This is a genomic window from Pseudomonas sp. AIG, assembly GCF_977020205.1.
The window spans coordinates 229,607-285,951 of sequence record NZ_CDROCK010000001.1 but is presented as its reverse complement, the minus strand read 5'-3'; the positions used below and the strand labels follow the sequence as shown (position 1 = coordinate 285,951).

57 protein-coding genes (2 of these 57 running past the window's edge) are annotated in these 56,345 nt (G+C 59.8%); 29 read left to right on the top strand and 28 right to left on the bottom strand.

Translation table 11 applies throughout. The features are described 5' to 3' along the window. From ACWR1S_RS01245 to ACWR1S_RS01225, 5 genes are all read right to left on the bottom strand, one after another. Window positions 1-138, bottom strand: the 5' end (the start) of a protein-coding gene (locus ACWR1S_RS01245; protein WP_454562151.1) for an efflux RND transporter permease subunit. Its footprint begins 2,952 nt before the window's first position; the window shows 138 of its 3,090 coding nt (coding positions 1-138); the start codon lies at window positions 136-138; its stop codon lies off the left edge, out of view. After that, window positions 135-1,244 carry an efflux RND transporter periplasmic adaptor subunit gene (locus ACWR1S_RS01240; protein ID WP_454562150.1) on the bottom strand — a complete coding sequence of 370 codons (1,110 nt, stop codon included), beginning with the start codon at window positions 1,242-1,244 and terminating at the stop codon, window positions 135-137. The genes ACWR1S_RS01245 and ACWR1S_RS01240 overlap by 4 nt, the downstream gene beginning before the upstream one ends. A 125-nt stretch (window positions 1,245-1,369) precedes the next feature. Beyond that, window positions 1,370-2,641, bottom strand: coding sequence for an OmpP1/FadL family transporter (locus ACWR1S_RS01235; protein WP_454562149.1), 1,272 nt, complete (start codon window positions 2,639-2,641; stop codon window positions 1,370-1,372). Window positions 2,642-2,841: 200 nt separating this feature from the next. Then, the gene (locus ACWR1S_RS01230) at window positions 2,842-3,468 is read right to left on the bottom strand and encodes a TetR/AcrR family transcriptional regulator (RefSeq protein WP_454562148.1); all 627 of its coding nucleotides are present in this window, start codon (window positions 3,466-3,468) and stop codon (window positions 2,842-2,844) included. 62 nt (window positions 3,469-3,530) lie between these two features. Then, a complete protein-coding gene (locus tag ACWR1S_RS01225; protein ID WP_454562147.1) occupies window positions 3,531-4,415 on the bottom strand; it encodes a LysR family transcriptional regulator in 885 nt (294 codons plus the stop codon). Between the two features lie 168 nt (window positions 4,416-4,583). Here ACWR1S_RS01225 and ACWR1S_RS01220 point away from each other — a divergent pair, with 168 nt between their 5' ends. Beyond that, on the top strand, window positions 4,584-5,939 hold the full coding sequence (locus ACWR1S_RS01220) for an MFS transporter (protein ID WP_454562146.1): 1,356 nt from the start codon (window positions 4,584-4,586) through the stop codon (window positions 5,937-5,939). A 15-nt stretch (window positions 5,940-5,954) separates the two neighbouring features. Continuing rightward, the gene (locus tag ACWR1S_RS01215) at window positions 5,955-6,410 is read left to right on the top strand and encodes a type II 3-dehydroquinate dehydratase (protein WP_454562145.1); all 456 of its coding nucleotides are present in this window, start codon (window positions 5,955-5,957) and stop codon (window positions 6,408-6,410) included. A gap of 18 nt (window positions 6,411-6,428) precedes the next feature. Here ACWR1S_RS01215 and ACWR1S_RS01210 read toward each other — a convergent pair whose 3' ends face one another. Further along, window positions 6,429-7,343 carry a LysR substrate-binding domain-containing protein gene (locus ACWR1S_RS01210; RefSeq protein WP_454562144.1) on the bottom strand — a complete coding sequence of 305 codons (915 nt, stop codon included), beginning with the start codon at window positions 7,341-7,343 and terminating at the stop codon, window positions 6,429-6,431. 85 nt (window positions 7,344-7,428) lie between these two features. Here ACWR1S_RS01210 and ACWR1S_RS01205 point away from each other — a divergent pair, with 85 nt between their 5' ends. After that, window positions 7,429-7,911, top strand: a complete 483-nt coding sequence (locus ACWR1S_RS01205; RefSeq protein WP_454562143.1) for a hypothetical protein — start codon at window positions 7,429-7,431, stop codon at window positions 7,909-7,911. 88 nt (window positions 7,912-7,999) lie between these two features. Here ACWR1S_RS01205 and ACWR1S_RS01200 read toward each other — a convergent pair whose 3' ends face one another. Then, window positions 8,000-9,166, bottom strand: coding sequence for an MFS transporter (locus tag ACWR1S_RS01200; RefSeq protein ID WP_454562142.1), 1,167 nt, complete (start codon window positions 9,164-9,166; stop codon window positions 8,000-8,002). 94 nt (window positions 9,167-9,260) lie between these two features. Between ACWR1S_RS01200 and ACWR1S_RS01195 the strand changes: the two genes are divergently transcribed. After that, window positions 9,261-10,166 (top strand): LysR family transcriptional regulator, encoded by a 906-nt coding sequence (locus tag ACWR1S_RS01195; protein ID WP_454562192.1) that lies wholly within the window; start codon window positions 9,261-9,263, stop codon window positions 10,164-10,166. A gap of 61 nt (window positions 10,167-10,227) precedes the next feature. Here the strand turns inward: ACWR1S_RS01195 and ACWR1S_RS01190 are convergent, their stop codons facing one another. Together ACWR1S_RS01190 and ACWR1S_RS01185 are read right to left on the bottom strand one after the other, a co-directional pair. Continuing rightward, complete coding sequence (locus ACWR1S_RS01190; protein WP_454562141.1) at window positions 10,228-10,557, bottom strand: hypothetical protein; 330 nt, start codon at window positions 10,555-10,557, stop codon at window positions 10,228-10,230. 290 nt (window positions 10,558-10,847) lie between these two features. Continuing rightward, complete coding sequence (locus ACWR1S_RS01185; RefSeq protein ID WP_454562140.1) at window positions 10,848-12,272, bottom strand: aldehyde dehydrogenase family protein; 1,425 nt, start codon at window positions 12,270-12,272, stop codon at window positions 10,848-10,850. A 122-nt stretch (window positions 12,273-12,394) separates the two neighbouring features. Here ACWR1S_RS01185 and ACWR1S_RS01180 point away from each other — a divergent pair, with 122 nt between their 5' ends. The 8 genes from ACWR1S_RS01180 (at window position 12,395) to ACWR1S_RS01145 (ending at window position 18,007) form a co-directional block, all read left to right on the top strand. Further along, window positions 12,395-13,297, top strand: coding sequence for a LysR family transcriptional regulator (locus ACWR1S_RS01180; protein WP_454562139.1), 903 nt, complete (start codon window positions 12,395-12,397; stop codon window positions 13,295-13,297). A 47-nt stretch (window positions 13,298-13,344) separates the two neighbouring features. Next, complete coding sequence (locus tag ACWR1S_RS01175; RefSeq protein ID WP_454562138.1) at window positions 13,345-13,689, top strand: hypothetical protein; 345 nt, start codon at window positions 13,345-13,347, stop codon at window positions 13,687-13,689. 55 nt (window positions 13,690-13,744) lie between these two features. Further along, window positions 13,745-14,569 carry an AraC family transcriptional regulator gene (locus tag ACWR1S_RS01170; protein ID WP_454562137.1) on the top strand — a complete coding sequence of 275 codons (825 nt, stop codon included), beginning with the start codon at window positions 13,745-13,747 and terminating at the stop codon, window positions 14,567-14,569. A gap of 71 nt (window positions 14,570-14,640) precedes the next feature. Next, window positions 14,641-15,027 carry a cupin domain-containing protein gene (locus tag ACWR1S_RS01165; RefSeq protein ID WP_454562136.1) on the top strand — a complete coding sequence of 129 codons (387 nt, stop codon included), beginning with the start codon at window positions 14,641-14,643 and terminating at the stop codon, window positions 15,025-15,027. Between the two features lie 71 nt (window positions 15,028-15,098). After that, window positions 15,099-15,320 (top strand): hypothetical protein, encoded by a 222-nt coding sequence (locus ACWR1S_RS01160; RefSeq protein ID WP_454562135.1) that lies wholly within the window; start codon window positions 15,099-15,101, stop codon window positions 15,318-15,320. Between the two features lie 96 nt (window positions 15,321-15,416). Beyond that, a complete protein-coding gene (locus ACWR1S_RS01155; RefSeq protein WP_454562134.1) occupies window positions 15,417-15,935 on the top strand; it encodes a GNAT family N-acetyltransferase in 519 nt (172 codons plus the stop codon). Further along, window positions 15,935-16,438, top strand: a complete 504-nt coding sequence (locus ACWR1S_RS01150; protein WP_454562133.1) for a cupin domain-containing protein — start codon at window positions 15,935-15,937, stop codon at window positions 16,436-16,438. The genes ACWR1S_RS01155 and ACWR1S_RS01150 overlap by 1 nt, the downstream gene beginning before the upstream one ends. Before the next feature lie 315 nt (window positions 16,439-16,753). Continuing rightward, window positions 16,754-18,007 (top strand): MFS transporter, encoded by a 1,254-nt coding sequence (locus ACWR1S_RS01145; protein ID WP_454562132.1) that lies wholly within the window; start codon window positions 16,754-16,756, stop codon window positions 18,005-18,007. Between the two features lie 113 nt (window positions 18,008-18,120). Here ACWR1S_RS01145 and ACWR1S_RS01140 read toward each other — a convergent pair whose 3' ends face one another. Beyond that, window positions 18,121-19,131 (bottom strand): zinc-dependent alcohol dehydrogenase family protein, encoded by a 1,011-nt coding sequence (locus ACWR1S_RS01140; protein WP_454562131.1) that lies wholly within the window; start codon window positions 19,129-19,131, stop codon window positions 18,121-18,123. A gap of 173 nt (window positions 19,132-19,304) precedes the next feature. Here ACWR1S_RS01140 and ACWR1S_RS01135 point away from each other — a divergent pair, with 173 nt between their 5' ends. Both ACWR1S_RS01135 and ACWR1S_RS01130 read left to right on the top strand, forming a co-directional pair. Next, window positions 19,305-20,219 carry a LysR family transcriptional regulator gene (locus ACWR1S_RS01135; protein ID WP_454562130.1) on the top strand — a complete coding sequence of 305 codons (915 nt, stop codon included), beginning with the start codon at window positions 19,305-19,307 and terminating at the stop codon, window positions 20,217-20,219. Window positions 20,220-20,389: 170 nt separating this feature from the next. After that, window positions 20,390-20,851 (top strand): hypothetical protein, encoded by a 462-nt coding sequence (locus ACWR1S_RS01130; RefSeq protein ID WP_454562129.1) that lies wholly within the window; start codon window positions 20,390-20,392, stop codon window positions 20,849-20,851. Window positions 20,852-20,867: 16 nt separating this feature from the next. On the opposite strand, the gene ACWR1S_RS01125 is transcribed toward ACWR1S_RS01130, so the two are convergent. Further along, window positions 20,868-22,112, bottom strand: coding sequence for an MFS transporter (locus ACWR1S_RS01125; protein ID WP_454562128.1), 1,245 nt, complete (start codon window positions 22,110-22,112; stop codon window positions 20,868-20,870). A gap of 230 nt (window positions 22,113-22,342) precedes the next feature. Between ACWR1S_RS01125 and ACWR1S_RS01120 the strand changes: the two genes are divergently transcribed. From ACWR1S_RS01120 to ACWR1S_RS01095, 6 genes are all read left to right on the top strand, one after another. Next, window positions 22,343-23,275 (top strand): AraC family transcriptional regulator N-terminal domain-containing protein, encoded by a 933-nt coding sequence (locus ACWR1S_RS01120; protein ID WP_454562127.1) that lies wholly within the window; start codon window positions 22,343-22,345, stop codon window positions 23,273-23,275. Between the two features lie 87 nt (window positions 23,276-23,362). Continuing rightward, window positions 23,363-23,818: a (2Fe-2S)-binding protein gene (locus tag ACWR1S_RS01115; protein WP_454562126.1), complete on the top strand. Its 456-nt coding sequence runs from the start codon at window positions 23,363-23,365 to the stop codon at window positions 23,816-23,818. Further along, window positions 23,818-26,070, top strand: a complete 2,253-nt coding sequence (locus tag ACWR1S_RS01110) for a molybdopterin cofactor-binding domain-containing protein (RefSeq protein WP_454562125.1) — start codon at window positions 23,818-23,820, stop codon at window positions 26,068-26,070. The genes ACWR1S_RS01115 and ACWR1S_RS01110 overlap by 1 nt, the downstream gene beginning before the upstream one ends. A gap of 17 nt (window positions 26,071-26,087) precedes the next feature. Further along, the gene (locus tag ACWR1S_RS01105) at window positions 26,088-27,440 is read left to right on the top strand and encodes a c-type cytochrome (RefSeq protein ID WP_454562124.1); all 1,353 of its coding nucleotides are present in this window, start codon (window positions 26,088-26,090) and stop codon (window positions 27,438-27,440) included. 12 nt (window positions 27,441-27,452) lie between these two features. After that, window positions 27,453-28,457 (top strand): XdhC family protein, encoded by a 1,005-nt coding sequence (locus tag ACWR1S_RS01100; RefSeq protein ID WP_454562123.1) that lies wholly within the window; start codon window positions 27,453-27,455, stop codon window positions 28,455-28,457. A gap of 123 nt (window positions 28,458-28,580) precedes the next feature. Continuing rightward, window positions 28,581-29,483: a bestrophin family protein gene (locus ACWR1S_RS01095; RefSeq protein WP_454562122.1), complete on the top strand. Its 903-nt coding sequence runs from the start codon at window positions 28,581-28,583 to the stop codon at window positions 29,481-29,483. Between the two features lie 43 nt (window positions 29,484-29,526). Here the strand turns inward: ACWR1S_RS01095 and ACWR1S_RS01090 are convergent, their stop codons facing one another. Beyond that, window positions 29,527-30,306 (bottom strand): MetQ/NlpA family ABC transporter substrate-binding protein, encoded by a 780-nt coding sequence (locus ACWR1S_RS01090; protein WP_454562121.1) that lies wholly within the window; start codon window positions 30,304-30,306, stop codon window positions 29,527-29,529. Beyond that, window positions 30,303-31,481 (bottom strand): N-methyl-L-tryptophan oxidase, encoded by a 1,179-nt coding sequence (gene solA, locus ACWR1S_RS01085; RefSeq protein WP_454562120.1) that lies wholly within the window; start codon window positions 31,479-31,481, stop codon window positions 30,303-30,305. The genes ACWR1S_RS01090 and solA overlap by 4 nt, the downstream gene beginning before the upstream one ends. Before the next feature lie 372 nt (window positions 31,482-31,853). Here solA and ACWR1S_RS01080 point away from each other — a divergent pair, with 372 nt between their 5' ends. After that, the gene (locus tag ACWR1S_RS01080) at window positions 31,854-34,259 is read left to right on the top strand and encodes a glucose/quinate/shikimate family membrane-bound PQQ-dependent dehydrogenase (protein WP_454562119.1); all 2,406 of its coding nucleotides are present in this window, start codon (window positions 31,854-31,856) and stop codon (window positions 34,257-34,259) included. A gap of 85 nt (window positions 34,260-34,344) precedes the next feature. Continuing rightward, on the top strand, window positions 34,345-35,640 hold the full coding sequence (locus tag ACWR1S_RS01075) for a carbohydrate porin (RefSeq protein ID WP_454562118.1): 1,296 nt from the start codon (window positions 34,345-34,347) through the stop codon (window positions 35,638-35,640). A 63-nt stretch (window positions 35,641-35,703) separates the two neighbouring features. On the opposite strand, the gene ACWR1S_RS01070 is transcribed toward ACWR1S_RS01075, so the two are convergent. Next, a complete protein-coding gene (locus ACWR1S_RS01070; RefSeq protein ID WP_163013585.1) occupies window positions 35,704-35,964 on the bottom strand; it encodes a hypothetical protein in 261 nt (86 codons plus the stop codon). Window positions 35,965-36,130: 166 nt separating this feature from the next. After that, the gene (locus ACWR1S_RS01065; RefSeq protein ID WP_454562117.1) at window positions 36,131-36,781 is read right to left on the bottom strand and encodes a hydrolase; all 651 of its coding nucleotides are present in this window, start codon (window positions 36,779-36,781) and stop codon (window positions 36,131-36,133) included. Between ACWR1S_RS01065 and alaE the strand changes: the two genes are divergently transcribed. Then, window positions 36,749-37,030 carry an L-alanine exporter AlaE gene (gene alaE / locus ACWR1S_RS01060; protein WP_454562116.1) on the top strand — a complete coding sequence of 94 codons (282 nt, stop codon included), beginning with the start codon at window positions 36,749-36,751 and terminating at the stop codon, window positions 37,028-37,030. The two genes, ACWR1S_RS01065 and alaE, sit on opposite strands and share 33 nt — an antisense overlap. An 86-nt stretch (window positions 37,031-37,116) precedes the next feature. On the opposite strand, the gene ACWR1S_RS01055 is transcribed toward alaE, so the two are convergent. From ACWR1S_RS01055 to ACWR1S_RS01020, 8 genes are all read right to left on the bottom strand, one after another. Further along, a complete protein-coding gene (locus ACWR1S_RS01055; RefSeq protein ID WP_454562115.1) occupies window positions 37,117-37,479 on the bottom strand; it encodes a hypothetical protein in 363 nt (120 codons plus the stop codon). A gap of 91 nt (window positions 37,480-37,570) precedes the next feature. Then, the gene (locus ACWR1S_RS01050; protein ID WP_454562114.1) at window positions 37,571-38,059 is read right to left on the bottom strand and encodes a DUF2867 domain-containing protein; all 489 of its coding nucleotides are present in this window, start codon (window positions 38,057-38,059) and stop codon (window positions 37,571-37,573) included. A 185-nt stretch (window positions 38,060-38,244) separates the two neighbouring features. Then, on the bottom strand, window positions 38,245-39,591 hold the full coding sequence (locus tag ACWR1S_RS01045; RefSeq protein WP_454562113.1) for a glutamine synthetase family protein: 1,347 nt from the start codon (window positions 39,589-39,591) through the stop codon (window positions 38,245-38,247). A 21-nt stretch (window positions 39,592-39,612) separates the two neighbouring features. Next, window positions 39,613-40,170, bottom strand: coding sequence for a helix-turn-helix domain-containing protein (locus ACWR1S_RS01040; RefSeq protein WP_007913292.1), 558 nt, complete (start codon window positions 40,168-40,170; stop codon window positions 39,613-39,615). A 13-nt stretch (window positions 40,171-40,183) separates the two neighbouring features. Next, window positions 40,184-41,473: an NAD(P)/FAD-dependent oxidoreductase gene (locus ACWR1S_RS01035; protein ID WP_454562112.1), complete on the bottom strand. Its 1,290-nt coding sequence runs from the start codon at window positions 41,471-41,473 to the stop codon at window positions 40,184-40,186. 83 nt (window positions 41,474-41,556) lie between these two features. Continuing rightward, window positions 41,557-43,797, bottom strand: a complete 2,241-nt coding sequence (locus ACWR1S_RS01030; protein ID WP_454562191.1) for a TonB-dependent receptor — start codon at window positions 43,795-43,797, stop codon at window positions 41,557-41,559. A 161-nt stretch (window positions 43,798-43,958) separates the two neighbouring features. Then, entirely contained in the window at window positions 43,959-45,077 is a 1,119-nt protein-coding gene (locus ACWR1S_RS01025; protein ID WP_454562111.1) for an aryl-sulfate sulfotransferase, read from the bottom strand. A gap of 61 nt (window positions 45,078-45,138) precedes the next feature. Continuing rightward, window positions 45,139-46,134 carry an ABC transporter substrate-binding protein gene (locus ACWR1S_RS01020; protein WP_454562110.1) on the bottom strand — a complete coding sequence of 332 codons (996 nt, stop codon included), beginning with the start codon at window positions 46,132-46,134 and terminating at the stop codon, window positions 45,139-45,141. 47 nt (window positions 46,135-46,181) lie between these two features. On the opposite strand from ACWR1S_RS01020, the gene ACWR1S_RS01015 reads away from it, so the two are divergent. Next, the gene (locus ACWR1S_RS01015; protein WP_454562109.1) at window positions 46,182-47,285 is read left to right on the top strand and encodes a GlxA family transcriptional regulator; all 1,104 of its coding nucleotides are present in this window, start codon (window positions 46,182-46,184) and stop codon (window positions 47,283-47,285) included. Between the two features lie 13 nt (window positions 47,286-47,298). Here the strand turns inward: ACWR1S_RS01015 and ACWR1S_RS01010 are convergent, their stop codons facing one another. From ACWR1S_RS01010 to ACWR1S_RS01000, 3 genes are all read right to left on the bottom strand, one after another. Beyond that, window positions 47,299-48,483 carry a DUF2252 domain-containing protein gene (locus ACWR1S_RS01010; RefSeq protein ID WP_454562108.1) on the bottom strand — a complete coding sequence of 395 codons (1,185 nt, stop codon included), beginning with the start codon at window positions 48,481-48,483 and terminating at the stop codon, window positions 47,299-47,301. Window positions 48,484-48,575: 92 nt separating this feature from the next. Next, window positions 48,576-49,904, bottom strand: coding sequence for an ATP-binding protein (locus ACWR1S_RS01005; RefSeq protein WP_454562107.1), 1,329 nt, complete (start codon window positions 49,902-49,904; stop codon window positions 48,576-48,578). Then, window positions 49,901-50,623, bottom strand: coding sequence for a response regulator (locus ACWR1S_RS01000; protein ID WP_454562106.1), 723 nt, complete (start codon window positions 50,621-50,623; stop codon window positions 49,901-49,903). The genes ACWR1S_RS01005 and ACWR1S_RS01000 overlap by 4 nt, the downstream gene beginning before the upstream one ends. A gap of 146 nt (window positions 50,624-50,769) precedes the next feature. Here ACWR1S_RS01000 and ACWR1S_RS00995 point away from each other — a divergent pair, with 146 nt between their 5' ends. The 3 genes from ACWR1S_RS00995 to proP all read left to right on the top strand — a co-directional run bounded on the left by ACWR1S_RS00995 (window position 50,770) and on the right by proP (window position 53,490). Next, entirely contained in the window at window positions 50,770-51,081 is a 312-nt protein-coding gene (locus ACWR1S_RS00995) for a hypothetical protein (RefSeq protein WP_454562105.1), read from the top strand. Continuing rightward, entirely contained in the window at window positions 51,081-51,740 is a 660-nt protein-coding gene (locus ACWR1S_RS00990) for a DUF3313 domain-containing protein (protein ID WP_454562104.1), read from the top strand. The genes ACWR1S_RS00995 and ACWR1S_RS00990 overlap by 1 nt, the downstream gene beginning before the upstream one ends. A gap of 247 nt (window positions 51,741-51,987) precedes the next feature. After that, window positions 51,988-53,490 (top strand): glycine betaine/L-proline transporter ProP, encoded by a 1,503-nt coding sequence (proP, locus tag ACWR1S_RS00985; protein WP_454562103.1) that lies wholly within the window; start codon window positions 51,988-51,990, stop codon window positions 53,488-53,490. Window positions 53,491-53,503: 13 nt separating this feature from the next. On the opposite strand, the gene ACWR1S_RS00980 is transcribed toward proP, so the two are convergent. Then, on the bottom strand, window positions 53,504-54,391 hold the full coding sequence (locus ACWR1S_RS00980) for a LysR family transcriptional regulator (RefSeq protein WP_454562102.1): 888 nt from the start codon (window positions 54,389-54,391) through the stop codon (window positions 53,504-53,506). Between the two features lie 99 nt (window positions 54,392-54,490). On the opposite strand from ACWR1S_RS00980, the gene ACWR1S_RS00975 reads away from it, so the two are divergent. Continuing rightward, window positions 54,491-55,153: an NADPH-dependent F420 reductase gene (locus ACWR1S_RS00975; protein ID WP_454562101.1), complete on the top strand. Its 663-nt coding sequence runs from the start codon at window positions 54,491-54,493 to the stop codon at window positions 55,151-55,153. Between the two features lie 93 nt (window positions 55,154-55,246). Further along, window positions 55,247-55,840, top strand: a complete 594-nt coding sequence (locus tag ACWR1S_RS00970; protein ID WP_454562100.1) for a hypothetical protein — start codon at window positions 55,247-55,249, stop codon at window positions 55,838-55,840. On the opposite strand, the gene ACWR1S_RS00965 is transcribed toward ACWR1S_RS00970, so the two are convergent. Continuing rightward, window positions 55,841-56,345, bottom strand: partial view of a hypothetical protein gene (locus tag ACWR1S_RS00965; RefSeq protein WP_454562099.1) — the 3' portion only. It continues 62 nt past the right edge of the window; 505 of the gene's 567 nt are visible here — the last part of the coding sequence; the start codon falls outside the window, past its right edge; its stop codon occupies window positions 55,841-55,843.

Below are 56,345 nucleotides of genomic sequence, written 5' to 3'. Positions count from 1 at the left end.
CGTAAACGGTGGGTCTTCTGCACGCCCCAGTTGAAAGAACGACAACGTCCCTGCAACGGCAATCAGAAAAATCAGGAACACCGTGATTGCCCGCTCGCGCACGGCGATCGCCGAAAGGTTGAATCGCCCCTGGCTCATGGACGACTCCCGGCAACGCTGGCTTCGCTCTGCTGCGGCAATCTCACCGCCTCTCCATCGCGTAGCAGATGGGCGCCCAGTGCCACCACCTGCTCACCGGCAGTGAGGTCGCCGGCGATACGCGCCGAATCATCGCTCAACGCCAGCACCTCAACAGCTCGCCAGCTTACGGTTGCCGGTGCTCCGGCGATCACCCACACCCCGGGGCCTTTGCCCGGGTCGTAAACAGCCGCGATGGGGACTTGTAGGGCCTGTGTCTGGGTGGCGCCCTCGGCAATGCTGAGGGTCACGGTCGCACCGATTGGCGCATTGGCCAGCGGCCCTTCGAGCACATAGCGCGCTTCGAACGTGCGCGTTGTGCGGTCTGCCGAGTCCGAAAGCAGTCGCAGTTTTGCCGTGACAGCCGCTGAATTCATGCCGTAGAGGCTGGCTTGCGCGGTGGAGCCGGCAGCCGGGCGCAGCGTTTCCGGCAGATGCACGATGGCTTCGCGTTGGCCTGCGCGCGCCAGTCGCACCACCGGTTGTCCCGGGCTGACGACTTGCCCGGGTTCGGCGAGTGTTTCCACCACCACGCCGTCCGCATCAGCGACCAGCAGCGCATAACCTGAAGCGTTACTCGCTACGTCCGCTTGCGCTTGCGCGGCGTTGAGCTGCGCCTTTGCCGTCTCCGCGGCGGCTCTGTACTGATCGTAGGCTGATGCCGAAATGGCGCCAACGCCGACCAGTTTGCGATAGCGAGCCTCGTCGTCGGCTGTCTGTTTGGCGCTGGCGCGAGCAGCAATGACCGCCGCCTGCTGCGCCCGCGCTTGCAGTCCGAGATCGATCGGGTCGAGACGCATCAGCGGCTGACCCCGCTTGACGACCTGCCCCGTATCAACCAGGCGTTCGAGCACCTTGCCCGATACGCGAAACCCCAGGTCGCCCTGAACGCGCGCCGCCACGACACCGGTGAAAGAACGAGCGACATCAGGTGATGCTTGAACCGCAGCGGATCTGACCAGCGGCGCCTGGGTTCGGGGATCTGCAACGCCGGGAGATTCGCCACAGGCGGTCAGGGCAAGAGGCAACAAGCATGCGGCAATGGGAAAAGGTCGGAGCCGGCGCATAGATTCCCTTACTGAGGAATAGGATGATCATCATATTCTCAGCCTTGTGACCAATATCGTCAATAGTCACAAACTGCATCCTGACCACCTGCAATAGCGAACTACGAATCGACCGACAGGCCTGACTAAAAACGGTAGCTCACAGACGTCCCCAGCCCACTTGCACTGTTCTTGTATCTGGCACTGTAGGCACCTCTCGATGCCGAGGTGTCGTTGACCTCGACGCTCTCCTCCCAAAGGTAGGAATAAGCCAGGTCGATCGTGACATTTTCCACGGGCGTCCAGCCGGCCCCGAAGCTGATCACCTTGCGGTCGCCCGTCGGAATGCGCGGGCCTCGATTGGTGTTGTTAGCCGGTGACTGATCAACCGAGAAACCGGCACGAAGCACCCATTGGTTATTCAATTGGTAGGCTGCACCGATCGCGTGAGCCCAAGTGTCGTGCCAGTTCTGCTCTTCGCTGATCGTCCCCAACTGGCCACTCAGCAACGGCGGCAAGCCACTGTTCTCGATCGTCAGCTCCTTGAAGCGGCTCCAGCGCGTCCAGGTACTGCCGACATAAAGCGTCCAGTCGTTATTGAATTGATGCGTGACCGAAACGTCCACCGACTCCGGCGTGTCCACGTCCAGCGACGCGTCATAGCTGCGGCCGCTGACGCCCAGCACGCTGAAGATGCCATCGGTGACTTTGGTTTTCGCATCCAGGTGGTAACTGACTTTGGAGTGATAGGTCAGCCCCAGGCGGGTCCGGTCTGTCGCCTGCACCAGCACGCCGGCGTTGAAGCCCAGCGCGGTGTCATCGCCCGTGCTTTTCAGCTTGCCGTCATTACGCCCCGGGCTCAATGGATTGGGGACCATGCCCGATATCTCGCCGCTGATACGGTTAATGGTCGGGCCGAAGCCGATCGAGACTTTTTCGTTAAAGGCGTAGCTGATGGTCGGCTGGAAAGTCAGCGTGGTGACTTCACTCTTGTTGGCGTAATAGCGCCCGGCAAAACCACTGCCGTAGTCGGTGATCAGCCCGAACGGTACATAAAATCCGACGCCGAATGCCCAGTGGTCATCAATGGGTTTGACGTAATACCCCATGGGCACGGTGGTCGTCGGCACCATGTCGCCATCTTCATTGCCGCCGAACGTACTGCGCGTCCGGCTGATATCCGACTTGGCGAACAGCGTTGCCGCCCCCACGCTGACCTGCTCCCTTTTGAGCCGCGCCATGCCCGCCGGGTTACCGTAGATCGTACTGGCGTCCTCGGCTGAAGAAGAGCGCCCGGCAAAACCGGAGCCCATCCCGCTGATGCTTTGCTCGTTGAGTGCAAAGCCACCGGCAAACACATTGGAAGACGCAAGCACGACGGCCAGGCCCACGGGGCTCTTGAGCATTGTTTTTTTCATTATTGGACTCTATGGAGATCACTGGAATAGAACATCGAGCACTACAGCGAAGCCATATTATCCATGTGACCGATTCAGTCAATGGTCACGACAAGCAAAATTCAACGCCCTCCCGGCACTGATGTGCCGGTGGGCAGGAAACGTAATGAGGGGGGATGTCGTTTGACTCGAATCGCCTGAAAACCTTGCTCAGCAATGGGTCAAGGCATGAGGCTGCGCAGGATGAGGTTGGTGGTCAGCGTGGGCGCTTGCTCGATCAGATCCAGATTGTGTTGCAGCAGCAGCGGGTTGACGAAAGGTCGCAACGCCAGATTGATCGCCTCGACGGTCTCGTCCAGCGGTGTCTTGCGCTCGAACTCCCCCGCTTCTCGCCCCTGACGCACGATGTCGAGGATAAAGCCCTTGATGTGCGCCTCATACACCTGGGCACTGTTCCAGCGCTCCGAAGCGGAAAACGCCGCGATGTCGTAGAGCTTGCGGTCGTTGAAGAACAGATCCACACCCGTAGCGACCACGGTTTTCACCAACCTGCGGAAACGCTCGGTCGCCGAAACCGCTTCTGCGTTGACCGCGTGCTCGACTGCTGCAGCGATCTGGCCCAGGCAGTTGGCGCAAATCGCCTCGCCAATCGCCTGCTTGGAATCAAAGAATTTATAGATGTACGCCTTGGAGAAACCAATGGCCTTGGCCAGGTCGGAAACCGTGGTTTTACCATAGCCGTATTGGCTGAAATGCTCGTTGGCCGCGGCGACAATCTGGTCACGAATGTCGTGTTCGGCGGGGCCGCGAGTGCTCGGCGAGGAGGTAGATACAGATGGCTGATTCATGGGGGCAGCTTACTCACCCTGTCGGTGGCTGACAATGTGTGATGCTCTATGAACAGCGCATTTCACCCCCACCCCTGCGCCTCTTCAATGAAGTGCAGCACCGCACTGGACCTTTCATCAATCCGCGAAATCAGCGAAAGCTCGCTGACCATTTCCGCTTGAGCCAGCGGCACGATGCGTATGCCCGGCATGGTCAACCGCGTCATCGTTTCCGGGACGATACTCAGGCCGATGCCGGCCGCCACCAGCCCCGGGATGCTCATCAGCGACGGCACATGCATGATGTTCTCGGGGTGCAACTGGTTCTGCCGGCACGCCTGGAGGGTGTGTGAGGTCAGGCCGATGCCGGCGCTGTCCTGCAGGAACACGAATTTCTCATAACGCAGCGTCGCCAGTTCGCCGGTAAAACTGTCCGCCATGTCATGGTTGTCCGGCATCAGCAGCACCAGCCTCGACTGACTGAAATGATGGGTGCGCAGGCGATCCGGCAGGTGGTCCTTGAAAACCCGGGCGAAGGCCAGGTCAAGCTTGTGGTCAAGCAACATGTCGAACTGCGCGCGAATACCGGCGTCCACCAGCGACACTTTGACTTCCGGGAAGGTGCTGAAGTAATGCCGCAGCAACTGCGGCAGATTGGCCTCGAACAGCGCCGAGTGATAGCCGATGTTGATCTCGCCCACTTCACCTCGGCGCGCCCGCCGTGCAGCAGCAATCGCCAGTTCACTGGATTCGATGGACTGCCGCGCATGGGGCAGAAATGCCTCGCCGGCAGCGGTCAACGCGACGCCACGGTTTTCCCGCCGGAACAATGCCAAGCCCAGTTCGGACTCGAGGGTTCGCATTAACTGGCTGAGTGCCGGCTGTGCAACGCCCAACTGTTCAGCCGCGCGACTGAAGTGCTGCAGGTCAGCGGCAACGACAAAGGCTTTCAGGTGACGCAGTTCCATACTCGCTACTCATAAGGTCGGCTTATCTATTTGTCGTGATTTCGATAATTATTCTGCAAGCAGGATGCGCTAACGTCTAGCCACCTCGACGATTCCTGCCCATTGCGTCGTTACTGCGCAGAACCGTCCGGGCATCCCGACACTATAAAAATAATGACGAGCACCCTTATGAGCACAATCAGTCACGAGACTCATGATTCGCGCATGCCGCGCAAAGCGGTGACCGCTGCGACCATCGGCACGGCCCTGGAGTGGTTCGACTTCACCCTGTATGGCGCGATGTCCGCGACCATTTTGCCCAAGTTGTTTTTCCCCGCCATGGAACCAACCGCCGGCCTGCTCGCGTCTCTGGCAACGTTCGGTGTCGGCCTGGCCGCTCGGCCATTGGGCGCCATTACCTGTGGCTACCTGGGTGACAAACTTGGCCGCCGTAACCTGATGCTGGCCACCGTGACCATGATGGGCCTGGCTTCGGTGCTGATGGGCTTGTTGCCCACCTACGCTCAGGTGGGTATCTGGGCGCCGATCCTGCTGGTGTTGCTGCGGATCATTCAAGGCTTCGCGCTGGGCGGCGAGTCCACCGGCGCGCAACTGATGGCGCTGGAACACGCCTCCCCTGATCGCCGCGGGCGCTATTCCGGCATGCTCGGCTTGTGCTCACCGCTCAGCCAGATATTGGCCAACGGCGTGTTGATGGGTCTGGCGGCGACACTTTCAGGCGAGCAATTCGAAAGCTTTGGCTGGCGAATTCCCTTCCTGATGAGCTTCGTACTGGTCGTGGTGGCGATTTTCATCCGCCTGAAAGTCGATGAGACCCCGGCTTTCGTGGCCTTGAAAAAGACCCCGGTCAAACAGGAAAAAAGCCCGCTCAAATCCGCGGTCGGCAGCCACTACAAAACCATCCTGCGGCTGATGCTGTTTTTCTGCTCACCCGCTGCGCTGTTCTATCTGATCGTGATTTTTTCCCTCAGCTACCTGACCAAGCATCTGGGCTTCAGCCAGTCGACGGGTTTCATGTCACTGATGGTGGCTAACGTCTGCGCGATTTTCGGTGCGCTGGCCGGCGGTTATCTGTCCGATCGCTGGGGCCGAAAAAAGGCATTGGCGCTGGGTTCATGCATGACCCTGCTGATCCTGTTCGTGTACTTCCCGATCCTCAACACGCTGAACGTTGCGGCCATCATGGCAATCATGGGGCTGTTCCTGGGCTTCACCCAGTTCCAGAGCGGAATCCAGCCTGTGGCTTTCGCCGAGGCGTTCCCGACCCAGGTTCGCTATTCGGGTTCGGCACTGGCTTACACCGGCGCCAACCTGGTGATTGGTGGGCCGATGCCGATGATCGCCGTGTGGTTGATGAGCCAGTCGAACAACTCGCCGTGGCCGCTGGTGACCTTGTGCGCGGTGATCAACCTGATCTCCCTGGCCATGATTGTCATCGGCCCGGAAACACGCGGCATTGACCTGAACGCCGTCGCCAGCGACGACACTGTCGACACTCGCGCAACCGCCCTTCTTTCCAAATAACGCAGCAGGACAACCATGAACCGTACCGTTTTCATCCTCAACGGCCCCAACCTCAATCTGCTCGGTCGCCGTGAACCGCACATTTACGGCCACACCACGCTCGAGCAGATCCGCCAACGCAGTGAAACACTGGCCGAAGAACTTGATTTGATCTGCGACTTTCGCCAAACCAACCACGAAGGCGTGATGGTCGACTGGATTCAACAGGCGTTCGAGCAAGGCGCGGCCGTCATCATCAACCCGGCCGGCCTGTCGTTCCACTCGATTCCGGTGCTGGATGCGCTGAAACTGCTCGACACACCGCTGATTGAACTGCACCTGTCGAACATCCATGCCCGGGACGAATTGCACCGCCACTCGATCATGTCTGGCGTGGCCAATGCGGTGATCTGCGGCATGGGCGCCGGCGGATACCCCCTCGCCATTAGAGCCGTTGATGACTTGTTGCGGCGTCAGGCAGGCGACCGCTAACCAGCCTTTGCCGGACGACTAGCCGGCGGTGGCTTTCGTCTCTTGGCTTAAATTCAACAACCGGCGAAGCCTCGACCGAACCCTCATGGGTGGTGTATGCGCCGGCCCGGGCTTCGACAGGAGAAAGAACCTCAGCGGGCTTGGGCAGCTCAAGGCATTCAACGCAATCAATTGCCCATTGAATGCCTCGAGAGAGTGAATGGCCGGATTCCAGAGCGCGATGCCCAGCCCTGAGCGGGCGGCTTCGATTGCCTGGGCGTAGTCACCCATCACCCTGTCGGTGGCCCTGGAGGTCAGGCGTTTGCCGTGATGGCTCATCCACGCTCGCCACAATGTCGTATCGCCGGTGTGCAGCAGTGCGGTGTTCTGTATCAAGGCCAACGGCTGTTCGTTCATGGCGATGACGTCGGGTGACGCCACGGGGCAAAGCGACTCGTCGAACAATGGCTCTTCGTCCCCGTCATTCCACTGTCCGCGCCCGTACCTGATGGCCAGATCGACCTCGCCTGAGGACAGGCTGGCATTCAGCGCAGACGTGACCAGTTCGATACGCAGATCCTGAGGCGAGCCTTCCAGTTCGATCAAACGCGGGATCAACCAGAAACGCGCGAAGGATGCCGTCGTGGCCAATTTGACGACGGGCAACGTCTGGCCGCCGGGCCGGAGCTGTCGCGCTTGTTTAAGCTGATCGAAGGCATGAGCAACCTTGCCCAGCGCGATTTGTCCCGTGGCCGTAACGGTAACACCGCGCGCATGCCGATCGAACAAGGCGCATTGAAACCATTTTTCAGCCATTTCAACACGTCGGCTGATGGTCGCATGGGTCACCTCCAGTTCCTCGGCTGCAGCCGTGAAGGAGCCGGTTCTGGCAGCCGCAAGGGCAGCTTGAAGGGCTTCGAAGGGAGGGAGAATATCGTCTGAGCTGTACGTCATATGCACAGCTTATGGATAAGTTGCGCTATAGGTCAACAGCTCAGCGTTACCTATGCTGCGCTGCCTTATTCATTGAGATAGCAGCATGTCGTCTTTCAAAGCGCTTATTTCGCCAGTGATGTTCGCTCAAGCACTGGGGCTGTGGGCGGGCAATTATTGTTACGCCGACTCCAGCGTACAAAAGCCCATCGTACGAGGTTACGAAGGGAATGGCGGCGTCACCGTTGAACTGGTCATGTCAGGTACGCCTGAAAACGAATGGGCATTGCTCAGGATTCGAGGAGTGGCAACGGAGACGGAGTCAGTGGTGCATCAAGCCAGCGTTCAGCGCTCGCCGGTGTCGACGTCCTTCGTAGAAACTATCAACGGGGTTTCACGGACAATTTTTGAGGTACGGATGCATCAGGGTTTTCTTCCGCTTCAAAATCAGGAGAACCATGTCCTGGGAGAAAGCGCTCGCCTGGAGCGCCTGAGTGATATCGGCAGTGAACTTCCGAGGTTCGAGTCAGAGCGTTATTCCACTCACGCGGCAGGCACTCAGACGGTGATATCCGCAAGCCGTCCTTGAGGAGGCCGTTTGCTGCCTTGCGCGACTGGCAGAAAACGGCCCAAAGCTGTTGGTACATTCAGTCACCGGTGGAGTTAACTGTACGCAGTCACACCACGGCGGCTTCAATCGTCCTGGAGCGCCACGCAAACCCCAACACCATCAGCAGCCCCAGGCTCGCCATTGCCGCGCCGGCCAGGGAGATCGCCGGATAACCCAGCCCGCTGCTGATCACCGCGCCGCCAAGCGCTGCGCCAATCGCATTGCCGAAGTTGAAGGCGCCGATGTTCACCGCCGAGGCCAGATTGGGCGCGTCCTTGGCCGCTTCCATCACACGCATCTGTAGCGGCGGCACCAGGGCGAAGCTGGCGATACCCCAGATCAGGATGGCCACGGCGGCCGGCAGCGGCCAGCGCATCAGTACGGTGAACGCCAGCAAGACCAGAATCAGTACGCTCAGCGAGACGATCAGGGTGCGATCGATTGAGCGGTCAGCGGCCTTGCCGCCCCACATGTTGCCCAGCGTCAACCCGACACCGTAAAGCATCAGCATGGCGGTGATGAAGGCAGTGGACGCATGGGTCTCGCTGCTGAGGATCGGCGAGATGTAGGTGAAGACGGTGAACATGGCGCTCGAGCCGACCACGGTCAGGGCCAGCGCCGCCAGCACCGGGCCGCGCCCCAAAACTCGAATTTCCGCCATGACACCGACGCTTTTCGGCGCCCGCACGTTCGGCAAGGCGAACCACAACGCGGCCATGGTCACCACGCCCAGGCCGGTAATCCCCCAGAAAGCGGTGCGCCAACCAAATAGTTCGCCAAACCAGGCGGCCAGCGGCACACCGCCGATGGTCGCCAGCGTCAGGCCCATGAACATCGCCGCCACTGCTCCGGCCCGTTTCTCCGGGGCGACCAGGGTGGCGGCGACGACAGAACCAACGCCAAAGAAGGCACCGTGGTTCAGTGAGGTCACGACCCTGGCGACCATGAGACTGTAGTAATCGGTGGCCAGGGCCGACATCAGATTACCGAGGGTGAAAATCGCCATAAGCCCGATCAGTAGATAGCGCCGGGGAATCCTGCCGGTGGTCAGGGTCATCAGTGGCGCGCCGAGCAATACGCCCAGCGCATAAGCACTGACCAGCAAACCGGCAGCGGGAATGGAAACGCCCAGATCCGCGGCGATACCCGGCAACATGCCCATGGGGGCGAATTCTGTGACGCCGATGCCGAAGGCACCGATGGCGAGTGCAACAAGTGGTGGATTGATACGCATGGAAAGCTCCTTATCTATGCCGCCAATGCTACGATCCTGTCTTTTCAGGCGGTAGATAGCATTTTTGGCAATCACCTTTGCGCAGGAGGCACAAGTGGATTTCAACGGCAGGTCAGGTGAAATGAGCGTGTTCACCACCGTGGCCCAGGAAGGCAGCCTGTCGGCCGCCGCGCGTGCGCTGGGCCTGACACCCTCGGCTGTCAGTCGGATCATCGCGCGCACCGAGCAACGGCTTGGCACCCGCCTGCTATTGCGCACCACCCGGGCGATCACCTTCACGGCCGAGGGCGAAGCGTTCCTGCGTGGCGCTCGGCGGATCCTCGCCGACATGGACGAGGTCGAAGAAGCCATCGCCGACCAAGGCGTGCCCAGAGGGCGATTGCCCGTCAGTGCCGCCCTTGGCCATGGACGCCTGGCCATCGTTCCCTTGGTCGCAGCCTTCAGCGCCCGTTACCCGAACATCGTCGTAGACCTCAACCTCGGCGACGAAGTGGTCGATATTCTCGGCGGGCAAGCCGACGTCGCGGTGCGCTTCGGCCTTCTGCCCGACAGCCCGCTGACCGCACGCAGGATCGGCACCACCGGCCAGGTCGTGGTGGCATCGCCCGAGTATCTGCAGCGCCACGGCGTCCCGCAGGAACCGGAAGACCTGCTCCAGCACAACTGCCTGCGCTTCAACTTCCGCCGTGCCGAACCCAACTGGCCGTTCATCCGCGATGGCAAAGCGTTTTCCCTGAAGGTCAGCGGCAACATCGAATGCAGCAGTGGTGAAGCGCTGGCACAATTCGCGCGAATGGGCGCCGGCATTGCCCGTATCGGGGAGTTCAGCGTGAGCGAGGATCTGCAGCGCGGCGACCTGATTGCGCTGTTGGACGCGTGGAACCCGGGGGATCAGGAGCCGATTCATGCGGTGTTCGTTGGCGGCGCGACGATGCCGGCGCGGGTGAGATTGTTCGTCGACTTCCTGGTGGAACATCATCGGATGTCAGCCGAGGCATAAACTGATATTTGCGGATACTGGTGACGTTGAATTCAACACATGTCGGCCTGAAGAACGCGGATCAAGTTAAATACCCGATCGCTCCCAGAGACTCAATCAAACGCACCAATGCTGGTTTTTCTGCTGGTTTTTCGCCGATACAACAAACGTCCGGGTCGCTGAGAGAGCACCAGACCGACACCGGGTCGCCTACTTTCAGCCCATATGAGGCTTTACGCAGCGTTGCGGTTGACCAGGCGTCAATGGTTTCGTTGAGCGACTTGTGAAACCGCTTGCCATTGGCGCTATAACTGAAGCTCATGAATTGCGCTCCAATCCACGTCCCCTCACTCCCAACAAAGGTTACGTAGCCTTGTACCACTTGCCCCACAGGTACATCGCCAGCGCTCATCAATTATCTCCTCAGAATGTGCCCGACATGCCGGGACGACGCGACCATCCATGTTCCGCTGCCAACATTGACCTGAACTGAGCAATGCTCTCTGAATATTCCCAGTCCGCAAAACCGGGGGTCAGTATCAAACCCACGCGTGCCATCAGTCAGACCCTCCATAAATGCCCGTAACATATGACGACAACAAACAGACATCAAGGGCAGCTTCGGGTCGTTTTCAGTCGGTCAGCGGACGCTAATTGCCATCCCCCTCCAGTGCTCCCAGACATGAACCTGACCCAGTCATTTCAACGGGTCATACTGATCAACGCCTTCGGCTCCAAATACGCGCTCATCCCCCATCTGCCCATTTCGCGCCCAAGGCCTGAATGTTTGAATCCACCGAAGGGGGCACGCGGCTCGTGGGTCAGAGTGTTGATGAGCACGCGTCCCGCATCGATCTGACGGGCGACGTTGATACAACGTTCAGCGCTTTTTCCCAGCACCACGGCGCTCAGCCCATAGTCCGTATCGTTGGCAATGCTGATCGCATCGGCATCGTCTTCGTAGGGGATGATTGTCAGCACGGGGCCGAAGATTTCCTCACGCGCGATGCGCATCCGGTTATTGGCATCAGTGAAGATCGTGGGCTTCACAAACCATCCGGCATGCAAGCCTTGCGGGCGACCTTCGCCACCCGCCAGCAACCTCGCGCCTTCTTCCTGGCCGGTACGGATGTAGCGCTGCACCCGTTCCCACTGTTTCTGGCTCACCATCGGACCGATGTCGGTGTCGGTGTTACGCGGATCGCCCGATCGGATCTGTGAGACGCCCTCCTTCGCAATGCGCTCGAACTCTGCCAGCCGGCGGCGCGGCACGAGGATGCGAGTGCCTGCGATGCAAGCCTGGCCGCTGTTGAGAAATCCGGCTTGCAGCACCAGCGGCATGACGGCCTGGAAATCCGCATCGTCAAGCACCACGGTGGGCGACTTGCCGCCGAGTTCAAGCGTCACGCGCTTCATAGTGTCCGCACCAGTTTTGACCAGATGTTGGCCGATAGCGGACGAACCCGTGAACGAGATCTTGGCAACGTCGGGGTGACGGACGATCTCCTCGCCAACCACACCGCCCCGTCCGTTGATGACATTGAATACACCCGGTGGCAGCCCGGCTTCGTGCAACGCCCTGACCACGACCTGGGTCTGCAACGCGCTCATCTCGCTAGGCTTGATGACGGCGGTGCAGCCTGCTGCCAGCGCGGTGGCCAGCTTGTTGCAGATGAAGCCAGCATTGCTGTTCCAGGGTGTAATCAGGCCGGTCACGCCCACCGGCGTCAGAATGACCCTGGCCATGCCGACCTGTTCCTCGAAATCGAATGCCTCCAGCGCATCGATTGCTTGCGCAATCACATCGGCCGGATAAGTCGCCATCCAGCGCCCGCGCACCGCAGGCGCGCCGTATTCCACGAGGATGGCTTCCAGCAGCTCCTCCTCCCTTGCCACCATGGCCCGGTGCATGCGATGCAGTGCCGCAATGCGCTCCTCCCGACTGGTACGTGCCCACGCCGGGAACGCAACTTTGGCGGCTGCGATCGCACGTTGTGCGTCCCGCGCATCGCCCAGCCGAACCTGGCCGATAACTTCCTCGGTGCTCGGGTTATGAAGGTCGAACCATTCCTGACCGTGTGGAAGGACGAACTCGCCGTTGATGTAGATATGTTCAATGCGTTGCATGGGAACTCCTCGCTCAAAACGGCTCGCCTGAATCGAGCCTCTGTGATGGAGTCTAAGAAGGGTTCATTATTCCGATAAGCCATCCTTTGGCAGATGAAGCATCCTTATATTCAGGACAATCCATGCACAGAACAGCAATGACCGAGCTGGAAGTGGTACTGGCTGTGGCGCGCCGCAGCAGTTTTCGCGGCGCAGCACAGGAGTTGGGCATGTCCACTACCGCCGTGAGCAGCGCGGTGGCCGGCCTGGAAGCACGCCTGAAAGTGCGCCTGTTCAATCGCTCCACGCGCAGCGTTGCCCTCACCGACATCGGCCAACGCTATGTGGCACGCATCGCCCCTGCGTTGGCACAGATCAAAAGTGCCGGCGAAGAAGCCAGCGTCGGCCCCGATGAACCCAGCGGTACATTGCGCATCAATGCGCCGCATGGCGCGGCCTACCTGCTGTTGGATCCGCTATTGAAGCTGTACGCTCAGCGCTATCCCGAAGTGCGCATCGACATCGTTAGCGAATCAAGCATGGTCGACATTATCGCCGGTGGTTTCGACGCCGGGATTCGCTTGGCAGAGTCTGTGCCGCAAGACATGATTGCCGTGGCACTGTCAGGTGACATCCGCATGCTCGTGGTGGCCACGCCCGAGTACCTCGAACGCCACGGCGTGCCCGAGCATCCGCGAGATCTGCTGACCCACCGGAGCATCGGCATGCGCATGGCCCATGGTGGCCTCTACCAGTGGGAATTGGAGTGCGATGGCCAAAAACTGCAGATGGATTTGCCGGTGTGCTTCGCCTCCAACGAGTTGCTGGCCATCAAACAAGCCGTGGTGTCGGGCCTCGGCATTGGGTTCATTTCCGAGTGGTTCATCCAGGAAGAACTGGCGAGCGGCGCCCTGGTGCCGGTGTTGATGCCGTGGTGCCCGTCGTTTGGCGGGTTGAGGCTCTACTACTCGGGCCATCGCTTCGTGCCGGCGCGATTGCGCGCACTGATTGAACTGGCGCAAGAGTTGCGGCCCACTGTGGTTTGATCATGTTTCGCCCACTTTTTATCGTCCCAACTGTCCCGGAATACCCCATGGAAAACCGCCACCTGCATCGCTTGCTCCAGGGCACAGCCGAGTGTAATTCCGCTGTCGAGTCTCTCATCCTGATACTTGAGGCCGCTGTTGAACTCGTGTCGATTGCGGGCAATGATTTCTGCTGGTCGTATTGGGCTGATGAGCTCACGGCGAAAGCTGAACTACAAACTCTGATCCACGCATTAAAAACCGGTACCTTGCCTGAGCGGTTGAACGTCGCCGTGTTGTTTGCGCCCACCGGACCGTTGCAGGAGCTGGGCATGAGTAGTGGATGGGCTGAGACTTATCTGAAGGTCGCCGGCAAATTTGATGAGGTTGAAGGTTTGCTGTGGCGAACATGAGTTCCGTCAGATAAATCTTCACCACCAACGCGCAGAATCGGGAAGGTACGCATTCATGGATCAGAAAAATGGCCAGGCTGGCAACGCCGACTGGGTCATCCGCAGCGCTCAACCCGGAGGCATCGAGCGCATCGAAGCGTGGTTCGGCAGCCACGGCTACGATCCTCATCGACACGACACCTACTCGATCGGCCGTACGTTGGCGGGCGTCCAGAGCTTTCACTACACAGGCTCGATGCGCCACGGTCTCCCCGGCAATACGCTGGTGCTTCACCCAGACGAACTCCATGACGGCATGGCCGGCACCGACGCAGGCTTTCGTTATCGAATGGCCTACGTTGATCCGGCATTAATCCAGACCGTTTTGGGTGGGGAACCCTTGCCCTTTATCGCTGGGGGACTTTCGAGCGATCCGCGTCTGTTCCATGCCAGTGAAGCATTCGTGCAAGCGGTGGATTATTCACTGGAAACACTGGAGGAACAGGACGCGCTGTATGACTTGGCGATGGCGTTGCGTGCCGTCGGCGGCAAGCCGCGCGGGCGCAAGCGTCTGGATTACCGCGCAGCCGAGCGCGCCAGAGCATTCATCCTCGAACACCTGCACACATGCATTTCGCTGGAGATGCTGGAACATGCCAGTGGGCGCGAACGCTGGAGCCTGTCACGCGACTTCAGAACACTTTACGGTACGAGCCCTTACCGATTTGTCACCCTGCGCCGTCTGGATCGGTTCCGCGCATTGGTGCTTGAAGGTTTCACCCTGGTGGATGCGGCCCTCGTCGCGGGTTTCCACGATCAAAGTCATATGACGCGACACTTCACCCGCTGCTACGGAGTTCCACCCATGCGCTGGCTGGAACGATTGAGGGCCGCACGCTGACTTGCAGGATCGTACAAGAGCGCCCTGCTCCATGCTCTTAGGATGGCGACTTCGAACACCGAGGATCCGTCATGTCAAAGCTCCGTCATCAACAATCATCAGTTCCTGTAAACCTGGCACGTAAAGCGTCGCTCATCGAACAGCAATGGAGCCCCAGGGTTGTTGCAGAGATGAATGACTACCAGTTCAAGGTTGTGCGAATCGAAGGCGAATTCATCTGGCACTCACATCCTGAGACCGACGAAGCATTTCTTGTCCTGGAAGGCACCTTGCGCATCGACCTGCCGGATGGCTGCGTCTATGTGAATCCAGGTGAACTCTATGTAGTACCCCGTGGCGTGGAACATCGGACGGCTGCAGAAGGTGAAGCAAAACTGATGATGATCGAGCCTCGAGGCATTTTGAACACCGGGCATGAAGATGACGAAAGAACGGCTTTGAACGACGTCTGGATATAATCCAACGCCATCCTGTGCGATGTCTGCGCTGAGTTGGAAGATGAATTCACGATTTTGCGGGAGAAGTGACAGTGCTATCCGATCCAGAGGCCCGCGTAGCGCTCAAAGAACTGATTGAAAAACACCTCAAGGGAAGAGATCCCGATTACGACCGTCTGATCGAAATTGTTCAGGATCCTTCGCGGCAAGTTCCGATCAGGAGTGTGCTTGAGGACATTAGACGGTACAGCAAGGTCCAGTACACGCAGCAGGACCTAGAGCTGATCGACGACCTTTTGTACCTGTATGGCTGAGACAGAACGTGCTGGTAGCGGGCATGGGCCGGCGTGACTGGTTATGCCACTCACGCTCTCTATAATGAGTCACCGGCCATGCCTGGAGCGCTTGTTATGTCACCTTCCCCTGATCAAAAATCTGCTGTCGTTTTACGCCGTGCTTCAAACTTCGATCTAGAAGATCTGATAGCCATTCGGATTGAGGCCATGCGCGAAAGCCTGGAGCGGCTTGGGCGATTTGATCCTGATCGCGCGCGCGAACGGTTTCATAGTGGTTTCGACGCTAGCAGCACGCGCCGCATAGAAGTATCAGGTGATATGGTCGGTTTTGTCGTTCTCAAAGACCATCAGAGCGAGCTTCTGCTTGACCACTTGTATGTGATACCTCGCGCTCAAGGAACAGGGATAGGCACCGAAGTTCTCACTCGGATTTTCAGAGAGGCGGATGAGATCGGACGCCCTATTAAGGTTGGCGCTCTCAAAGAAAGCGCTTCAAATCGCTTTTATATTCGCCACGGTTTCGTATTTGTCGAAAGCGGTGAATTTGATAATTATTATGTCCGCGCCAACAGTAATACCGTTCGTTTGGGCGACAGGCGGGATGCCCGTACAGATACTTTCGGGAGTGATTAATGAGCATTGAGCCCTGTGCTTTAGCTGCGCGCATGATTCGCAATTTCAATGATGTGCCGCTGCAATACGAGCGCCGCGACCCTCTTTACGAGAGCCATGGCGCGCGCCTCGGCACTGACACCGTCGCGCAGAAACTCGGTGCGTCGGTGGACATCGTCGCCCCCGGCAAGCGTTCTTGCCCCTACCACTTTCATTATGCTCAGGAAGAGATGTTCGTCATCCTGGAAGGCTTTGGCACCCTGCGTGTGGCGGGTGAAATGTTGCCCATCCGAAGCGGCGACGTCATCTTCATTCCGGCCGGCCCCGAGTATCCGCATCAGATCATCAACACCTCGGATGCGCCGCTGAAGTACCTGTCCATTAGCACCCGAGAAACCCCCGAAGTCTGCCAATACCCGGACTCCGGCAAATATCAGGCGATGGTCACAATCAATGGGGCGCGCGCGTTCACCGCGGTGCAGCGGCCCGGGACTACGCTTGATTACTGGGACGACGAACCATGAGGGCGCCGTGTTGATGAAGCCTGCCAGTGGAATGAATCAGGGAAGTCGTTGAGGTCCAGATCGGGGTATTCGCGATGACTTTTCAGCCACTCTTCGATAGGTACATTGTCGATAAATAGCCAGACACAACGGCTACGACTGAATTTGGCTTGATGGTAATCGGCATGATGCGGTGATGCATGGGAAGTCCATTCAGCGATACAGGGCCCGGAGGGATCATCCGATCGACGGCAAGATCCTTTGATATCGCGCAGTTATAACCCTCATTGCACCGCCATCTATCAAATCAAAGGTACGAAGCAAGGAAATTATCGATTGAGCGCATTCCAAAAATACCTTTGCCTGGACTTGTTTCTCTGGATCTACCTCGGTTGCTGGAATACCACGCTACCGCTGATCATCGTGCAGCGAGGAAGCCTGCTGGAGCTGGCTGCCTACGAAACAGCGCTCGCGCTCGCGGCGATCATTTCAATGTTGTGCCTGGCGCCGCGTGTTGAGTCGATGCGCCGCAGTACGGCGCTTAAGGTGGGCTGTTTTGCGATCTTGATGGCCAGCGTATTGCGATACTTTTTTGCCGCAAACTGGTATTCGCTTGATGCCCTGATACTGATCGATGTGATCGCTGCATCAGCATTTGGAATGATCCAGCCTCTTTTGGGCATCTATCCTGCAGAAACCGTTGATAAACATCGTGCGGACGCTGCATTTCGCGTCCGGCGCATCGTTGTTACTGTCGGCCGGGTTGCGGGGCCTTTGTTGGCGGGTATTGTGATTACGGTTTCTTCGCTGGAAATCTCACTGCTATTTGTGTCGATAGTGGGATTCCTCATTGTGGTTTTAGCCATGGCGCTACCGGTTAGCGCAGCCCCTGCCCTACGGCGTAGAAAATCATCAACTGATATTATAAAGGACATGCTGTTGGGGCTTAAACTCAAATGCGTTCTACCGCCAGAACAGTTTTTGACCTTTTCCGGATTACTACTGGGCCTGGCCGTCACAGCGACCGTACCGATGCTGGTTCCAGCGCTCATACACACGCGCGGTCTAGCTGAAGGTAGCGTTGGCTTGTTCAATGCGGTATTCGCGGGTGGAGCCGTTGCAGGTTTATTCTTTTTAAGCCCGCTGATTAGCAAAAAGGAAAATCAGCGCAACAAGTATCTTGGATGCTGGACACTGTTAACGTTTGCACTCTGTGCAGCGACAAAAGCCGACGAGATCTGGCAGTTGAGTACTTGCCTGTTTTTCGCCGGAGCGGCGAGTGCTTGCATTACGATGGTCGGAATGGACAAGAGGCTCATGTCGATCCCCTCCGGCGTACGCGTACGACTGATGGCATCCACATTAGTGATCAGTCAGCTAGGTAGCTCGGTTTCATTCATGATGACGGGCGCCATCATGTCCAGATCCGGTGCGACCAGTTTGATGTGGCTTTATCTCGGGGTATTTCTGATTGTCGTCATGTATTCCATGCGTTCAAAAAAGATATGGCACTTCCTGGAAGATGACGCTGAGTCAGAGCGGTATTACGCAAAAAACCATCCAAAACTGGCGGCGATCATGAGTTCATGAAATGTGGTTGAGACATTACTCAGTCAACTCCAACTCCAACTCCAACTCAGACTCTGCTGGCGAATCTGCTGCGTTAGGCCAGAAAAAGGCGCCAAATTGGCGCCTCAACGTTATCAAGCGACTTTGATCACAACCTTCCCAAATGCTCCCCTCGCGAGATGTTCGTAAGCTTCTCGTGCTTTCTCGAACGGATATACCTGATCGATCACGGGACGGATCTTGTGCTCGTTGAGAAACGTGTTCATCCGGTCGAATGACGAACGCGGCGCCACGGCGATACCGCGAATGGTCGTCTGGCGGAAAATGAGGGGCATCAGATTGAGTTCAACGGTTTGTCCCGTGAGAAAGCCGATCTGCGCAATACGCCCCGATGCCTTGGTTGCTGCGATTGATTGGTTGATGCCGCTGCCACCGGCCACATCGAGGAGCAGATCCACGCCCTTGCCTTCGGTCAGCTTCAGCACTTCGTCCGCCCACTTCGGGGTGGTTCTGTAGTTGATGCCCGCCACAGCCCCCAGCCCCTTCACGGTTTGCAGATTCTGGTCGCTGCTCGATGTTGCGATGACCTTCGCGCCAAGTGCAGTAGCAATCTGCACGGCAAATATCGATACACCTCCAGTGCCTTGAACCAATACGGTCTGGCCCGGCTGGATTTGCCCAAAGTCCACCAGCGAATACCAGGCTGTGAGCGCCGCAATGGGCAGTGTTGCCGCCTCTTCGTCGCTCATGTTGTCGGGTGCACCGACGGCGCTGTCTTCATGGATGATCATGTATTCGGCCAGACCGCCGGGCAACGGCGAACCGAAGCAGTAATCGGGTTCGTTCGGCCCAGGCTCGCCATCCAGCCAACGTGAGTAAAGGTGGGAATTGACACGATCACCGACTTTGAAACGCGTGACGTTGTCACCAATCGCGACCACCGTGCCGGCTGCATCGCTCACTGGAATCAGCGGCTTGGGCACCCTGTGCGGTTCATAAATGCCGTCGACGATGGCCTTGTCGCGAAAGTTGAGCGAGACAGCACCGACCTTCACCAGTAACTCGCCAGCCTTGGGTTGCGGGGTCGCTACCTCTGCCAATTGCAGGTTGTCGAGTCCGAAATCTTTCAATAACCACGCTTTCATTGCCAATCTCCAAATACACATCAATGGCCTCGAACCAGAACCGGTTCCGCCTTGGGTGCATTTTTCGCTGTTGAGGGCGCGCAATAAATGCGTGGAAAAAGACATGATTGTTCTATTCTTGGACAACAATCATTTTCAACCTCTTATTCACTCGGGGTTCATAGGAAAGCGTCATGGAATTGCTTCAAGCGATGCGCCTGTTCGCCAGGCTTGCCGAACTTGGCAGCTTTACCAAAGCCGCCGAATCGCTGGACATCGGACGACCTCAGGTCACTCGGTATATCCAGGAGCTGGAAACGTCATTGGGCGTGCGCTTGTTCCAGCGCACCACGAGAAAGGTCGCCCTCACCGCCGAGGGCGAGAGGTTCTATGAGCGGGTGCAGGAAATTCTGGCGGGTATTGCTGCTGCGACCTCAATGTTCGATCGATCAGGAGCAACGCTCACAGGCCGGCTGCGCGTCGATATCCCAAGCGCCTTCGCGCAGATGAAATTCATCAATAGCCTTAAAGAATTCACCGTCTCCTACCCCAGTATCAACCTGGTGCTGGGCGTGACTGATCGGGCCGTCGACTTGATCGGCGAAGGTGTCGACTGTGCGCTGCGTATCGGCGATCTACCGGATTCGACCTTGATCGCTCGCCCTATCGCGATGGCGACGATGGTGACATGTGCCGCGCCCGGGTATTTGAAAGAGCATGGCGAACCCAAGACACTCGAAGATCTGGCCTCCCATCGAGGCGTTAACTTCTTGTCCGGTCAGAGCAACAGAACATTGCCCTGGCATTTTTCGGTGAAAGGTCAGGATCGGTCCTTTGTGCCTGACGCTGGCATCACCGTCACCGAGTCGAATGCGTACGTTCAGTGTGGCGTGTCGGGCTTCGGAATAATTCAGGCACCCGGGATCGCCGTGGCCAAGCATTTGGAAAGTCGCGGTTTGGTGGAAATTCTAAAGCCTTATCGGCCAGCCCCTCGCCCGGTGTCGTTGCTATACCCGAGCCGGACTCATCTGGCGCCCCAGGTTCAAGCTTTTATTGAGTGGCTGCAAGAGCGCTTTCCGCTGCTTCATTCCGACTGGCTGGAACTGTAGCGATTGAGCTGTGTAAACGGTGGTCACGGGGCAGAACTGCTCCTTCGCGAATGTGTATTCCTGCCCAATTCACATAACACCCTTATGTAATCCGAAAACACGCCGATACCGTGCTGCAGCACGGAAGCACCGCAGCAGCACTTACTTCATGGACGGCAGGAACCCGATCAATGTTGGAACACCTCTGGCGCAGCATCCATTCCCCGGACTACTTGCCCAACGTACTGGACTGGATGCTCCATATTCTGCTCAGCCCGTTCATGGTGATCATGTGCCTGATGGTCGGCGCGCTGGCCGGCAAATGGTGGAGAGCAATGCCCTACGGCAGTCTGACTTGTTATGTGGTCTTTCTGAGCAGGTCTTCTTTCTATCGGTGGGAAAGCATTTTCCCCATAGCCGGTCTGCCTGCACTGGCAATCGATGGCGCACTGTTGGCGCTCCTCGGTTTTTATTTGAAAGGCCTACTCAGAGCCCGCGCTGAAGCGAAACCCGAAGGTCATTGGCTGCGCAGGCTTTATCAAGGCCTTAAGGTCGTCATGCTGACAGTCATGGTGTTGTTCTTGGGACTTGTCGTGCTGTTTGTCGTGGTCTTCACTGTCTCAGTCGCGACGCAACCGTCATTGGCGCACTGAGCAGCTTCCTGCTTGATCAGACAAATCGGGACTCAGGAGCGCCGGAAACAGCGCTCGAATGAGCTGTCGGTTCGACAAGATGAACTTCAGTGGCATTGCGACCCGCCAGCCATGCCAGCACTGAGGCGACAACCAAGACAGCGGCGCTAAGCTCGAATGTAGCTTTGTAACCACTCAGATCAAAAGCCAGACCGCCAATGATTGCGCCACCGGCGATCGCCAGTTGGACAATCGCCACCAGCAAGCCGCCTCCGGCCTCCGCATCATCCGGAAGCGTTTGCGCCAGCCATGTCCACCAGCCGACCGGCGCGGCGGTAGCCACCAGTCCCCAGAGTCCGAGCAACATGGCGGTCAGCACCGGTGATTTGCCGAAGCTGACCAACGCCAGCGCGATGGCCGCCATGATCAGCGGGATGATGGTCAACGTGCGGTAGAGGCCGCGACCCATAAACCTTTCGATGAGAAAGGTGCCGACAAAACCGGCCAGCCCCAGCCCCAGCAGCATCAAGGACAACGTAGAAACGCTGACGCCCGTCACGCCTTCAAGAAAGGGCCGCAGGTAGGTGAACAGCATGAACTGGCCCATGAAAAATACGCTGACGGCGACCATGCCCAAGGCCACTGGCAACTGCTTCATCAGCCGCAGGACGTTGCCGCTTCCAGCCTGGCGCTCGACCTTGAAGGACGGCAGGCTGATCAGCAGCCACACGGCGGCCAGCACCGCGACCGGCACCACACAGAAGAATGCGCCACGCCAGCCGATCAGCGAACCGAGAAAACTCCCTGCCGGAGCGGCGATGACCGTGGCCAGCGCGTTACCGCCATTGACGATGGCCAGCGCTCGCGAAACCTGTTCAGGCTTCACCAGGCGCATTGCGGTCGCCGCCGACAATGACCAGAAACCACCAATCGCTATCCCGATCAACGCACGTCCGAACATGAATGACGGGTAACCCGGCGCGACCGCGACGACCGTGCCGGAGACGATCATCAGCAAGGTCAGGCCCAGCAGCAGCTTCTTGCGTTCGATACGTGCGGCGACCGAGGCAATCAGCAGGCTGGTGATCAGTGCAAAGGCACCGGACACGGAAATCCCCTGCCCGGCCTGGCCTTCGGTGATGTGCAGGTCTGCGGCAATCGGCGTCAGCAGGCTGACGGGCATGAATTCTGAAGCGACCAGGGCGAATGCGGCCAGCGACATGGCCAGCACGGCGCTCCAGCCGCCTGTTCTTTTAGAAGGATCTGTAGAAGGAAACGTCATGGGAACTACCTGTGGTGCAAAAAAACGTGTGGATGTGATGCGCAGGGGCAAGCAGCTTGAAGCCCATTCGGGCACTGCCCCTGTAACAGATAGACACATTCTCCCGGTCAATCCGACCCTTCCCTAGTGCATTCCTCTTGAATGCTTGCCTGATCCTCTGGCGATGCAGGGTGATGGATAGGAAACGTCTCTTGCGCGGATTAGAGTTGGTTCAACAGGAGTGACCGGACATGATCGATACCCCCCTTCGCCATGAATCGCCGTTGGCGTTGACCATTGACCCGCGCGTGAACGCGCCGGGTGACTTCGCCACGGCCATACCCGGGCTGTCGCTGTTTCGTCGCGATCAACCGGCGCCGCCCGTGGTGTGCATGATCGAACCCAGCCTGATTCTCGTCGGTCGCGGCGAAAAACGTCTGTGGGTCGGTGGTGAGGGTTACAGCTATGACCCTTCGCGGTTTCTGGTGACCTCGCTGGACCTGCCCGCCAACTCCGAAGTGATGCTCGCCAGTCCCCAACAGCCCTGTGTCGGCCTCGTGCTGAAACTGGATGTGAGCATGCTCGCCGAAGTCATCACCAAGAGCGGCTTGCCCGCAAAACGTCAGCAATCAACGGGCACCGGCGCCGCGATTGGCAGCCTGTCGTCGGCGCTGGAGGGCGCACTCGATCGCCTGCTGGCATTGCTCGATGAACCCGAGGCGATCCCGGTGCTGGCGCCGCTGATTCTGCGCGAAATCCACTATCGCTTGCTGCACACCGACCAAGGTGCGCGGCTGCGGCAGATCACGGCCGTCGATGGCCAGGGTTACCGCATCGCCAAGGCCATCGACTGGCTCAAGGTCAACTACACCGATGCCCTGCGCATCGACGACCTGGCCGCGCGGGTGCAGATGAGCGCGCCGACCTTTCACCATCATTTCCGCCAGCTCACCGGCATGAGTCCGTTGCAGTACCAGAAATGGCTGCGGCTCAACGAAGCGCGGCGGTTGATGTTGGTAGAACGCTTGGACGTTTCGCGGGCGGCGTTTGCGGTCGGCTATGAAAGCCCTTCGCAGTTCAGCCGCGAATATGGCCGGCTGTTTGGCACCGCGCCGAGTCGTGACATTGCCCTGTTGCGCGGGCAGCCATTCGAGGCAGAAGCGCTCGGCACAGTCGCGAATTGAACGACAAACCAGCTTTACCGGCGATGCGCCTTGCTGCGTGTCACCGAACATAACAATGCACGTCAACCGATGATCAGCGGGTGAACCATGGAACTACGAATCAACCAGAAGACCTATCAGGTCGATGCCGACGCCGATACGCCCTTGCTGTGGGTGATCCGCGATGATCTGGGCATGACCGGCACCAAGTACGGCTGCGGACTGGCGCAATGCGGCGCCTGCTCGGTGCTGGTGGATGGCAATGTGGTGCGCTCGTGCGTCACGCCGGTGGCCGGTGTGGTTGGCCGCGAGGTCACCACGATTGAGGCCATCGAAAGCGATGAGGTGGGCAAACGGGTGGTCGCGACCTGGGTCGATCTGCAAGTCGCCCAGTGCGGCTATTGCCAGTCCGGGCAGGTGATGGCCGCCACTGCGCTGCTCAAACGAAACGCTAAACCGAGTGATGCGCAGATCGAGGCAGCGATGGTCAATCTGTGCCGCTGCGGGACGTACAACGCCATCCATGCCGCCGTGCATGAGCTGGCCGGCAAGGGAGACGCGTGATGAGCGTTCGAATCGACCCTTCATTGCAAGCCTCAGCACTGGATCTGCACGAACCGATCAATGTTTCGCGTAGACGTTTTCTCACCGGTACCGCCGTCGGCGCGCTGGTCCTCGGCTTCGGCCTGCCGCTGGGTGCGACACGCGTGCAAGCTGCCGTTGCGGCGGCGACGGCCGAGCGCGGCACGCAGGTGCCGGCGTTTCTCGAGATCCGCCCGGACAACCGCGTGCGTCTGCTCTGCCCGTTCATGGAAGGCGGGCAAGGCACGTTCACCGCGATGGCGCAGATCGTCGGTGAAGAACTGGATGCTGACCCGGCAACCTTCCTGGTCGAAGCGGCACCGCCCGGCGAAGCCTATGTGGTGTTGGAAAACGGTATGCGCATCACCGGCGGCAGCATGTCGGTGCGCATGAGTTACCCGGTCATGCGCCGCCTCGGCGCCCTCGCTCGCGCCATGTTATTGCAGGCGGGCGCGCAGCAACTTGGCGTGCCGGTGAGTGAATTGACCACCGAACCCGGCAAAGTCGTGCATGCCAAGTCGGGCCGCTCGCTGGCCTACGGTGAACTGGCCGAACGTGCGATGGATCTGCCGGTTCCCGATCCGGCCTCCGTGAAGCTGCGTGATCCAAGCCAGTTCCGCTGGATCGGCAAACCGGTGAAACGCCTCGATGCCTACGACAAATCCACGGGCAAAGCGCTGTACAGCATCGACCTGAAGGTCGACGACATGCTCCATGCCGCCGTGCAACATGCCCCGCGCCTGGGCATGACGGTCGGCAACCTGCGCAACGAAGATCAGGTCAAGGCGATGAAGGGCGTGCATTCCGTGCACCGCCTGCCAGGCGCTGTGGCAGTAGTCGCCGAGCGCTGGTGGCACGCCAAACGTGCGGTCGAGGCGATCCAGGTCGACTGGCAAGAACCAACGGCCGACAGCAAAGTGCGGCCGATGCCCGCCGACTTTTCCAGCGATGCCTGGTTCAAGCGCCTCGCTGAAGATAAAGGCCCGGCCAAAGATGATGAAAACGAAGGCGACGTGGCGGCGATTCTCAAGGATTCCAAGACCCGCATCGACGCCACTTATCACAACCAATACCTCAACCACGGCCAACTGGAGCCGCCTTCAGCCCTGGCCCGATTCAACCCGGACGGTTCGCTGGAAGTCTGGTTACCGAATCAGGCGCCGGACATGTTCCGCGCGGACATCGCCAAACGCACGGGCCTCGATCCGTCGCGCATCACCTTGCATTCGCCACTGCTGGGTGGGTTCTTTGGTCGGCATTTCCTCTACGACTCGGCCAGTCCCTACCCGCAGGCGATTGCGCTGGCGAAAGCGGTTGGCCGTCCGGTGAAACTGATCTGGAGTCGCGAGGAAGAGTTCCTGCGTGACGTGCTCCGTCCCGTTGCTGCAGTGAATTTCCGCGCCTCGCTGGACAACGACGGCTGGCCGCTGGCAATCGAAGCGATCAGTGCCACTGAAGGCCCAACCGAAGCCCTCGCCGGCAAGCAGGGTGAGAAACTCGACCCGACGGCGCTTGAAGGGTTGTCGGGCAAGTCCTACGCGATCCCCAACAAACGCATCGCGCAAATCTACGTCAAAGGCCCGGCGATGCTCGGTTACTGGCGTTCGGTGGGCAATTCGCTCAACGACTTCTTTTATGAATCGTTCCTCGATGAACTGGCCGACAAGGGTGGCAAGGACCCGTTCGACCTGCGCCTGCATCTGCTGCGTGACAACAAACGCCTGACCACGCTGCTGCAAGCGGTGGCTGAACTGTCGGGCGGCTGGAAGCGCGGGCCGTTTACCGCCGAGGATGGCAGCCGACGTGCACGCGGCGTGGCCATGGCTTCGCCGTTCGGTACGGAGACGGCGGTGATCGCCGAGGTGTCCATCGAGAACGGCCAGGTCAAGGTGCACGACATCTGGCAGGCGATTGACCCGGGCAGCATCGTCAACCCGGCAATTGTCGAAGCGCAGGTCAATGGCGCCGTGGCGCTGGGACTGTCGCAAACCCTGGTGGAAGAAGCCGTTTGGGTGGATGGCAAACCCCGGGCGCGCAACTACGACTTGTACCCGATCCTGCCGCCTGCGCGGATGGCCCGGGTCCATGTGCGAGTGGTCGAGAGTGGGGAAAAAATGGGTGGCATCGGTGAACCGCCGTTGCCTGCCGTCGCGCCCGCCGTCGCTAACGCGGTGGCAAGGCTAACCGGTCAGCGGGTGCGCAGCCTGCCCATGAGCCGACACACCTTCACTTGATCAGCGCCGGAGCGTCCATGAATAACAGCCGATTCGCAAGAACCGCTGGCTGGCTGGCAGTGCCGTGCCTGGTCGCGGCAGGCCTGCTGGCCTGGTATGTCACCCGCGAGCCTGTCTCGCGCCTTGAAACCCCTCAGATCGCCGTGGCCGACATCGACCCGGCACTGGTTGCGCGTGGCGAATACGTCGCCAGGCTCAGCGATTGCGTGGCCTGCCACAGTGTGCCGGGCGGTGCGCCGTTCGCCGGCGGTCTGGAAATGGCCACGCCGCTGGGCTCGATCCACGCGACCAATATCACTCCGGACACGGAAACCGGCATTGGCCACTACAGCCTGGCGGACTTCGACCGGGCGGTGCGCCACGGCGTCGCCCCCGACAGCCGCCGTTTGTACCCGGCGATGCCCTACCCGTCCTACGCCAAACTCAGTGACGATGATGTGCGCGCACTGTATGCGTTCTTCATGAAAGGCGTGGCGCCGGTGAAACAGGCGAATATCCCCAGCGCGATTCCTTTTCCGCTGAACCTGCGCTGGCCGATTGCACTGTGGAACGGAGTGTTTGTCGACGCCGAGCCCTACGCGGCCAAACCGTCGCAGGATGAACAATGGAACCGTGGCGCTTACCTCGTTCAGGGCGCCGGGCACTGCGGCAGTTGCCACACCCCGCGCGGCCTGGCGTTCAACGAGAAGGCGCTGGATGAATCCGGTAAACCGTACCTCGCTGGCGCCCTGCTCGATGGCTGGTACGCGCCGAGCCTGCGTGATGACCACAACACCGGTCTGGGCCGCTGGAGCGAACCGGAGATCGTGCAGTTCCTCAAGACCGGTCGCAACCAACACGCGGTGGTCTACGGCTCGATGACCGAAGCGTTCAACAACTCCACGCAGTTCATGAGCGATGACGATCTGAGCGCGATTGCCCACTATTTGAAGTCACTTCCCGGGGATCGCGAACACGATGGCGCACCTTGGCAGTATCAAGCGGTGTCGGCAGCGCAACGTCTGGACTCGCCCGGTGCTCACACCTACGTGACGCGCTGTGCTTCCTGCCATGGCCTGGACGGCAAGGGGCAACCTGAATGGATGCCGCCGCTGGCCGGCGCCACTTCTGCATTGGCCAAGGAAAGCGCCTCGGCGATCAACATCACCCTGAATGGTTCGCAGCGTGTCGTCGCGGCTGGCGTGCCGGATGCCTATCGCATGCCGGCCTTCCGTGAGCAGCTGTCGGATCAGCAGATCGCCGAAGTGCTGACCTTCATGCGTAGCACCTGGGGCAATCAGGGCGGTGCTGTCGATGCGCAGACGGTGGGCAAACTGCGGGAACACACCGATCCGGCCAGCAGCAGCCCGATCATCCTGCAGATGCGCTAAGAGGAGGTTTTAATGGAAAGCATCGACTTGCTGGTCTTGCGCACGGCGCGGGACTGGCTTGCCGCTGGCGAGCGTGTGTTGCTCGCCACGGTGGCGCGCACTTGGGGTTCTTCACCACGGCCGACGGGGTCGATGATGGCTTTGCGTGACGACGGTCGCGTGGTGGGCAGCGTGTCCGGCGGCTGCATCGAGGACGATCTGATCCATCGCTACACCACGGCCCATGGCGGCAGCGCTTTTAGCGACAGCGCACCGCAAGTGGTGCGCTATGGCGTCAGTGCCGATGAGGCGCATCGCTTCGGTTTGCCCTGTGGCGGCACGCTGGAACTGATCCTTGAATTCAACCCGGCGTGGCAGTCTCTAGATGAGCTGCTGACGCAACTGGACGCTGGGCAACTGGTTCGCCGTCGCCTGACGTTGGAGTCCGGTCGGGTCATGCTTGAACCGACCGCGACGCCGGAACAATTCAGCTTCGACGGCGCGCAGATGCTCAACACGTTGGGGCCGGGTTATCGGATGCTGATGATCGGTGCCGGCGCACTGGCCGAGTATCTGGCCACAATGGCGTTATTCAACGGTTTCAAAGTGGCGGTGTGCGATCCGCGTCCCGAGTACATCGAGACGTGGGCGGTAGACGGTGTCGAGCGCATCGTCGGCATGCCGGACGACGTGGTCCGCGACTTCGCGGTCGATCTGCGCACCTGCATCGTCGCCTTGAGTCATGACCCCAAACTCGACGATCTGGCCCTGCTCGAAGCCCTCCACAGCCCGGCGTTCTACATCGGCGCGATCGGCTCGCGGCGCAACAGCCAACTGCGCCGCGAACGCCTGATCGAGCATTTTGGTGAAACCGAGGCGTCGCTGGAGCGCCTGCACGGGCCGATCGGCGTCTACATCGGCAGCAAGACGCCTGCGGAAATCGCCGTTAGCGTGATGGCGGAGATTCTTGCGGTGAAGAATGGTGCGCGCCTGCCGCAAGCGTTTTCAATTGCCAGGGGCAAGGCGCTCGCGGAGTGAGTGGCCCGTCTACACCGCGTCGATGTCATCGGCCGGGCGGTGACGGCAAAAACCGAACCTTTCCCGCGAAAACAGCGTCCGAGCTAAGGCGTTAACGCTTACCGCTCACCACGAGGTTTCCGTTTGAAAGCAGCCATCGTCAGAAAATACCGTTTGATCATCAAGACTCTGGGCTATGTCGGTTGGGCGTTGTTCTGGCTGTTGCTCTGGGACATTGCCGTCACCGTCGACTTCATGCTGTTTCTCAACGCCAAGCTGAATCTGCCATTGATGCCCCTGACGTTATTGGGTTCGGCCTTGATCGTGCTGATCAGTTTTCGCAACAGCAGCGCTTACAACCGTTGGTGGGAAGCACGCACGCTGTGGGGTTCGATGATCAACAATTCGCGCAGCTTCGCCCGCCAAGTGCTGACGCTGCTGGATGATCCCGACGGCGAGGTGAATCCGGTCAAGTCGACCTTGTTGCGCCGGCATGTGGCCTATGTGAACTGCCTCGCGGCGCATCTGCAAGGCCAGCCTTGTCCGGAGGAAGTCCGCGCGTTCATTCCCGCCGATGAGTTCGCCCGCAGCGGCACCACCAATAACTTTGCCAACGATATCCTCACCGGATCGGCAACTTTGCTCGCGCGGGAATACAAGGCCGGGCGTCTGGACAGCATTCGCCTGGCGCGGCTGGAGTCGACACTGGTGGATCTGTCCAACAGTCAGGGCGGCATGGAGCGGATTGCGAATACGCCGCTGCCCTACCCTTATGTGTATTTTCCGCGACTGTTTATTTCGCTGTTCTGCCTGATCGTGCCCGTCGGGCTAGTTGAATCCCTGGGCTGGTTCACGCCGTTGGCCTCGACCGTAGTGGGTTTTATGCTGCTGGCCATCGAACGCATCGGCACCGATCTGCAAAGCCCGTTTCGCCACAGCGAACACCAGATTCAGATGGAAGCCCTGTGCGAAACCATCGAGAAAAACCTGCAGTCGATGCAGCGTGATTCGTTGGGCAATGTGCGCCGGGTTGAAGAGAACGCTTGAGGATGTCGGGAGCCGTCAGCATTTCTGGCGGCTCCCGACGGAGTCAGAACGCCGGCACCACATCGCCGTGATAACGCTCGAGAATGAACTGCTTCACCTGCGGTGAATTGAGCAGCGCACCGAGTTTCTGCACTGCCGGCGCATTGGCCTTGTCGCGGCGCACGTACAGGTAATTGGCGTACGGCGATTCAGAACTTTCGATAAACAGCGCGTCTTTGTGCGGTACCAGTTTGGCTTCCAGCGCGTAGTTGGCGTTGATCAACGCCATGTCTACTTGATTCAACACCCGCGGCAGCATGGCCGCTTCGAGTTCCTGAAACTTCAGATGCTTGGGGTTGCTGACGATGTCCAGACGCGTCGCCATGATGTTGTCGGGATCCTTCAGGGTGATCAGGCCTTGTTTGGCGATCAGCAGCAGCGCACGACCGGAGTTGGTCGGGTCGTTGGGAATGGCGATGGTCGCGCCATCCTTGAGTTCGCTGATGCTTTTGATCTTCTTCGAATAGGCACCGAACGGTTCGATGTGCACGGCGACGATCGGCACTTGATCGCTGCTCGGCCGATCTTTCTTGTAGGCCTCGTAATACGGTTTGCTCTGGAAGTAATTGGCGTCGAGCAAGCCTTCATCGGTCTGCCGGTCGGGCTGAATGTAGTCCGAGAACACTTTGACATCCAGCGTCACCCCTTCCTTGGCCAGCTCCGGCTTCAAGAACTCAAGGATCTCGGCATGGGGCACGGGCACCACGGCGATTTTCAGGGTTTCGGCAGAGGCTGAGCCCATGGCGGCGACCAGCAGTGCTACGGAGAGCGCGACGCGTTTCACGATAGTTTTCCTTCGAAGCGTTTCAGGGAGAAAGAGGACAGATCCAGGTCGCTCGAGCCGCGCATGCACCACTGTGCAAATGCTTCGCCCAGCGCCGCGGAATGCTTGAAACCGTGTCCGGAACAGGCCGAGACGAACAGGGTGTGTTGCAGCGACGGATGCTCGTCGATGATGAAATGGCGATCCGGGGTCACGGTGTAGGCGCAGACCGCCGACTTGAGGACTTTAGAGGTCACGCCTGCGATGCGCTCGTGTACCTGCTGCTCGTACATCTCCTGCGCTTCGGCCGCTGATACCGTGCGGTCAATGGCCTGCGCTGACGTTGAGGTGTGGTACTGCGCGGTGGCGATTTTCATGCTGCTTTCGCCGGGTAGCGCGGGAAAGCCGTAGTTGATTTTGTCGTCGCCGCGGCCGTGGGTGAAGATGAACGTCGGTGAGTGGCCGACCAGTCCGGCGTTCTCTTCCAGTTCGAACCAGAACAGCTTTTGCCGGTAGACACTGAGCAAATTCTCATACGGCTCACCGAGCAACTCGCCGTTCCAATTGCCCGCGCTGATCACAAGTTTATTGGCAAACAGCGTGCGCCGATCCGTGGTGACCGTGACACCCTCCTCGTTCGAGCTGATCCCGGTGACGGTCTCGCCTTTGTAGAGCGTCGCACCGTGTTGCTCGGCGAGTTTGAGCTGCACATCGATGCAGCGCTCCGGGCGCACGAAGCCGCCGCCCGGTTCGAAATAGCCGATGGCCGAGTCGTGCACGTTGGCGAATTGCGGGAAGCGCTGGCGAATCTGTTCGGCGGACAGGACTTCGTGCTCGATGCCGTAAGTCTGCGCGAGGCCGATGGTGCGCAGGGTGAAGTCGGTCTCATCTTGAGGATCGAACTCGGCGCTCGACGTCAGCACCAACAGGCCCGATTGCTCGAACAAAGACTCGCCAGTCAGGGCCTCAAGCTCACGCCAGATGCGATGAGAATTGCGCACGATCGGCACGTATTGCGCGCCTTCTCCGACCGAAAGCCGAGTAATGCGCGTGTCGCCATGGCTGGAACCGAGGTTGTGCGGCGGGTGATGACGATCAATACCGACAACGTTCACCCCCGCTTTCGCCAACTGATAAACCGTGGCAGCGCCCATCGCTCCCAAGCCTAAAACCACTACCTCACACCGCTCGGACATAAATATCCACCTATCAAAAAGGCGCCAGTTGAGCGGTAAAACACGGCGAACTCCAAGATTAAAAAAGCATATCCATATAGCTCGACGCGTCCACTGACCGCTCTGGGGCGGGGCTATTGGCGGTTATTCGTCGCATTTACAACCTAGCCAAAGTGTTTTAGGCCTGAGAGCACAGCATCCGATATCTGTCATAAATCACAATCAACCTGACAAAACGGCGTTTTTTGTGTGAGTTTTGACAGACATTTCCACATCTGAGTCCCCTCGTGCGTGAGTCAAAACCTCGAACTACGCTTCACGTTGAAATTTGTGATTTAACTAGGTAGTTACCTAACTATATAATGCGCGCCTCATTTCAACGGGACACTCAACGTGAAGCAGAGTCAACGCCTCTCGGGCATATCAAAATTCATTCTGGTCGGGCTGGGCGTCGTCATCGCCCTGCTCGGCTTGGCGCTGGCTGCGGGCGGCGTGAAGTTGGTCAGCCTGGGAGGCTCGTGGTACTTCCTGGTGGGTGGCTTGGTCATGGCCGTTTCCGGTCTGCTGATCGCGCGCTTCAAGCCGAGCGGCGCGTGGTTGTTCGCCGCGTTCCTGGTGGGCACCGCGATTTGGGCGGTGAGCGATGCCGGTCTGGTGTTCTGGCCAGTGTTCTCGCGCCTGTTCATGTTCAGTGTGATCGGCCTGGTCGTGGCGCTGGTCTACCCGCTGCTCAAGCGTGCCAACGGTGACGTGGCAGGTCGCGGCGCTTACGCCGTGGCGGCGGTGCTGGCGGTCGGCGTGGCTGTGGCGGCTGGCAACATGTTCGTCGCGCACCCGACCGTTGCGGCAAATGGCACTGGTCCGGGTCTGACCCCGGTCGAGCCGGACAAAGCGCAAAAGGACTGGGCCCACTACGGCAATACCGAAGGTGGCAGCCGCTTCGCCGCGCTGGACCAGATCAATCGCGCCAACGTCGACAAGTTGAAAGTCGCGTGGACTTACCACACCGGTGACGTCGCCGAGAGCGATGGCAACGGCGCCGAAGATCAGCTGACCCCTCTGCAAGTCGGCAACAAAGTCTTCATCTGCACTCCGCACAACAACCTGATTGCGCTGGATGCCGACACCGGCAAAGAGCTGTGGAAGAACGCGATCAACGCTCAATCGAAAGTCTGGCAGCGCTGCCGTGGCATGGCCTATTTCGACGCCTCCGCCGCCATCGCTCAGCCGGCCAATTCGAAAATCATCGAAGCCAAACCGGCGCCGGCTGCCAATTGCCAGCGTCGTCTGCTGACCAACACCATTGATGCGCGTCTGATCGCGGTCGATGCGGACACCGGCGAGTTCTGCCAGGGTTTCGGCAACAACGGCCAGGTTGATCTGAAGGCCGGTCTGGGTAACGTGCCGGACAGTTACTATCAGTTGTCGTCCGCGCCGCTGATGGCCGGCACCACCGTCGTGGTTGGCGGTCGCGTTGCCGACAACGTACAAACCGACATGCCCGGCGGCGTGATCCGTGGTTTCGACGTGATGACCGGCGCCATGCGTTGGGCGTTCGACCCGGGCAACCCTCAGGATAAAAACGCACCGGCCGACGGCAGCACCTACGTGCGCAGTACGCCGAACAGCTGGGCACCGATGTCCTACGACCCGGCGACCAACACCGTGTTCCTGCCGATGGGCAGTTCGTCCACCGACATCTATGGTGTCGAGCGCAGCAAACTCGATCACACCTACGGCGCTTCGATCCTCGCGCTGGACGCCACCAGCGGTGACGAGCGCTGGGTGTTCCAGACCGTGCACAACGATCTCTGGGACTTCGACCTGCCGATGCAGCCGAGCCTGATCGACTTCACCAAGGACGGCAAAACCGTTCCGGCGCTGGTCATCGGCACCAAGGCCGGGCAGATCTACGTGCTTGACCGCGCTACCGGCAAACCGCTGACCGACGTTAAAGAAGTCCCGGTCAAAGCAGCGAACATCCCGAACGAACCGTACTCCCCGACTCAGCCGAAATCGGTAGGCATGCCAGAAATCGGCGCGCAGCACCTGACCGAATCGGACATGTGGGGCGCGACTCCGTACGACCAGTTGCTCTGCCGTATCGACTTCAAAGGCATGCGCTACGACGGCTTGTACACCGCACCGGGCACCGATAAATCCCTGAGCTTCCCGGGTTCGCTGGGCGGCATGAACTGGGGCAGCCTCTCGACTGACCCGGTGCACGGTTTCATCTTCGTCAACGACATGCGCCTGGGTCTGTGGATTCAGATGATCCCGTCGCAGAACAAAGGCCAGGCCGCTGGTGGTGGCGAGGCACTGAACACGGGTATGGGCGCCGTACCGCTGAAAGGCACGCCGTACGCCGTCAACAAGAACCGCTTCCTGTCGGTGGCCGGCATTCCTTGCCAGGCGCCGCCGTACGGCACGTTGACCGCGATCGACATGAAGACTCAGAAAGTCGCTTGGCAGGTTCCGGTCGGCACCGTTGAAGACACCGGTCCGCTGGGCATCCGCATGCACCTGCCGATCAAGATCGGTCTGCCAACCCTCGGCGGCACGCTGTCGACCCAAGGTGGTTTGATCTTCATCGCCGGCACCCAAGACTTCTACCTGCGCGCGTTCAACAGCGGCAACGGTGAAGAAGTCTGGAAAGCACGTCTGCCAGTCGGCAGCCAGGGCGGCCCGATGACGTATGTTTCGCCGAAAACCGGCAAGCAATACATCGTCATCACCGCCGGCGGTGCGCGTCAGTCGACCGATCGCGGCGACTACGTGATGGCTTACGCCCTGCCGTAAACCACGGTGTTCACGTAAAGCGCGGCACCTTCGGGTGCCGCGCTGCTTTCCCCCTATTGCTCAAGTTTTCTGCAGGAAGATTTACATGCTATCGGCTGTTGGTTTTTCCCGTTCCAACCTGTTCAAAGGCCTGGTGCTGGGCCTCACATGCACCACCCTCCCCGCGCTGGCCGACAACAATTCTGATCTGTTGACCCGCAGCACCCTGACCGGTGACTGGGGTGGCTTGCGTCATCAGATGGATGAACAAGGCATCAAATTCACCGGCGACTACAGCGGTGAAATGGCCTACAACGCCGACGGCGGCCTGCATCGCTCGGCGCGTTACTCGCAGAACATCAAGCTCGGCGTGCAGTTCGATCTGAGCAAACTGTACGGCGTCGACAATGCCGGCAAAGTCCAACTGACCATCAACGACCGACGCGGTAACAGCGCCTCGGAAGACCTCGTCGGCAACCGCTTGCCGATTCAAGAAAACTACGGCGGCCTGTACACGCGCCTGACCGAACTGAGTTACGAGCGCAGCCTGTTTACCCCAGCGCTCAATGTGAAACTCGGCTACATGGCCATGGGCAACGACCTTGGTGGTCTCGACAGCGGCATTCTGTGCAACTTCATGAACGCCGGTTTCTGTGGCCATCCGCTGAACATGTCCGGCGGCAGCGGCTGGACCAACTACCCCAACGCGCGCCTCGGCGTGCGGGTGAAATACGATCTGTCGTCTTCCTGGCAACTGCGCGTGGCGGCCTTCAACGTCGACCCGGAAAGCAACGGCAACTCCAGCCGCGCCTGGCACCTGGACCCGAAACACACCACCGGCACCGTGGTGCCTATCGAGTTGGTGTACAAGCACGCGGGCGCCCTGCCCGGCGAATACAAGCTCGGTTACTACTACGACAGCTCCGATGTAAAACGCATCGGCAGCGACAAAGAAGTGTCCGGTCGCGGTGGTCATTATTTGCTGATCGATCAAGCCGTCTGGAGTTCGCCGACGTCAGAAGGCCGCAGCCTGCACGCCTTCGGTCAGTACTCGGCGGCGAGCGAAGCAGCCTCACCGTTCAGCAAGTGGTACGGCACCGGCGTGGTGCTGTACAAGCCGTTCGAAGGTCGTCCGCGCGACACCCTCGCGTTGGGTTACGGCCGCGCCGTGCCGAACCCGCGCAGCCGCGACGTGCTGCAGGACGCCGCATTGAACAACGGCACGGCATTCCCGAACCTGGACAGTGCCGAGCAATTGATCGAACTCGGTTATGGCTATCAGGCCACGCCTTGGCTGACCCTGCGCCCGAATGTGCAGTACATCATCGAACCGGGCGCGTTTTCCGGGCAGAACATCGACAATGCGTTGGTGTTTGGTTTGCAGGTGAAAGCTGCGCTCTGAGGCCCCGAATAGCAGGCAATAAAAAACCCGGTTTGAATGCCGGGTTTTTTATTGCCTTCAAGATCACTTTTTCTTTTTAGCCGGCTTATCAGCCTTCTTTGAATCCTTGGCCTTCTCGGGCTTGCTATCGGCTTTTTTCGCAGACTTCTTGGGCTCGGCGTCTTTTTTCTTGTCTTTCTTGTCCTTGTCGGAGGACTTTGAAAGCGCCGAAGCCGCCGCTGATTTCTTCTCAGGTGATGACTTTTTGTCCTTCAGATCCTTGCTGGCTTTCGAAGCGTCACCTTTGTCTTTGCTTTTCTTTTCGTCTTTAGCCACGTTGACCACCTCTCGGAGTGTGCCGTGATTGACACAGCGCCTGTGCGATTGACCACAAGCTAATCATTAGGCGAGCAGGTCCTACAGCGGTTCAGATTATTTTCAGGCGTTCAAAAAAGCTAAATAAAAGCAGCGCCAGCTATTGCCGGCGCCACCTTTAACAACGGCCCGTTAATCAGACCTTTTCGTCCGCCTCCTGAAGCGCCTTTTCAGCGTTGAAACCGTCGAAGTTTTCGAACACACCCATGAAGCCAGGCACCGTCACCTCTCGCGCCCAGTCGCGCTGCAGTTCGCAGTACATTTGCACGCGGCTGATGAGCTTCGCCCCCGCCTGCTCCATTCGGCGCAACGCCGCCTCGTGCGCGGCCAACGACGTGCCGCCCACCGCATCGACCGGCACATAAACCTCATAACCCTCCTGGATCGCGTCGAGCACCGGGAAGGTCAGGCACGCTTCGGTCCACAGCGCCGTCATAATCAGTTTCTTGCGCCCGAGTGCCTTGACCGCCTGCTTGAACTCGGTGTCCTCCCAACTGTTGATCGACGTGCGGTCATAGGTCGGCAGATGGCCGAGCACCGCTTGCAACGCCTGAATCGGCGGTTTGTTGCGGCCGGTCGCAACATTCACGGTCGAGTGGATGATCGGCAGGTTGTAATTGACCGCCGCCTTCGCGACGCTGGTGATGTTGAACACCAGTTCATCACGCGGCATCGAGCGGATCGACGACACCTGAACCGGTTGATAATCGATGACGATCAACGCTGAATTTTCGGGCGTCAGCAGTTGATCGGTGTGCCGGTTGCGGATTGGCCGCAACGCCTGCAACAGCCAACGCGTCGGACTGCATTTATTGCAGACACCACGGCGCTGATTCTGTTTTTCACCACCACCGGCATCATCAATGAACGTTTCATCGCCGGCATGACCTGGGATCAGGTTCTGCACGCGCGCCTGCTGGGTGCAGCGGTGATGATGCTGGTGCTGGGCCGACCTTATGGGGCGTTTCTTAATGGGGTGCGCAAGCTGTTTGGCTTACCGCCGGGTGGGGACAAGCCGATGTCGTTGAAGGGTTGAGGGGCTGGGGAAAATTTCAGAGACAGACCACATTCAGAAAAACGTGACCGTCCTTTAATCCCGCTCTACTGGCCAGTTTCAGCGCTTCAGGCTCTTGCTCCGGTTTCATAAAAGTGGTCAACGCAATAGGCTCTTCCCTTGAGTACAGGTTGCTGGCAGTCCTTCGCCAGACAAGCAGATGTATCCAGACCGCCATGGTTCTCGACCATGCGCAGCTTTATCAAAGTTTCCATATCAGCTGATTCCCAACCCTCGGGCGAGTCCAGTTTGCCGGCGTACAGGGTTTGGTATTTATCCCACTCATCCGCTCGCCAAAGCTGCCCGCACCCGGCACATTGCAATAGTTTGATCCAGTCCCCCGTTGCAAGGCAGCGCATTCCCGCGACAAACGCCGTGTAACCCTGACTAATATCTACGAGGTCATCTTTACCGTTGCAGGTGCATTGCATGGTTCCACTCCAAATCTTCTTGCTTTTACTCGTTCCACCGTCAACGTCTGCCTCTGCCCCACAGCAGCTCTCCCGCCGCTGGCACCGTTAACTACACTTCGGCGGCGCCTGTATTCCGCTTGAGACGCTCGAGGTCCCTATTGACCAGCACCTTATGGACTGCGCCCACCGGCAACATATAGATGCGCCCAAAGACGTTATGCGTTACGACAGACGATGTGATTGTAAACACATGATCTGTTATCGAAAGGCAAATCATGACATCCAGATGTCGGTCTCTTACGCTCAGAACGAGCACGTCGGGGGCACTATGCTCCACCAGAAAAAAATCCAGCTTTTCGCCAGCCTGTATTGCCTCTCGACGGGCGCCAGAGAAACCGCCGATGCGCTTCACGCCAAATAACGAGGAAATCGCATCCCTCGTTCGAAACGCCAGCCGCATGAACAGTCCCGGCTTGGCCCGCATGAAATTCCAGGCATCAAGGGTGGTTATTTCAACAGGCAGCAGCACCGATCTGCTGTGATAGTAATCAAGCTCGGGCAATGCACTCAGGGTGTGAGCAGGTGAAGGGGTGGTCATACATGATTCCTTTCAATGGGCCGTTTTGTTACTCGACATCACTTTCCTTGCGTCTCTGCGCAACGACTGTGGAGAACGCCCGGTTTTCGATCACGCATCATTGAGTGACCTTCGATTTCCACGCCAGCAGGCGTGCAATGCGCGCAAATGCGCCCATTCAAGCCGCGCTCTGGATAAGCACCGGGTCACAAATACCAGCGATACTCCCGCGCACTGATCTCCTGCATAAACGCCAAATGATCCTGGCGTTTATTCTCGCAATACACATCGACAAACTCTGCGCCCAAGCCCTCGCGCAACTGCGGCTGATCCTGCATCGCGCGCACGGCCTCGAACATCTCCTTGGGGAAATCGATCCCGCTGCTGCGGTCTTCGTTCAGCGGTGCGATGGGCTCTTTGCCCGACTCCAACCCATGCTCCAACCCCACCAAAATCGCCGCCAGTACCAGATACGGATTGGCATCCGCCCCCGCCAAGCGATATTCAACCCGCAAATTCTTCACGTCCGACTCCGGAATGCGCAAGCACGCATCACGATCCTCAAAGCCCCAACTGGCCTTGGTCGCCGTATTCACCGTGCCGCCCAATCGGCGCATCGAGTTCTGGTTCGGGGCGAAGATCGGCATGCTGTGCGGCAGCAATTCCAGGCATCCGGCGACTGCATGGCGCAACGACTGCTGCTGATTCACCGCCAACAGGTTATTGCCATCAGCATCGTAGAGGCTGACATGCACATGCATGCCACTGCCAGGATGCTGTAAGTACGGCTTGGCCATGAAACTGGCGCGGTAGCCATGCTTGAGCGCGGCGCCGCGCGTGCTGCGGCAGAACAACGCTGCCCAATCCGCCGCGCGCAAACCGTCGTCGAGATGGCCGAAGTTGATTTCAAACTGGCCGGGGCCGAGCTCAGCGGTAATCACCGTGGCATCGATACCCTGCGCCCGTGTGGCTTCGACCATGTCATCCAGCACCGGCGCGAAGCGTGAAAGCCGCTCGATATGCAAGTTCGGTTGATCATCAGCATCGTCGGTCAGATCGTCGCGGGCAAATTGCGGCAGGCCTTCGCGCAGTTTTTTGTCGAACAGATAAAACTCCAGCTCGAACGCCACCACCGGGTGAATGCCTTTGCGCGCCAGGCGTTTGAGCACCTGTGCGAGGACTTCACGGGGTTCGAATTCGATCGGTTTTTCGGTGCCGTCCGACGTGATCAGCATCTGCCCCAGCGGCTGCGCCTCCCAGGTCACTGGCTTCAGTGTGCCCGGGACCAAGCGGCGCACGGCATCCGGGTCGCCGTCGTTGAAGCAGTAATCGCCAATCGGAAACAAACCACCCTGCACGCCCAACAATACGCAGTTCTGCGGCAGCTTCAGGACGCCGCCGCCGGCAACTTTTTCGAGCATGTCCACGGGATAGCGTTTGCCGTAAAAGTGCCCGGGAATGTCCAGGCAAATCAGGTCGACATAACGCACCTCTGGGTAGCGTTGGCGAAAGGCACGCACTTCGGCGAGCAGGTCAGCGCAGACAGCGTCCATCGTGTTCATCCTTTATGGTTATCAGGTGTAGACCCAGAGCACGCGGGTGAGCTGCTCGGTGAGGTTGCCGTAACGGCAGCGGGTATGACTGTCGAATTGAAAGCTGTCGCCGGCCTTCAACGTCGTCGGTTCTTCGTCGTCGCCCAGCCACAGCGTCAATTCGCCTTCAAGGACGTAACCGCCCTGCTCCGAGCTGTCAGTCAAATGGCGGTCGCCACTGCTCGCGCCGGCTTCGAGATGACTTTCGAGCATGGAGAAAGACGCGCGGATCTGCGGCGACACCAGAATGTCGGTGATGCCATTGGCGTAATACAGCGTGCGGCGCTCATCCGGCCGCGTGACCCACGGCAGTTCTTTAGGCTTGGGCAGGCTGTAGAAGTAAGTGGTCGGCACGCCGAAGGTTTCGCTGATCGCGGTCAGGTCCGCCACCGTTGGCCGCGACAAACCGCGCTCGACTTGTGACAGAAAGCCCACCGAACGGCCGATCTTGTCGGCGAGCTCTTTGAGGGTCCATTTCTTGTGCTTGCGCAGGTCGTGGATGAGGATCGCCAGCGCGGCGATTTCTTCTTGCTTGTTCATGATCAAAATCTCATCAAATGCTGTCGCGCAGTCGATACCAGGCCTTGCCAATGGCCTCCAGCGGTGCAGCGAAATGTTTGCCGCCGGGGAAACGGCCATTGCTCAAGCCCTGATACAACGCCAGTTCATCCTCATCGCCAAGAATCGCATCGGACACCGCACGCGCGGCGGCCAATGTCGGCAGAACGCCGTGGCCCGAGTAGCCTTGCTGCCAATAACGCTTGCCCTCGCCGCCAACGTCCGGCGTGCGCTTCATCGTCAAGTCGATGTGCCCGCCCCAGGCGAAATCGATGCCGACGCCCTTGAGCTGCGGGAACACCCGCTCGAGAAAGGGCCGAGTCGCTGCGGCGATGTCCTTGGGCATACCGCCCAGATAGGTGCAGCCGCCACCGAACAACAAACGGTGGTCCGGTGTGCGGCGGAAGTAATCGAGGACGAATTGGTTGTCGGTCACGCAAACGTTGCGCGGCAACAGCGCGCTGGCCTGCTCGGGGGTGAGCGGTGCGGTGGCGACCTGGTAAGTGCCAACCGGCAGAATGCAACTGGACAGCTGCGGGTCGAGTTCATCGAGATAAGCGTTGCAGGCCAGCACCAGCACATCGGCGCGCACCGAGCCGCGCTCAGTGTTGACGCGAAAACCTGCGCCCTCCTCCTGATAACTCAACGCTTTGCTTTGTTCATGGATACGTCCGCCGGCGCGCTCGATGGCGGCCGCCAGGCCCAAGGCCAGTTTCAGAGGATTGAGGTGTGCGCCCTCAGGATCGTAAAGCCCGGCCTGATAGCGATCGGTGGCCACCCATTCCGGCAATTGTTCACGAGGGATGAACTGCAACACATCGTGGCCCCACTTGTGGCTGGCCTCATGCTGCCATTCGCTGAGCAGGCTGACCCGTCGTGGCATCACCGACGTCCATAGGTGCCCGGGGCGATAATCGATATCGAAGCCGTGACGACCCGGCAATTCACGCAATTCCCGAGCAGCCCAACGCATGCCGTCCCAAAGCCGTTTCGCCCGCTCATGTCCCAGCGCAGCTTCCAGCGGCGGCATGTCGCACGACCAACCCAGAATTGCTTGCCCGCCATTACGCCCAGAAGCGGCCCACGCCACGCGACTGGCTTCCAGCACGATCACGCGTTTGCCCGCCAAGGCTAGGCGCAGCGCCGTGTGCAGGCCACTGAAACCGGCGCCGATGATCACCACGTCGGCGTCAATTTCACCTTCCAGCACCGCTCGATCGCGCAGAATATCGGCGCAACTGTGGGCGTAATAGCTGTCGACGTGCTGGCTGGATTGCTGAAACATTCCCGACCTCATGAAATTATCTTTTTATAATTTCATGAAAATCTACAGAATAAATTTCACGCCGGCAACCTGAAGATGCCCGATCAAAAATCGTATCGTGCTGTCATACCCAATGTTCGTGGGGTGCCCAACACCCCGGTGTAGGCGCCGTTGGGTGAGTTCCAAAGGGTCGTGTAGTAGGTATTGTCGAAGGCGTTTTTCAACCACAGCGATACGTCCCACTGTCCGTTGCCCCAATCGCCGCGCACACCGCTGGACAGATTCACCAGCCCGTAACCCGGCAACTGCGCGTCGCGCGAATCATCCACGGTGCCGACCGCATGGGAACGCCACGCATAGCTGCCGTTGACGTAGGGTTGCAGGCCATTGTGCAAATTCCATTGATAACTGGTGTTAGTGTTGAAGATCCATTTCGACGCGCCGACCACCGCGTGGCCACTCAGGTCGCAGGCTGCCGGAGCGCCGGGACGCAAGGCGACTTCAGCCGGGCACGGCGCATCCTCATAAGACAGATAGCGCACGTCGTTGAAGGCGCCATTGAGGTTGATCGTCAGCCCCGAGACTGGCCGCCAACTGCTGTCGACTTCCAGACCACGGCTGCGCACGGTGCCGGCGTTGGTCAGGTAACTGGTGAGATTGACGTCGTCGTAGGCATTGGTCTGATAGCCGTGCACCTCTGTCCAGAACAGGTTGGCATTGAGCAGCAGACGCTGATCAAGCAGCGTGGTTTTGATCCCCAGTTCGGCGTCGTTGGCTCGCTCGCTGCCGATCAACAGTGAGTCAGCCCCCGCGACCGGCGCGCTCGCCACACTGAGGTTGACCCCGCCGGATTTCTCGCCGTGAGACAGCGATGCATACGCCAGTACCTGATCGCTGACGTGCCAGGCCAGACTCGCCAGTGCCGAAGGGCTGAAGCTGTAGAGGCTCAAGTCACCGGAATCGTAAGCACCCAGGCGCCCGGCTCTGGCGGCAGCTGCCGCGCCACTGACGTTGGCACCTCCGACGGGAGCATTGCGCGTGACTTGCGCCAGTTTGCGTTCATAGGTGCCGCGCACGCCGAGGTTGAAATCCAGCTGCGGCGTCAGATGCCAGGTGCCTTGGGCAAACGTAGCAAAACTGTCGGTGTCGACATCGCCGTGGCCAATACTGGTGACGTTGTTCAGCGCGCCTTGCGGGGTGCCATTCCAGGTGTCGGCCAACGGCCCGTAGTCGGTGAACACCTTGTTGCTCATTTCCTGGCGAAAGTAATAGGCGCCCAGCACGTAATCGAAGTGCTCGCCGACCGGCGAAGCCAGGCGAATCTCCTGCGAGTATTGCTTGTCGCGCGCCGATTGGCCGACGTTGTCCATCACATCGACGTTCAGTTCATCGTCGTTACGGGGGGTGAAATCCCACCAGCGATAGGCGCTGATCGATGTCAGCGTGTAATCGCTGCTCAGCGTCCAGTTTGCCTCAAGCGATGTGCCGCCCTGAAACACCGTGACGTTCTGATCGGCGTCGAGGTTGACCCGACGCCCATCCACCAACGTCGCCCCGACAGCCGCTGCGCGCTGTTCATAGCGGTTGACACCATTGATGCTCGGGCCGGCGCTGAACAGCGAGCGTGTGCCGGCACTGGAATCCTCTTCGTGATAATCAGCCAGCCAGCGCAGATTGAAATCGTCATTGGGCTGAAACAGCAGTTGCCCGCGTACGCCCTGACGCATACCGCCGCCCAACGTATGGCCGTCATATTCATTCTTCACGTAGCCATTTTCGTGGGTCTTGTACGCGGCAATGCGCCCGGTCAGCGTGTCGTTGAGCGGCCCGGAAAAACTCGCCTGGTTTTGCGTATAACCGTCCTCGCCTACCGAAGTGGCGAAGCTGCCTTGGGGTGTTGATGAAGGCCGGCGCGTGGTGATGTTCAACACACCGGCCGTGGTGTTCTTGCCGAACAAGGTGCCTTGCGGGCCGCGCAGCAGTTCGATCTGCTCGATGTCGAGCAAATCCATCACGGCCATGCCGGGGCGACCGAGATAGACGTTGTCCAGATAAGTCCCGGCGCTGCCTTCCAGACCGTCGCTGGCCGGGTTATTGCCCAACCCGCGAATCGACAGGCTCGATTGCCGGGCGTGCATGAATGCGACGTTGACGCTGGGCATCGCCTGCTGCAAATCCTGCAAGCGGTACAGGCGTTGTTCCTCGAGGGTCTGCGCACCCAGCACGCTCATGGCGGTGGGCACTTGCTGCGCGTCCTCGCTACGGCGTCGGGACTCGACCGTGACCGTTTGCAGCACATCGTTGTTGTTGGGCACATCACTGGCGGTGGCCGACAGTAGCGGCATTAACGAGCACAAACCCAAGGCGCCAGCAGAAACGTTGCGCGAATAAAGAAGTTTCATCGGTGATTCCTGGAGCGGCTGCACGCCGCTCTTCGAGAGGAGTCGATACTTCGCTGCGCGTGGCGTGCGTGAGCGTGATCGTTGCGGTGGATGTCAGAGCGTGTTCAGTCACGCAGCCATGGCAGGTCTGCGCGCTGATAACGGTGGGCACGGAAGATCGCGTTGTTTTCGCCCGGCAGATAGCGTCGCGAGGCCGCATCGGGATACGTCGCGAAATGCGGATTGACGTACTCCCAGACCACTTCACCGGCCGGGGTGACTTCGAACAAGCGGCCGAAGTTGGCCTCGGTGATCAGCGTATTGCCGTTGTGCAAACGCTGCGCGCCGCCCATGAACGGGGTGAAAAACGCATACCCCGGGGTATCGGCGTATTGCCATTCGATGCGTTGCGCCACCGGGTTGATTTCGAGAATGCGCGAGTGCGGCATGCTCACGTGCGGGCGGAAGATGCCGTTGTCGAACACCAGCACGTTGCCGTTTTCCAGTTCACTCGGGCAGTGCTGCTGCGCGACCAAATCGTGGCCCAATCGCCACAGCACTTCACCACTGCCACGCTGCACGGCGATCACTGATGAAACACTGCGCAAGCTGAGAATCACCTTGCCGTCACGGCCGGGTGTGACCGCGTTGGTCATTGGCCAGTGGTGACGTTCAAAGCATTCGTGCAGCGGATAGTCTTCAGGTCGCAGATGTTCCCAACTGCGCCATTCCCACACCACGTTGCCCTGACGATCGACTTCCTTGACCACGTCGGCATAAATCACCCCGCCCGGCGCCTCGCTGCCGGGAATGCCACCGACCACACGCCGGGCCAATTCGGCACTCAACGGCTCGGCGGTGGTGTAAAGCAGGTTGCCGTTGTCCAGCCATTGCGCATCATGGTGGTGAAGCAGATCGGTGTGTTCCCAGACCACTTCGCCTTGCGGCGTGACTTCGCTGAACGCGCCGCCGTGCCACACCGACCAGCCCGGAAAAAGATCCGGTGAATCAGGATGGTTGCCGTTGTAGCCGAGGTTGCCGTTGCGCAAGATCACCGCGTCGCGGCCAGGGCGCTGGGGCAGTTTCCAGCGGTGCACGACCTCGCCATCGAGGTCGATGAGGAACACATTGCCATCCGCCGTTTGTGGCGCGAACAGCGTGTAGCCGCCAGCGCTGCGGGCATGATCGACAGCGATCAGGCCGGTTTTACGGCGTTTGAGTGTGGTGGTTTCGAGGTGAGGCATGGCTTTTCTCCGGGCGTGTGAAAACCTGCCGCCAGCAACGCGGCAAGGTGAACTGAATCGGTTACGGGTTGTTGGGCAGTAACGGGTTGAAGCGATCGTCGAAGATCAGCCCGATCTGCAGTGGTCGCGGAATCAGACGCTCAGCGGCAAACAGATCAGCCAGACGCTGCTGCGAAGTGATGACTGACGACTCGATCGGCACATAGTGCAGATCCTGATGCGCGAGCATTTCCTGCACCAGCGCGACGGGAAGGCGCGTGGTTTGCGCGAACACCTCAGCCCATTCTTGCGGGTGCGCAGTGGCCCAGGCTTGAGCGCGGGCCAGCCTGGCGAGCAGATCGCCCAACGGTCCTGCGCGCTGCGGATCATTCAGTGCCTGCAGACTGGCGACGGTGAAATTCAGCCCGGTTTCCGGCCAGGCGCTGCCATCGACCAGAACCCGTGCCCCGCGCGATGTGGCCTGGCCGACGAAGGGATACCACACCGCCCAGGCATCGAGCTTGCCGCTGGCAAACGCATTCTGTGCGTCCACCGGACTGACGTAAGCGATGTTCACATCACGGGGTGTGAGGCCGGCTCGCTGCAGCGCGGCCAACAACAAGTAATGGCCGCTGCTGCCCTTGGCCACGGCAATGCGTTGGCCTTTCAGGTCGGCGACTTGCCGGACGCCGGAACCTTCAGGAACCAACAGCGCATTGTTGTTTTGCGCACCGCTCGACACGCCGACAATGCGCACATCGAAACCTCCGGCCTGAGCGAACACCGGCGGTGCATTGCCCACCACACCGGCATCGATCGCCCCGGCGCTCAAGGCTTCGAGCATCGTCGTGCCGGCCAGAAACGGATGCCACGACAGCGCATAAGCGATGCCTTGATCTTCGCCCGCGGCCTGCAGCAAAGCCTGGGTCAAACCGCTTTGGTCGCCGATTTTCAAAGCGCTGTCCGCCGCTGTCACCGAATGCATCAGCAGCATCGTGGCAGCGCACAGCAGCGCCCGCAGATACAACGCGACGTGTCGGCTGCGCGGTTGCTTGGCAACGGAAGGTTTTACCGGCATTGTCGTGCCCTCGTTTTGCGTTGAAACCCAGTATGTCGAGGCCCGCCGTGCCGCTCCATGCCAAACACCCCTCCTTTACTGCCATGTCGGACACCCCGCCGCTGCCGTCGCGCACCGTGGTGGTATTGGCTTTCGATGATCTGTTGCTGCTCAATGCGGCCGGTCCGTTGGAGGTATTCGCAGCGATACCGCGCGTATTGGGCGGCAACTTCACTGGTCAGCCGCCCTATCGGCTGTTGGTGGCGTCGCCACAGGGCGGACAGGTCATGTCGATTTCGGGCATCAGTGTGGCGACCCGCTCGCTGGCGCAGATCGACCAGATGGCCCCGCTGATCGATACCCTGATCGTCGCCGGTGGCCCGGGAATGGCCGCGCTCGAGGCGGATGAACACGCCTGTGCCTGGTTGCGCAGTCGCGCGCCACAGATCCGTCGCCTCTGCTCGATTGGCACCGGCAGCTTTGCGCTGGCCGCCGCCGGGTTGCTCGATGGGCGTGAGGTGGTCACACACTGGAAATTCGCCGCTGAACTGCAGGCGCGCTACCCGGCGGTACGCTGCCAGAGCGATGCGCTGTACCTGCACGACGGCAATCTGTGGACCTGCGGCGGCGCCGCCGCCGGCATTGATCTGGCACTTGGTCTGGTTGAACAAGACCTCGGCGCGCCAGTGGCATTGGCGCTGGCGCGTTATTTCACGGTGTTCCTCTGGCGCGGCGCCGAACAGCCACAACTGAGCGCTTCGCTCAACGCTCAATCCAACGCTTTGCGCACCGATCCGGATGGGCGTCTGGCGCGTCTGCAGGCGTGGATTGCCGCTAATCTGAATGGCGATCTGCGCGTCGAGCGGCTGGCTGAACAGTTCGGCATGAGTCCACGGCACTTTGCCCGCGCCTATGTCGCCGCCACCGGAAATACCCCGGCGCAAGGGGTGGAAAATCTGCGCCTGGAAACAGCCACCCGATTACTCAAAACCACCAGCGAGCCGATCAAGCGCGTTGCCGAAACGGCGGGGTTTGGCCGCGAGGAACGTATGCGCCGTGCGTTCCAGAAGCATTTGGGCATCAGTCCCCACGGCTACCGCAGTGAAATGAAAGCCGCTGCGACGGGAGCGGCGCAGCCGTTGGGCATTGCACTCGCCGGGCTGGCCCAGTAGCTCGGTTCTTGAATCAATGCTGCAGCGCATAGCGCCGACAATGTTCCAGATAGCCTTTTTCATGATTGCCCACCAGTTGCACGACGCTGGTCCACAACCACGACGGCGCATCCAGACGTTTCGAGCGACAGGTTTGCAAATCCGCCATCCACTCGGACCGGGTGGCCAGATCCATTTGCCGGGCATGTGCCACGCCGACGACCCGTGCCAGATAGCCGGCCGCGAGCATCGCATCGCGCTGACTCAACTGGTCCAGTTCCAGCTTCATGTCCTGCGGCAGCAGTTCGCGGACGAAAAAACCGTGGTCGAGCATGCGTGTCGCCAGCATCCGATTGCCCAGCCCGGGTGAAAGAAACCGCGCGCCTTCGACCACGCGCTTGCCATTGTCGCGCGGCATTGATGCACGGGCGGCGCGCGGTGCAGCGGCGCCGACGGCTTCCTTGATATCGAGCAGGCAATATTCCTCGTCATCGCCCTTGCCCACGCCCAGCAGCACGGCATAACGCTTTAGCCCCAGCGAACTGCAACCCTTTACCCAATACGCCGAGTCGAGCATTTTCACTCGGTCATCCGTCGAGCGGCCCTTCAAGGACGTCACTAACGTATGGATCTCGGGCGTGGCACAGAGTGTTTTCAGCGCGGCGCGCTCATCGCGCGACAGCGCCCAGAATTGTTTGCCCAGCGGAATCGTCGGTTTGGTGTTCTCGATGCGCTCCTCGGCCAAATGCTTCCAGGTGCGCTGCACGGCACTGCGCATGCCGGCTTTGACTTGCGCCGGCCGCGGTGGATCTTCCTCAAGATCGCCGTCAAAGACTTGCTCGTAGCCGCGCATCATTTCTTCGAGCATGCGTGCAGTGGCCACGCCCGGCAGGTCGGAACCGCGAGCGGCTGTGGCGAGCGACAACGCCAGGCGCACCAGATCATGCGCCGGGTTGCCGATCACGGTCTGATCAAGGTCGCGGATATGAATATCGATCTGCCCTTTCAGATCGCCGGTCGGGCCCAGATTGCCGGCATGGCAATCGCCGCAGATCCACACCGCCGGGCCTTTTGGCAGGCTGCGGCCCGGTTGGCTGTGCAGCCATTCGTAAAACTGCACGGTGCTGCCGCGCACATAGGCGTGCGCGGATCGGGCCATTTTCAGATTGCGTAGTTGCGACAGCGGTTCAAGTCGGGCGGAGGGACGCGGGGTTTTCATGGACGCTTCTTATGCGGGATGTGAGCTGTTGACCGCCCGTGCCGCGCGAATGTTTCAAAGTGTTGCAGAGAAATGCGTACAAGCTGTCCGCCCTAGAGTGGCAGTTCGACGCGCGCCAACAACCCTCCACCCTGGCGATTGCTCAGCGTCAACTCTCCCCCCTGCTCGCGCGCAATCGCCCGCGCCGCCGACAGCCCGAGCCCCACACCGCCGGTATCACGATTGCGCGAAGCCTCCAGGCGAAAGAACGGATCGAAGACCTGTTCCAACGCCGCCTCGGGAATACCGGGGCCTTCGTCGCTGACCTCGATGCAGATCGAATACTCGTCACGTTTCAACGCAATGACCGGACGCTGTGCATACTTCAGCGCATTCTCCAGCAGATTGACGACCACCCGCTTGATCCCCAGTGGCCGGCCTTCATACACCAGATGCGCCGGGCCGCCGAAGTCGACATTGATCTGCTGATCACGGTAATCATCGACGATGGTTTGCAGCAGCTCCGACAGATCGAATGCCGTGGTCTGCTCGCGGTGCGTGTCTTCGCGGAAGAACGCCAACGCAGCGTTGATCATCGACTGCATCTCCTCGACGTCACGAATCAGCTTGCCCTGATGATCGAGGTCTTCCATGAATTCGCTGCGCAAGCGCATGCGTGTCAACGGTGCACGCAGGTCGTGGGAAATTGACGCGAGCATGTGCGTACGCTCGGCGATGAAATGCTGGATCTGCGCCTGCATGGTGTTGAAGGCGATGATCGCCTGGCGGATTTCGTCGGGGCCTTCGAGCTTGATCGGCGGTGCGCGCAGATCGGTGCCGAAACGTCTGGCGGCCCGGGTGAAACGCTGCAAGGGGTTGGCCAGTTGCCGGGTGGCGATCCAGGCGACGAGCAATGTGGCAATCAGTCCCAAGGCGATGACGATCGCGATACGCACGCCAAATTCCAGGCCCCAGCTGCGCTCCGGCGGAATAAATGACAGCCAGCTGCCATCGACCAATTGCACGACGGCGGCGTAATGCGCCTGGGGACTGCCGTTCGGCCAATCGCCTGGGCTGAACACCTCGATTTTTCGATCATTGCCCAGCAGTTGCTGCAGCACCGGCACCCTGCTCGCTGGCAGGCGAAGCCCGTCATTGGGCAGTTCGAAGTCGGCGCGTTGCGCTTTCCACGACACGTGCAGCATGGCGCTGCTCGCCGCATCGGCCAGTTGCGGGCGCAGGTTGGCCGGGGCCGCTTCGATCACCCGTGAGGTCGCGGCAATCTGTTCCAGCAGGCCGGTGCGTTCAATCGGCGGCCGTGCCCAGATGCCGGCGACTTGCACGAACAGCGCATTCAACGCCAGCGAAGCGACCATCGCGGCAATGATGGTCAGGGCGATGCGCCGGCTCAGGGTGTCGCCACGCCACAGTCGGCGGATCACGAGCGAGTGACCTTGGCGGTGAATAGATAACCGCCGTTGCGCACGGTGCGAATCAGGTCCGGGCGCTTGCTGTCCGGTTCGATCTTGCGGCGCAGGCGACTGACTTGCACATCGATGCTGCGATCGAAGGCGTCATGACCATGGCCGTGGGTCAGATCGATCAACTGCTCGCGGGTCAGAATGCGTTGCGGATGATCGAGGAACACCACCAGCAAATCGAACTCGCCGCCGGACAGCGGAATCATCACGTTTTCCGGTGAGCGCAGTTCGCGACAGGTGATGTCCAGATGCCAACCGGCGAAGGCGATCACCGGCCGCGAAGGCTCAACCGCTTGGCGCTGTTCGCCGGCACGACGCTGCAAGGCGCGCACCCGCGCGAGCAGTTCCTGCGGGGCGAATGGCTTGGTCAGGTAATCGTCCGCGCCCAGTTCCAGACCGACAATGCGATCGCTCAGTTCGGCCATGGCCGTGAGCATGATGATCGGAATGCCCAGTTGCGTATGCACCTTCTGGCACAGGCTCAAACCGCTTTCGCCGGGCATCATCAGATCAAGAATGATCGTGTCCGGGCGCTGCTGCGCTATGGCCGCCCACATCGCCTCGCCATTTGGGGCAACGTCGACCTCATAGGCGTGCTGCACGAAGAATTTCTTCAGCAGCGCGAGAATTTCCACGTCGTCGTCGACGAACAGCAGTCTGCTCACAGTGAAAGGATCCATGCACCAAAAAGAGCCAATCTAAAGCCATTCACCGCGCCGGTCATTTATTTCAATCGAGCAACATTTCTACGCGCCAGACATCAAGCGGACATCCTCCGGCAAAACCGTGCGGGCACTCTGCAGCTATTTCCAACGGGGGGATTGGCATGAAGGTATTGAACAGCAAACCGGGCATCACGCAGCACAACGGTAATCGGCCGTTGATTCTCAGCCAGCGCACCGCCGCGCTCGGCCCGGACACACCGGTGGTGTTTCAGGAATCGTGCATGGGGGTTTCCAGTGATCAAAGTACGGTGGTTTTACGCCGTTACTTCGAACATTTCAGCCCGACCAATGCGCACTGGGTGGAATACGTGCACAGCGTCAACACCGCTGACCTGATGAACTGGATCATGGCCCACGGTCGATTGCACATCGAGTGCTCGGACAACCTGGCGCAACACAAGGAAGCCGTTTGATGTCGCGCATTCGTTCGCTGTCGCTGTCAATTGTCGCCACGCTGAACCTGGCGGCGTGCAGCAGCAAAACGCCGGAACACAGTGGGTTTTTGCATGACTACAGCGTGTTGACCGAGCGCCAGTCGCCGTCCGGTCAGCCCGTGTTGGCGTGGGTCAGCCCGGCCCTCGCCCGGGGTCGATACACGCAGGTTTATCTGGCGCCGAGTCAGTTTTATCCGAGTGCCGAGCCGACGCAGCGGATTCCTTTAAGCACGCTGTCCGGGGTTACCGACTACTACGACGCGGCGCTGCGGGTAGAATTGGGCAAAGTCATGCATCTGGTCAATCAACCGGGGCCGAATACCCTGGTGGTGCGCCCCGCCATTACCCAGGTGACGACCAGCACTCAGGGTTTGCGCTTTTATGAGTGGCTGCCGGTGACGCTAGTCGCTGCGGGGGTGAGTACGGCGACCGGTATTCGTGATCAGGACAGTGTGGTTGCCACCGAAGTGTCGTTCGAGGACGGTTCGACCGGCGAAGTGATCGCCGAAGTGGTGCGTAAAGGCACCGGCGTGCCGCTGGAGAACGACCAGCAGGTGCTGACCGCCGATGACGTCAAGGTTGTGCTCGATGGCTGGGCCAGCGACCTGCGGCATTCGTATTCGGCCATCCGCCGGTAAACACATATCCCCTGTAGTTGCCGAAGGCTGCGATCTTGTTGGGACGCGGAGCGTCCCCGGCTGCGTTCCCACGCAGAGCGTGGGAACGATCAATCGCAGCCTTCGGCAGCTCCTACACAGGTGCGCCAGGAAAAAAAGCAGCGAGCAGTGAATTATTTCGTGTCCTCATGTATCTGAGCCAAAGAGTACGCGCCATCAAATAGATGGCATCTACGCGGCACGATGGATCAGCAAAGAGAAGACCCGGATGAAATCACGCAAGAAAACCGTCAAGCCAATCGGCCTGAACGACATCACCATCGTCGACGACGCCAAGATGCGCAAGGCGATCACCGCTGCTGCACTCGGCAATGCCATGGAATGGTTCGACTTTGGTGTCTACGGCTTTGTCGCCTATGTGCTCGGCAAAGTGTTCTTCCCCGGCGCCGATCCCGGCACACAGATGATCGCCGCACTGGCGACGTTCTCGGTGCCCTTCCTGATCCGGCCGCTGGGCGGCTTGTTCTTTGGTGCTTTGGGCGACAAGTACGGACGGCAGAAAGTCCTCGCCGCGACCATCGTGATCATGTCGCTCAGCACCTTTGCCATCGGCCTGATTCCGTCCTATGCCTCGATCGGCATCTGGGCGCCGATCCTGTTGTTGCTGGCGAAAATGGCGCAAGGTTTCTCGGTCGGTGGCGAGTACACCGGCGCGTCGATCTTCGTCGCTGAATACGCACCGGATCGTAAACGCGGCTTCCTCGGCAGTTGGCTGGATTTCGGCTCGATTGCCGGTTTCGTCCTCGGTGCCGGCGTGGTGGTGTTGATCTCGACGACGCTGGGCGAAGCCAAGTTCGAGGAATGGGGCTGGCGTTTGCCGTTCTTCCTTGCCTTGCCGCTGGGCATGATCGGTCTCTACTTGCGTCACGCCCTGGAAGAAACCCCGGCGTTCCAGCAGCACGTCGAAAAGCTTGAGCAAGGCGATCGCGAAGGCCTCGCCGGCGGCCCGAAAGTCTCCTTCAAAGAGGTCGCGACCAAACACTGGCGCAGCCTGATGACCTGCATCGGCGTGGTGGCGGTGACCAACGTCACCTACTACATGCTGCTCACCTACATGCCGAGTTACCTGTCGCACAACCTGCACTACAGCGAAAACCGTGGCGTGCTGATCATCATCGCGATCATGGTTGGCATGCTATTCGTGCAGCCGGCAATCGGTTTCATCAGCGACAAGATTGGCCGCAAACCTTTTATCGTCGTCGGCAGCATCGGCTTGTTCATTCTGGCGATTCCGGCCTTCATGTTGATCAACAGCGGCAAGATCGGTTTGATCTTCGCCGGCCTGCTGATGCTGGCCGTGTTGCTGAACTTCTTTATCGGCGTGATGGCCTCGACCCTGCCGGCGATGTTCCCCACGCACATTCGCTACAGCGCGCTGGCGGCGGCGTTCAACGTTTCGGTATTGATCGCCGGCCTGACCCCGACCGTGGTCGCCTGGCTGGTCGAAAGCACCAACGATCTGTACATGCCGGCGTATTACCTGATGGTCATCGCCGTGGTCGGTCTGATTACCGGCGTGACCATGAAGGAAACCGCCAACAAGCCGTTGCGTGGCGCCGCGCCGGCGGCCTCTGACCTTGAGGAGGCCAAGGAACTGCTGCAAGAACACCACGACAACATCGAACAGAAGATCGAAGACATCGACGCCGAAATTGCCGCGCTGGAAGCCAAGCGCAAGGAACTGGTGCAGCAGCATCCGCGCATTAACTGAGCCGTATGCCCGGTCAGGCAAAGCGCCTGACCGCGGCATCGATGAACTGACGAACCTTCGCCGTCTTCTGCCGATGCGCCGTGTACAGCAAATGCATTTGTCTGCTCGGCGCTTCGAAGCCCTCCAACAACCTCACCAATTCCCCCCTGCGCAACGCCGGTTCAAGAAAATCGGCAGGCCCCAGCACAATCCCGAAACCATCCACCGCCGCTGACAACAACGCCTTGCTCTCGTTGACGTGCAGGCGACTGCTGACCGGCACGCGTTCGACCTCAGCGCCATTGAAAAATGACCACTCATGGTCGGCGGGCCGTGACCAATAGGCGTAACCCAGGCACTCATGCTGTTGCAGATCGGCGGGCACTTGCGGCGTGCCGTATTCAGCCAGATAGCGTGGCGCCGCGCAGACGATCAGTCGATACGCAGCCAATGGCCTCGCGGTCAGGCTGGCCGTCGCCAGCGGGCCGATCCGAAAAGCCACCTCAAACCCCTCCTCCACCAGATCCACGGGGCGGTCGGTCAAGTGCAGGTCGATTTCCACCTCGGGGTACTCGCGCAAGAACGCGGTCACGAACGGCATCAGACTGTAAGAGCCAAAGCTCACCGGCGCGCTGACCCTGAGTTTGCCGCGCGGCGTGTCATTCATGACTTGCGCCAGTGAATCAGCGGCTTCAGCCTCACTGACGATGTGCTTGCAGCGCTCGTAATAGGCCTGGCCCAGCTCCGTCAGGCTCTGCCGGCGCGTGGTGCGATTGAGCAACCGTGCACCGAGCCGCTGCTCAAGGGCAGCCACGTGTTTGGCGACCATTTGCGCGGACATGTCCAGGCGTTGCGCGGCGCTGGCGTACGAGCCGGCTTCGGCCGCCATCACGAAAGCCGCCATGCTGGTCAGCCGATCCATTCGATACTCCTGTTAGCGAAAGTAAGTAACAGAGTGCGATTTATCTGCACCTGGTCAGGAATCATCATAGTGGCTCCCCACCTGACAGAGGAACACACCATGCGCATTGGAATCGTTGGAGCCGGCTTCATCGGGCGCGCCGTCGCGCAAATCGCCCTCGCTGCCGGGCACGAAGTGATGCTCAGTAATTCGCGCGGCCCGAAGACCATGAGCAGCGTGCTCGCCGGTATCACCGGCTGCCAGATCGGCACGGCCGAACAGGCCACACAGTTTGCCAACGTGGTGTTGGTGGCCATTCCCTACGAACACATCCCGAGCCTGCCGCCGGCGTGGTTCGAAGGCAAAACCGTGCTCGACGCCAACAACTATTACCCGGATCGCGACGGCCACATCGCTGCGCTCGACACGTTCCAGAGCACCACCAGCCGCTTGCTCGCCGAGCATTTGCGCGGTGCCACGGTGGTCAAGGTGTTCAACGCCATCCTCGCAGCGGACTTGCTTACGGATGGCCGCCCGCAGGATTCCAGCGAGCGGCGCGCCCTGCCCATCGCAGCGGATGACGCGCAGGCCAAGGCATTGGTCGCGGGTTTGCTGGATGACCTCGGTTTTGATGCGGTCGACGCCGGAGGCCTCAATGAGAGCTGGCGATTTGAGCGGGCCAAACCGGCTTACTGCGCACCGCTGGACAAGTCCGGGCTGGAAAGAGCGTTGGCTGCTGCCGAGCGCGAGGTCGAATTACCGTTGGGCAGTTGGCGGCGCTGATACCGCTCGCTCGTTCGGGCGCTCTGGCCTTCCGGCAGGTGGACACAGATCAGCTAGCCTTGAATCCGATCGCACGTCATTCAAGGAGCCGTCATGTACAAGTTCATCAAGACCACCGTGATCGGCGGTCTGTTGTTTATCTTGCCGTTGGTGCTGATCGTCGTGTTGATCGAAAAAGCCATCCACCTGTTGCGCGGGCCGGTGGAAAAGCTGTTGCCGATGTTCAAGGGCTATGACGTCGCGGGCGTGACACTGGTGAGTATGGCGACGTTGTTGGGTCTGATCGTGCTGTGTTTTCTCGCCGGGTTGCTCGCGCGTACATCAGCGGCAGCACGGGCGATGGAAGCCACCGAGAACAAGCTGCTGAGCAACCTGCCGGGTTACCAGTTGTTCAAGGACACCACGGCGCGCTTTGCCGGGCTGGAAAACGAGGACGGTTCCAAGGTCGGGATCATTGCCGAGGGCGAAGGTTTTCGGCTGTGCCTGATCGTCGAAAACGTGGATGACTGGCTGACGATTTTCATGCCGGACGGTGGGCCGGCCGGCGGCACCGCCGGTGAAGTGCGGCTGGTACCTGCCGCGCACGTCATTGTCACCGAACTGTCGTGGCTGACGTTGGCCACCGGGTTGCGCCGTGGTGGCCGTGGCATGCTCGCGCAGATGCAACCGTGGATACCGAAAACCTGATCAAGGCGCGTTCACCACCACATACGTCACATCACTGCCCTGATACTGCGGCTGGTACCAGGTCGAACCGCATTGCATGTAGGCGACGTTGTACTGAATCACCTGCACACAACTGCTGGGCATTTGCGCCGGGGTGAAGATCGCCCCCACCACCGCCGCCGTGGCCGCGACGGTTGCCGTTACCGCCACTGCGGCCGCCACCGGATGGTAGTGATCGTCGTAGCCATAACGGCCATGGCCGTCGACATCAATATCGACATCGCGACTGTTGTAGATGTTGACGTTTCGGTTGCCATTGTTGACGTTCGTGCGGTTGCCGACGTTGTTGCCGGCATTGACCCGATTGCCCGAACTGACCCGATTGCCGGCGCTGACATTGTTGGTGCGCTGCGGCGCATTGATCCGCTGCGCCCGTTGCGCATTCGGCGCCGGCGCGCGGTTGACGTTGGCGCGGGCATGCCCCTGAGCGCGCTGCCCACGGGCATCGGCTTCGGCGACATAACCG

Bases quoted from the DNA above. Each gene is read 5' to 3' on its own strand.
- ACWR1S_RS01110 (WP_454562125.1), top strand. From the start codon at position 23,818: ATGAGCGTTCGAATCGACCCTTCATTGCAAGCCTCAGCACTGGATCTG.
- ACWR1S_RS01100 (WP_454562123.1), top strand. From the start codon at position 27,453: ATGGAAAGCATCGACTTGCTGGTCTTGCGCACGGCGCGGGACTGGCTT.
- ACWR1S_RS01075 (WP_454562118.1), top strand. From the start codon at position 34,345: ATGCTATCGGCTGTTGGTTTTTCCCGTTCCAACCTGTTCAAAGGCCTG.
- ACWR1S_RS01125 (WP_454562128.1), bottom strand. From the start codon at position 22,112: ATGACGTTTCCTTCTACAGATCCTTCTAAAAGAACAGGCGGCTGGAGC.
- ACWR1S_RS01035 (WP_454562112.1), bottom strand. From the start codon at position 41,473: ATGTTTCAGCAATCCAGCCAGCACGTCGACAGCTATTACGCCCACAGT.
- ACWR1S_RS01135 (WP_454562130.1), top strand. From the start codon at position 19,305: ATGGAATTGCTTCAAGCGATGCGCCTGTTCGCCAGGCTTGCCGAACTT.
- ACWR1S_RS01190 (WP_454562141.1), bottom strand. From the start codon at position 10,557: ATGAGCGCTGGCGATGTACCTGTGGGGCAAGTGGTACAAGGCTACGTA.
- ACWR1S_RS01205 (WP_454562143.1), top strand. From the start codon at position 7,429: ATGTCGTCTTTCAAAGCGCTTATTTCGCCAGTGATGTTCGCTCAAGCA.
- ACWR1S_RS01150 (WP_454562133.1), top strand. From the start codon at position 15,935: ATGAGCATTGAGCCCTGTGCTTTAGCTGCGCGCATGATTCGCAATTTC.
- ACWR1S_RS01210 (WP_454562144.1), bottom strand. From the start codon at position 7,343: ATGACGTACAGCTCAGACGATATTCTCCCTCCCTTCGAAGCCCTTCAA.
- solA (WP_454562120.1), bottom strand. From the start codon at position 31,481: ATGTCCGAGCGGTGTGAGGTAGTGGTTTTAGGCTTGGGAGCGATGGGC.
- ACWR1S_RS01170 (WP_454562137.1), top strand. From the start codon at position 13,745: ATGGATCAGAAAAATGGCCAGGCTGGCAACGCCGACTGGGTCATCCGC.
- ACWR1S_RS01215 (WP_454562145.1), top strand. From the start codon at position 5,955: ATGAACCGTACCGTTTTCATCCTCAACGGCCCCAACCTCAATCTGCTC.
- ACWR1S_RS01130 (WP_454562129.1), top strand. From the start codon at position 20,390: ATGTTGGAACACCTCTGGCGCAGCATCCATTCCCCGGACTACTTGCCC.
- ACWR1S_RS01115 (WP_454562126.1), top strand. From the start codon at position 23,363: ATGGAACTACGAATCAACCAGAAGACCTATCAGGTCGATGCCGACGCC.
- ACWR1S_RS00980 (WP_454562102.1), bottom strand. From the start codon at position 54,391: ATGGATCGGCTGACCAGCATGGCGGCTTTCGTGATGGCGGCCGAAGCC.
- ACWR1S_RS01055 (WP_454562115.1), bottom strand. From the start codon at position 37,479: ATGCAATGCACCTGCAACGGTAAAGATGACCTCGTAGATATTAGTCAG.
- ACWR1S_RS01155 (WP_454562134.1), top strand. From the start codon at position 15,417: ATGTCACCTTCCCCTGATCAAAAATCTGCTGTCGTTTTACGCCGTGCT.
- ACWR1S_RS01120 (WP_454562127.1), top strand. From the start codon at position 22,343: ATGATCGATACCCCCCTTCGCCATGAATCGCCGTTGGCGTTGACCATT.
- ACWR1S_RS00990 (WP_454562104.1), top strand. From the start codon at position 51,081: ATGTCGCGCATTCGTTCGCTGTCGCTGTCAATTGTCGCCACGCTGAAC.
- ACWR1S_RS01040 (WP_007913292.1), bottom strand. From the start codon at position 40,170: ATGAACAAGCAAGAAGAAATCGCCGCGCTGGCGATCCTCATCCACGAC.
- ACWR1S_RS00995 (WP_454562105.1), top strand. From the start codon at position 50,770: ATGAAGGTATTGAACAGCAAACCGGGCATCACGCAGCACAACGGTAAT.
- ACWR1S_RS01025 (WP_454562111.1), bottom strand. From the start codon at position 45,077: ATGCCTCACCTCGAAACCACCACACTCAAACGCCGTAAAACCGGCCTG.
- ACWR1S_RS01240 (WP_454562150.1), bottom strand. From the start codon at position 1,244: ATGCGCCGGCTCCGACCTTTTCCCATTGCCGCATGCTTGTTGCCTCTT.
- ACWR1S_RS01140 (WP_454562131.1), bottom strand. From the start codon at position 19,131: ATGAAAGCGTGGTTATTGAAAGATTTCGGACTCGACAACCTGCAATTG.
- ACWR1S_RS01030 (WP_454562191.1), bottom strand. From the start codon at position 43,797: ATGCCGCTACTGTCGGCCACCGCCAGTGATGTGCCCAACAACAACGAT.
- ACWR1S_RS01175 (WP_454562138.1), top strand. From the start codon at position 13,345: ATGGAAAACCGCCACCTGCATCGCTTGCTCCAGGGCACAGCCGAGTGT.
- proP (WP_454562103.1), top strand. From the start codon at position 51,988: ATGAAATCACGCAAGAAAACCGTCAAGCCAATCGGCCTGAACGACATC.
- ACWR1S_RS01235 (WP_454562149.1), bottom strand. From the start codon at position 2,641: ATGAAAAAAACAATGCTCAAGAGCCCCGTGGGCCTGGCCGTCGTGCTT.
- ACWR1S_RS01105 (WP_454562124.1), top strand. From the start codon at position 26,088: ATGAATAACAGCCGATTCGCAAGAACCGCTGGCTGGCTGGCAGTGCCG.
- ACWR1S_RS01225 (WP_454562147.1), bottom strand. From the start codon at position 4,415: ATGGAACTGCGTCACCTGAAAGCCTTTGTCGTTGCCGCTGACCTGCAG.
- ACWR1S_RS01185 (WP_454562140.1), bottom strand. From the start codon at position 12,272: ATGCAACGCATTGAACATATCTACATCAACGGCGAGTTCGTCCTTCCA.
- ACWR1S_RS00975 (WP_454562101.1), top strand. From the start codon at position 54,491: ATGCGCATTGGAATCGTTGGAGCCGGCTTCATCGGGCGCGCCGTCGCG.
- ACWR1S_RS01000 (WP_454562106.1), bottom strand. From the start codon at position 50,623: ATGGATCCTTTCACTGTGAGCAGACTGCTGTTCGTCGACGACGACGTG.
- ACWR1S_RS01200 (WP_454562142.1), bottom strand. From the start codon at position 9,166: ATGCGTATCAATCCACCACTTGTTGCACTCGCCATCGGTGCCTTCGGC.
- ACWR1S_RS01180 (WP_454562139.1), top strand. From the start codon at position 12,395: ATGCACAGAACAGCAATGACCGAGCTGGAAGTGGTACTGGCTGTGGCG.
- ACWR1S_RS01050 (WP_454562114.1), bottom strand. From the start codon at position 38,059: ATGACCACCCCTTCACCTGCTCACACCCTGAGTGCATTGCCCGAGCTT.
- ACWR1S_RS01220 (WP_454562146.1), top strand. From the start codon at position 4,584: ATGAGCACAATCAGTCACGAGACTCATGATTCGCGCATGCCGCGCAAA.
- ACWR1S_RS01020 (WP_454562110.1), bottom strand. From the start codon at position 46,134: ATGCCGGTAAAACCTTCCGTTGCCAAGCAACCGCGCAGCCGACACGTC.
- ACWR1S_RS00970 (WP_454562100.1), top strand. From the start codon at position 55,247: ATGTACAAGTTCATCAAGACCACCGTGATCGGCGGTCTGTTGTTTATC.
- ACWR1S_RS01230 (WP_454562148.1), bottom strand. From the start codon at position 3,468: ATGAATCAGCCATCTGTATCTACCTCCTCGCCGAGCACTCGCGGCCCC.
- ACWR1S_RS01165 (WP_454562136.1), top strand. From the start codon at position 14,641: ATGTCAAAGCTCCGTCATCAACAATCATCAGTTCCTGTAAACCTGGCA.
- ACWR1S_RS01010 (WP_454562108.1), bottom strand. From the start codon at position 48,483: ATGAAAACCCCGCGTCCCTCCGCCCGACTTGAACCGCTGTCGCAACTA.
- ACWR1S_RS01045 (WP_454562113.1), bottom strand. From the start codon at position 39,591: ATGGACGCTGTCTGCGCTGACCTGCTCGCCGAAGTGCGTGCCTTTCGC.